This is a genomic window from Verrucomicrobiota bacterium (assembly GCA_039192515.1).
Lineage (GTDB): Bacteria > Verrucomicrobiota > Verrucomicrobiia > Methylacidiphilales > JBCCWR01 > JBCCWR01.
The window spans coordinates 57,672-105,706 of sequence record JBCCXA010000009.1 but is presented as its reverse complement, the minus strand read 5'-3'; the positions used below and the strand labels follow the sequence as shown (position 1 = coordinate 105,706).

General features: G+C 42.1%; 26 protein-coding genes (1 of these 26 only partly in view). 7 read left to right on the top strand and 19 right to left on the bottom strand.

What is annotated here, in order from left to right:
• Positions 1-553 precede the first annotated feature (553 nt).
• The 4 genes from AAGA18_05960 to AAGA18_05945 are packed head-to-tail and all read right to left on the bottom strand — an operon-like array spanning position 554 to position 7,092.
• Positions 554-2,002: an efflux transporter outer membrane subunit gene (locus tag AAGA18_05960; protein ID MEM9444882.1), complete on the bottom strand. Its 1,449-nt coding sequence runs from the start codon at positions 2,000-2,002 to the stop codon at positions 554-556.
• Positions 1,999-5,145 carry an efflux RND transporter permease subunit gene (locus tag AAGA18_05955; GenBank protein MEM9444881.1) on the bottom strand — a complete coding sequence of 1,049 codons (3,147 nt, stop codon included), beginning with the start codon at positions 5,143-5,145 and terminating at the stop codon, positions 1,999-2,001. Before AAGA18_05955 ends, AAGA18_05960 begins: the two co-directional genes overlap by 4 nt.
• Before the next feature lie 2 nt (positions 5,146-5,147).
• On the bottom strand, positions 5,148-6,356 hold the full coding sequence (locus AAGA18_05950) for an efflux RND transporter periplasmic adaptor subunit (protein MEM9444880.1): 1,209 nt from the start codon (positions 6,354-6,356) through the stop codon (positions 5,148-5,150).
• Positions 6,357-6,363: 7 nt separating this feature from the next.
• On the bottom strand, positions 6,364-7,092 hold the full coding sequence (locus tag AAGA18_05945; protein MEM9444879.1) for a TetR/AcrR family transcriptional regulator: 729 nt from the start codon (positions 7,090-7,092) through the stop codon (positions 6,364-6,366).
• A gap of 220 nt (positions 7,093-7,312) precedes the next feature.
• Between AAGA18_05945 and AAGA18_05940 the strand changes: the two genes are divergently transcribed.
• A complete protein-coding gene (locus tag AAGA18_05940) occupies positions 7,313-7,603 on the top strand; it encodes a hypothetical protein (protein MEM9444878.1) in 291 nt (96 codons plus the stop codon).
• 123 nt (positions 7,604-7,726) lie between these two features.
• Here AAGA18_05940 and AAGA18_05935 read toward each other — a convergent pair whose 3' ends face one another.
• Positions 7,727-8,569, bottom strand: a complete 843-nt coding sequence (locus AAGA18_05935) for an RNA polymerase sigma factor RpoD/SigA (GenBank protein ID MEM9444877.1) — start codon at positions 8,567-8,569, stop codon at positions 7,727-7,729.
• Between the two features lie 940 nt (positions 8,570-9,509).
• Here AAGA18_05935 and AAGA18_05930 point away from each other — a divergent pair.
• The 3 genes from AAGA18_05930 to AAGA18_05920 all read left to right on the top strand — a co-directional run bounded on the left by AAGA18_05930 (position 9,510) and on the right by AAGA18_05920 (position 12,058).
• Entirely contained in the window at positions 9,510-10,307 is a 798-nt protein-coding gene (locus AAGA18_05930) for a lycopene cyclase domain-containing protein (GenBank protein ID MEM9444876.1), read from the top strand.
• On the top strand, positions 10,289-11,191 hold the full coding sequence (locus tag AAGA18_05925; GenBank protein ID MEM9444875.1) for a Brp/Blh family beta-carotene 15,15'-dioxygenase: 903 nt from the start codon (positions 10,289-10,291) through the stop codon (positions 11,189-11,191). Before AAGA18_05930 ends, AAGA18_05925 begins: the two co-directional genes overlap by 19 nt.
• A gap of 90 nt (positions 11,192-11,281) precedes the next feature.
• Complete coding sequence (locus AAGA18_05920) at positions 11,282-12,058, top strand: bacteriorhodopsin (protein ID MEM9444874.1); 777 nt, start codon at positions 11,282-11,284, stop codon at positions 12,056-12,058.
• Positions 12,059-12,358: 300 nt separating this feature from the next.
• Here the strand turns inward: AAGA18_05920 and AAGA18_05915 are convergent, their stop codons facing one another.
• Both AAGA18_05915 and AAGA18_05910 read right to left on the bottom strand, forming a co-directional pair.
• Positions 12,359-12,799, bottom strand: coding sequence for a Dps family protein (locus tag AAGA18_05915; GenBank protein MEM9444873.1), 441 nt, complete (start codon positions 12,797-12,799; stop codon positions 12,359-12,361).
• A gap of 514 nt (positions 12,800-13,313) precedes the next feature.
• On the bottom strand, positions 13,314-14,036 hold the full coding sequence (locus tag AAGA18_05910; GenBank protein ID MEM9444872.1) for a DUF2071 domain-containing protein: 723 nt from the start codon (positions 14,034-14,036) through the stop codon (positions 13,314-13,316).
• A gap of 142 nt (positions 14,037-14,178) precedes the next feature.
• Here AAGA18_05910 and AAGA18_05905 point away from each other — a divergent pair, with 142 nt between their 5' ends.
• Together AAGA18_05905 and AAGA18_05900 are read left to right on the top strand one after the other, a co-directional pair.
• Entirely contained in the window at positions 14,179-15,696 is a 1,518-nt protein-coding gene (locus AAGA18_05905) for a cryptochrome/photolyase family protein (GenBank protein ID MEM9444871.1), read from the top strand.
• Positions 15,697-15,748: 52 nt separating this feature from the next.
• On the top strand, positions 15,749-17,065 hold the full coding sequence (locus AAGA18_05900) for an NAD(P)/FAD-dependent oxidoreductase (protein ID MEM9444870.1): 1,317 nt from the start codon (positions 15,749-15,751) through the stop codon (positions 17,063-17,065).
• A gap of 185 nt (positions 17,066-17,250) precedes the next feature.
• On the opposite strand, the gene AAGA18_05895 is transcribed toward AAGA18_05900, so the two are convergent.
• From AAGA18_05895 to AAGA18_05850, 10 genes are all read right to left on the bottom strand, one after another.
• Positions 17,251-18,384, bottom strand: a complete 1,134-nt coding sequence (locus AAGA18_05895; GenBank protein ID MEM9444869.1) for an FAD-binding domain-containing protein — start codon at positions 18,382-18,384, stop codon at positions 17,251-17,253.
• 95 nt (positions 18,385-18,479) lie between these two features.
• Positions 18,480-19,991 (bottom strand): FAD-binding domain-containing protein, encoded by a 1,512-nt coding sequence (locus AAGA18_05890; GenBank protein MEM9444868.1) that lies wholly within the window; start codon positions 19,989-19,991, stop codon positions 18,480-18,482.
• Positions 19,992-20,575: 584 nt separating this feature from the next.
• Entirely contained in the window at positions 20,576-23,137 is a 2,562-nt protein-coding gene (locus AAGA18_05885; GenBank protein MEM9444867.1) for an Ig-like domain-containing protein, read from the bottom strand.
• A gap of 803 nt (positions 23,138-23,940) precedes the next feature.
• Positions 23,941-24,171, bottom strand: a complete 231-nt coding sequence (locus AAGA18_05880) for a hypothetical protein (protein MEM9444866.1) — start codon at positions 24,169-24,171, stop codon at positions 23,941-23,943.
• 78 nt (positions 24,172-24,249) lie between these two features.
• Complete coding sequence (locus AAGA18_05875; protein ID MEM9444865.1) at positions 24,250-24,501, bottom strand: hypothetical protein; 252 nt, start codon at positions 24,499-24,501, stop codon at positions 24,250-24,252.
• 43 nt (positions 24,502-24,544) lie between these two features.
• Positions 24,545-24,703 carry a hypothetical protein gene (locus AAGA18_05870; protein MEM9444864.1) on the bottom strand — a complete coding sequence of 53 codons (159 nt, stop codon included), beginning with the start codon at positions 24,701-24,703 and terminating at the stop codon, positions 24,545-24,547.
• A 48-nt stretch (positions 24,704-24,751) separates the two neighbouring features.
• Positions 24,752-25,135: a sulfatase-like hydrolase/transferase gene (locus tag AAGA18_05865; GenBank protein ID MEM9444863.1), complete on the bottom strand. Its 384-nt coding sequence runs from the start codon at positions 25,133-25,135 to the stop codon at positions 24,752-24,754.
• Positions 25,136-25,338: 203 nt separating this feature from the next.
• Positions 25,339-26,724, bottom strand: coding sequence for a sulfatase-like hydrolase/transferase (locus tag AAGA18_05860; protein ID MEM9444862.1), 1,386 nt, complete (start codon positions 26,722-26,724; stop codon positions 25,339-25,341).
• 379 nt (positions 26,725-27,103) lie between these two features.
• A complete protein-coding gene (locus tag AAGA18_05855; GenBank protein ID MEM9444861.1) occupies positions 27,104-30,178 on the bottom strand; it encodes an efflux RND transporter permease subunit in 3,075 nt (1,024 codons plus the stop codon).
• An 8-nt stretch (positions 30,179-30,186) separates the two neighbouring features.
• A complete protein-coding gene (locus AAGA18_05850) occupies positions 30,187-31,539 on the bottom strand; it encodes a TolC family protein (protein ID MEM9444860.1) in 1,353 nt (450 codons plus the stop codon).
• Between the two features lie 612 nt (positions 31,540-32,151).
• Between AAGA18_05850 and AAGA18_05845 the strand changes: the two genes are divergently transcribed.
• Positions 32,152-33,690, top strand: a complete 1,539-nt coding sequence (locus AAGA18_05845) for an arylsulfatase (protein MEM9444859.1) — start codon at positions 32,152-32,154, stop codon at positions 33,688-33,690.
• Between the two features lie 477 nt (positions 33,691-34,167).
• Here AAGA18_05845 and AAGA18_05840 read toward each other — a convergent pair whose 3' ends face one another.
• Both AAGA18_05840 and AAGA18_05835 read right to left on the bottom strand, forming a co-directional pair.
• Positions 34,168-35,055 (bottom strand): NAD(P)-dependent oxidoreductase, encoded by an 888-nt coding sequence (locus AAGA18_05840; GenBank protein MEM9444858.1) that lies wholly within the window; start codon positions 35,053-35,055, stop codon positions 34,168-34,170.
• A gap of 149 nt (positions 35,056-35,204) precedes the next feature.
• Positions 35,205-48,035: the 3' portion of a hypothetical protein gene (locus tag AAGA18_05835; GenBank protein MEM9444857.1), read on the bottom strand. Its footprint extends 4,608 nt past the window's final position; only the last 12,831 of its 17,439 coding nucleotides appear in the window; its start codon lies off the right edge, out of view — the gene reads right to left on this strand; it ends in the stop codon at positions 35,205-35,207.

Sequence of the window (48,035 nt, the reverse complement as noted above, 5' to 3'; positions counted from 1 at the left end):
ATCTGCTTGTCGCAGTATTCTTATAATTTCTTCTACTTTGTGTCTTTTTTGCCTCATATTGTTCTCCTTTTTCTATCAGAGAACTAACACTCAGTCTGGCACATTTTTAGGGAGTCAGGTCAACAGGTAATACATAAACATAATTATAGATGTAACCATTGTGTCAGACATAATATATCTTATTTAGGTAAATTTAGTAAAAATTGTACAGTCATACACGAAGATTTTAGACATCGGATGATGTCATAGAAGCTCAACAAGATGCCTAAAAACTTGAGATAGAGAGCAAAGAGAGTCAACGGCGAGGTATTCAATCACCCATCTGAGTGTAGTTCTTCTAAACAAGCCAGGGCAAAGCGATCAAGCGCGCAGCGCCCATGCCAATAAAATAGAGACAAAAGTCTCAAACAGGTGATACCTCTAGAGCATCTTTGTGGTGCCCTGGTTCAATCGAGGTATCCTGGAGATTGAAGTATTTCGAGATTTTTCCACCGGATTGATCCCTGATATCAACAGATCCAAACACCAAAAGACTATACAGATCTTTACGTTTCTAGGACGTCAGTTGGGTTAAAACAGATGGAGGAGGCAAAGCGAGTCCACCTAAAGCTTTGTAAAGGGTTATGAGCAGTATGCTTTGTCTGGTTTGGCTTAAGGAAAGTTCTTCCTCTGACTGGAGCAATTGGCGTTCGACATCTAAGACCGGTAAAAGACTATCCAACCCTTGCTGATAACGAATTTTAGATAATTCAACTGCTCGTCGATTAGCTTTGACGGCCTCCGCCAATTTTGCAGCACGTTTTGATTCTGCTTCCAATCTAGCCATGGCGGAAAGTGTTTCTTCCAGAGCCGTGAGGACTGCTTTCTCATACATTGCCACAGCAGCATCCAATCGAGCATCCGCAGCTCGTTTATTCTGAATGACTCTACCAAGATCCAAGAAAGCCCACTGCATACCGGGACCAAAGGACCATGTTCCACTTCCAGCGGTAAAAATTTTTCCTGCATCACTGCTATCTAAACTTAACGAACCACTAAAGACAAACCGGGGGAAAAAGTCGGCTTCTGCAACTCCAACCTCAGCAGTCGCCGCAGCCAACTCTCTTTCTGCAACTTTGATATCTGGACGACGCCGTAAAATTTCTGAGCTCAACCCAACTGCAACCTCGGTAGGAACTGAGATTATTCCGGCCCGTGGTTTCATCCATTCCGTAATCTCCCCAGGCATCAGACCAATGAGGACTGCCAAGCGATTTAAAGCAGCTAGTTGCTCTCCTTTCAATTCAGGAATACTCGATTCCGTAAGTGCCAAATTGGCTTCCGCACGAGTCCGGTCAAATTCATTACCTAGACCAGACTCTTCGAGATTTTGAGTAACTTCTAAGGTTTTTTTCTGATTGCCCGCATTTCTTTTCGCTATCTCTAGACGGTCATCAAATCCTCGCAACTCAGCATACTCTCTAGCTATTTCACTCACTAATGAAATCAGGGTGTTCTCATAAGATGATGTCGATTTTTCAAAGCGTGCCCTAGCTGCTTCTGCCTGGCGCCGTACTCTTCCATAGAGATCGAGCTCCCAAGTGGCATCAAAACCCAGTGAGTAAAAATCATCCTGACTCGAATCAAAGGTAGGAAATCCGTTACGAAAAACGTTTTCGCTTGCTTTCGAATTTTGATAAGTTCCGTCAGCCGTCACACTTGGCAAAAGGTCAAGTTCCTGCAAGCCTCGCAATGCTCTCGATTCATTGAGATTTGCCCAAGCAATTTGAAGATCCTTGTTATAAAGCACTCCCTGCATAATTAGCTTCTCGAGAACCGGGTCATCCCATTGTCTCCACCAAAACGGATCTGGTGCCACTTCGGTAAAGCGAGTATCTTCACCTATTAATGATGGACCTTGCAAGCCGAATAGAGGCTCCTCATAATCAGGACCAACCGCACAACCTGAAAGCAATGCTACTATACTCAACACGAGTGTCACGTGAAGATCCTGTCTTTTCATGAGGTTTGAAACTCCATTTCATGCTTAATGATAGTGCTTTTCTCACTCCTGCGCTTCGGCTCCCGAATCATTCCCAAGTGAGCAAGCAAAACATAACTAGCCGGTGTGAATACAAGCGCAAGAAACATAGAGCCGCCGACTCCTCCACCCAAGACAATAGCTAGCGAAGGCCAAAACTCCCCGCCCACTAAAAGGAGCAGTGGTAAGAACCCTCCTATGGTAGTCAAAGTTGTGGAAACAATGTGCCGGGTCGCTCCTACCACCGCTTGATGAACGGCATCTATATCACCAGCTCGCGAATGAGGATTCATACGGATCGCGGCAATGACAACAATACTATTGTTAAATGCCAAACCAATAAGCCCTAGCGAGCCGAGAATTGTATTAAAACTAATGGGAAACTGCATGACCCAAGTGGCGATCAATCCAAAGCCAACAGATAACCCTGCACTTATCAGGAGCAGAACTGCTAATACTAATGAGCGGAAGGTTAAAATCAGGGTGGCTATGGTTAGGGTTAAGAGGATGGGAATATAGAGAACAAGATTACCTTTTGCCTCAGCATCTTGTTCCGCAGTACCACCGATGTCTACGCGATACCCCGGTGGCAATACACCGTCGGTCTCTCTTATTTCTTTTAGAACAGCCTGGGTTATATCAATAGGTAAAGCATCGTTGACCGTATAAGCTTTGATGATATTTGTCCTCTCTCCATTGAAACGAGTTATACCTCCTATTTCTGGCCGTAGTTCCACTTCTCCTAAGGCAGAAAGCGGAACCCAGCTTTCAGAACCCTGTGCAATGAAGTTGGTTGAAGCCACACGATCTGAACGTTGTCTTTGAGCGTGAGCTAAACGCACGCGTATAGGTATTTCTTCAAGATCTTCTATGACACTACCTCCTAAAGCGCCTTCTAAATTCCCCTGGAGTTGCTGCGCCAAATTTCCCAACGTTAAGCCTGCTAAATTGGCTTCTTCTTCACTAGCTTTGATAAAAATTTTAGGTTCAGCTCTCGGAAGTGTGGTTTGCGTCGCCAACACATCGGGATGCTTTTGCAGGTAGTAGCGCACCTTTTCACCTATGTCTTGTATTCCTTCTATGCTAGGTCCGTAGATGCGGTACTCAATGTCAGCCACAACAGGCGGTCCTTGACCGAACTCACGAATGACAATTTGTGCTCCTGGGAATTGATTATCCAGCGTTTGCTGCAGCTTTGGAATAAGAAGATCCGTTTCTTTCGCACTTCCTGTAGTAATGATTCCATGGGCATAAAAAGGTGAGTTATCTTTATTCATAATGAGGTTGTAGTAAACTGAGGGAAAGCTTCCCCCTACTAACCAGTAAACTCTTTTGCTTTCCTCAAAAGTGTTAATCGCCCGCTCAACTTCCAACGCTTGATCTTTGGTTTTACCAATGGAAGCACTTTCAGGAAGCCAGAGATGTAATTCAAACATGTTTCGATCTACCGCTGGAAAGAAGGAATTTCCCAATGTTGTCGAAAGCACGAAACCAAACACCGCTAAGCCACCTACACATAAAATAGCTAAAACCGGCTTGATAAGTGATAAGCGAAGTATTCCCGATAAAAATCCCTCTATCTTGTGTCCCCAACCATCTGCTAAAAAACGTCTCTTTTCTTGCTCATTGGGCGGTTTTACGAAAATACCACTTAATGCAGAAGTAATGGTCATCGCTACCACAAAAGAAGCTAACAAAGCGAGAATCACACCGGTCGATATAGTTCCTACAAAATCACCCGCACCGCCCGGCAGAAGAAAGATTGGAGCAAACGCTAATACGGTGGTAATAGTTGATGACAACAACGGAAGGAACAAATGGTGCACAGATTCCCTAACCGCAACAAGACCTGACAGGCCTTTAGCTTTTCTAGTGGCCACTTCATCTGCCATAACGATAGCATTATCAATCAACAATCCTAAGGCAATGATCATTCCAAAAACAGACATCTGATGAATAGGAATGCCACTGATTTGAAATACAAACAGAACAATAGCAACCACTAAAGGCAAAGCAGCCCCAATAATAAGAGCTAAGCGCCACCCCATCATGACAAATACCACTGTCATCACAATAAGTGCTCCCGCTACCAGATTACTGACTAAGGTATTAAGCCTATCCATGGTGTAATTCACTTGCGCAAAGACACTCTCTAACTCAACGGATGCTCCCGTGTTTTTGCTAAATTCATCAACAAGAAGGTTTGCTCGTTTCGACCACTTATCTATACGCTGACCTGCTTCCATGCGAACTGCTAACAAGACACTGCGTTGTCCGTCGACAAACCCCATGTCTCTGACAGGTATTTGCCACCCTTTCTTCACTTCGGCAATATCCCCTACTCTTAAGAGAGCAGAAGTTTGATTCGAACCTATCGGAATATCTGCAACACGATTAATAGAATCTAACTCTCCTTCTACCTCTACTTGCACATTGGCCTCGTCTGCTCTTAAGGTTCCTGAGGGTGCTTTGGTATCTGCAAGCGCTATAGACTGAGCAATCTCTCGTGTGCTTAGCCCTATTTCCGCCAATTCTTGCCACCTAGCCTCAACCGTTATTTCCTCGCGCGGAGCTCCATAAATACGAACAAGCTCTGTTCCATTTACATTGCGCATTTGATCCGCTAAATCTTCAGCCAAACGATTGAGTATACCTAACTTGGGAGCACCTGAACCCACCCACTTAAGGGCAAGGATTTTTGTAAATGCAATGGCATTTCTTTTGTCATCCATCAAGGGCTCGGATGCTTCAGGTGGAAGTGAAGCAGCAGCCTCCGCTAATTTATCTCGAATTCTTGAAAAAATCTCATCCTTCTGATCGTCTTCCACCCAATCCATTAGTTCGATCGAAATAAGAGAAGCCCCCGCTCGCGAAGTAGATTCAAGATCTTTAATCTCAGCAATTTCATCTAAGGATTCTTCCAAAATTTCCGTAATCAGGGTTTCTACGCGCTCTGTCGATGCACCGGGCATAAAAGTCAAAACAAGTGGACTTCGGTTGACAATGCGAGGGTCCTCCTGCCTAGGAAGATTTTGAAAAGCGCTTAGTCCTCCTACTAAAATAACCACTATAGAGAGCACCAACAAATGCCTGTTTCGGAAAAAAAGAGTGCTTAACGAATCCATAATTATTCTTCAGCATCTGAATTTGCTGCTAGCTTGGAATCTTTTCTATGATCTGAGTGATAGGATATTTCCCGGAAACGAACCAGTTGCTGAGGAACCAGTTTATGTAAACCATCTATTACATAGAAGGTCTGTTCCATCAGAGCGCCGCGTACAAAAGCACGCTCTCCTTCGTAATAAAGAAGCTCTACATTTTCACGCACGAGAGTCGCTTCTTCAGCTTCTATATTTTTCAAAATATAAAGTGCCCATAGACCTCGCGAATTCTCAGCTAAAGCGTGAATAGGCACCCAGGCCCCCCTCTCTTGAATTGATCGCTTTAGATTGAGTGTCACTAGGTCACCATCTCTAACCTCCTCTATAGATAATTCCAGATCGAAAAGAACATCTACGCTCCGGCTCCTCACATCGCGGATAGGAAGTATCGCTTTGATGTGTGCCTCTACCTCACGACCCTGAACAACAAGAGTATGGCTCTCTCCTATCTTTAATTGCTTTACCGAGTTTCCGGCAATACCAATCCGAGCCTCAGGCTTTCCCATTTCCATCACGGTAACAATAGGTGTTCCAGCCTCAACTACTCTGCCCTCATCAATGAATCGTCTTGAGACGAGTGCATTGTAAGGAGATTTGATAACGCTCTTCTCCAATTCAACATCAATAACCTTAAGGCTCGCAGCAGCTTGTATAGCTGCTGCGGTTAAACCCACTAGCGCCTGTTGAGCATCGTCTAATTGTTGGTCAGAGACAGCCTCCAAGTCGTGCGCTCTTTGTGTTCTTTGCAAGGTAAGTTCCGCTAATTTCTGATCTGCTGAAAGCTTGTCCAAGGACGCCTGAGCTTCCTTCCGACGCGCATCAAGAATATCCGTATCTAAAACAGCAACCACACCTCCCGCTTCAATTCGGTTGCCTTCCTCAACCTCCACACTTAAGACTTTCCCGGAGAGCTCGAAGCCGATCTCACTCGTTCGTTTTGCCTCCACTCGGCCCACGAAAGACTTTTGCACCTCATAATTATTCCGAGGCTCAAGTTTCGCAACATTTACAATCATCCGGCTGTTTTGCACGGGTTGCGTTACAGCCCCGCTACAACCCATCAACAAAATCACTGCGGCAGATCCCTTGATCAATAAAAAAGCGGACACTGAATTTAGATCCAATCGCCCAAAATTGAATTCTTTTTCTATAATTGACTTTAAGTCAAATTTCATTTTTATCCTAAAATTTAGTTATCTTAGCCATCTCGGAATGAAAGACTTCATCTCTCAAACGGCGACGGGTTCCGGTATAATCCCAAACCTTTGATGAGGGACCCCAACCAACTCCATCAAGAAAATAATCATAATTCTTGGGCAAGTCTTGGGGAGCGATTTTTTGAAGTTCTCCACAGGGAACCAACTCTGCCTGCGACATCAGATGCGTCCCCTTTGCCAGGCAAATGAGGCCTGCCATGACAGAATGAGGAACAACATTTTTAGGAAGATCTCCACTCGAAACTGCATCCCTCAAAATGGTTTGAGGAGGCTCTCCAACTTTGCACATCATCTCTTTTGCCAAATCACGCATCTTATCGGAGGTTCTTTCCCAGACGGAGGGTGTTTGCACAAATTGGTTCAGCGCAAAGGAATGCGGCACCAACTTAACCAGGATAGAGTCAGCCATGCCTACGCCTGTCATCCGTTCTCGTGCCCGGCCTTGGAACTCAGAGGCCTTTTTAAATAGTTCAGCCCGATATTTGATATGCTCAATAACTACTGCTAAAACGATGTCTTCTTTGCTTTCAAAGTGTTGATAAAGGGTCCCTTTGGAATATTCTACACGCTCCGCCAACCTATCCAGATTAAACCCATGGTAGCCATGTTCTTTTAATAGTTCATCAGATTTTTCAACGATGAGAGTTTGCCGCTTTTCTCTTTCTCTGGCTTTCCTGGCAGTGGTTACACTCATATTATCTTCGAAAATCGCATAACATGACTCGGGGTCAAATTTTTATTTTTAGTTTATATTGTGCGGCTTGTGATCTTGGGCACGTAAAAGGAGAACAGCCTACTTATCCTATTTTTCGCCAGAATATTTGTGATCTATTAGTGCAAAAATTTTTTTGATAATCACGGAACTAATTGTAAGCTATACTTATGCTTAAAAACAATATAAGCATATATTTCTAATGACTGCATCAGATGAATTAAAAGAATCACTACTCACCTCATTTACAAAAATAATTGAAACATACCCTTACAGTGTTCTTATCCATTTGCGACAAAACATTGACCTGGGTTTCTATCCTAATGGCCAATTAGGTGTCGAGTTTGATGGAAATTTAATAGTCTCAAAAGATTTACAGGATCTTGTTCGCAATAGCTTGTTCACTCACAATCATAATGAAGACGAATTAATGAAGCTACGAGAAGAACTTCAAGACTGCCTGAATTTGTTAGACCAACGGCTAAAATCCTAAAACAATTGTATGATCCAGGAGATGGATAGTTTTAAAATTACGCACTAAAATAATGCTTAGATGATTTTGTATATTTCTTAAGATCTTTGACCTTTACCTACCAAAACAAGTTCTACGATTATCTTAGAAAGCAGGCTCCATTGAAACATCCTTTCTTTCGATAGCCTGACGTAGTTTGAGCAATGCCTGATTCTGTAGTTGCCTAACACGCTCACGTGTAATGGACAACCTTTCACCAATTTTTTCCAGCGTCATCTCCCTCTCACCATCTTGGGGGAATCGAAGTGATATAATTGTTTTCTCTCTATCATTTAATTCATCCCAGACACTATCTGCAATTTGCCTCATGGTCTCTTGGGTAAGCGAAGTTGATGGGTCCATAGCGTTCTCATCAGGTATAATCTCCCCAAGTTCATTTGTATTTTCAGGCCCTATCACCGCGTTCAAAGAGACAGTGCTAAGACTAACTTTTTTAAGCTGGTTTACCTTTTTGATGCTTATTTCAAGCTTTTTGCCTATTTCTTCCTCCGTTGGCTCTCTTCCAAGTTCTTCAGTCAACGCAATCGATAGACGCCTCATCTTTGCAAGTTTGTCCACAATATGAACCGGTAGTCGTATTGTTTTGCTGTGGTTAGATAGAGCCCTTTTAATTCCCTGCTTGATCCACCATGCAGCATATGTGCTAAATTTTGCGCCAACAGATGGATCATAACGATCTGCAGCTTTCATAAGACCTATGTTACCCTCTGATATAAGGTCGAGAACTGGCAAGCCTAAGTTCGAATATTCATTAGCTATTGTAACAACCAACCTCAGATTTCCTTGAATCAACGTTTCTCGGGCTTTTTCATCTCCTTTTTGAATCTGTTGACTCAAACGCACCACTTGCTCGTGTGTAAGAAGCGGCAGTGAACTAATTTCATTCAAATAAGTGGCCAGGGCGCCTTGTTTTTCATCGGATAGCATAGTTTATTCTCTTTCTACGTGTAGATAGTAATTCTTATTGAAACTTTCGCAAATGATGAATCCACAAATTCTAAATAATAACAAATGCTAATAGAGTATCTACCAGCTCTTTTAACTAGTATGCCTATCGTTTTAGCAATAGCCAATTCAGATCTGCCTCTATCTGGATTAGCTTTCTGGCGATCTAATGATTTGAAAATGACATACTGACTACTAAGTGATAAAGACAAAAAACCTCTTTAACAAAACGAGAGTTTAGAGACGCAAATCAAGCCTCAACATTTAGATAATTTTGTTCATAAAAACTCTGCATCTTGTTTAGACTGAAAACCTCACATTAAATAAAATAACCCTTTGAAATTTTTATATGATACTACTTAACTTTTCTAAATAGCATTGGCCTATTTTTAGCCCTGGCTTCACCGGAAACACTCTTGTATTTTTCACTAGGCGCTTGCTTTCTGTATTTGATTTGATTTTCCCGTGATTCTGGCGGATTAGAAGGGGAATCATCACTTCAAGGATCCAGGAGACATTCCTCATATCTTGCTGAACGTACTTTTATAAATCTCAAAGTTTACTTATTAACCCCGATTGTATCATAAGCCTTGAACGAGATAAGTAAAAGGTTGAGCCACAAGGAAAAGAGAGTCAGTGAAGATGTATCACTAAGGTGATGCCTCTAGGAGACTGTATGTTTCTTGAGGCAAAGATCCTGAACTGATCTTTCACTCTCTCTGGTATCATTGGAGTTTAATTAAATTGTGTAGTTGAACTAGATAATAACATTAAGCAGTTCTGCTAATCATGTTAGCTAAATTTATCTCTATAACGACTCTCTAGTCTTAGAAACAAAGAATTCACATCTCAGTAATTAAAAGAAATAATAATATGAAGATCCGCTATTGCTCAATTGTTGTTTGGAGTAATACTAGGAGTAGTGACATATTTAACTTTCCTGCTTGTTTTTATTTTACCTTTAATCCTAGCAGCCTACTTTCTATGCCGTCTTGAAAAAAAGCCAAATATACCCCTAATTAAATCAGGAATGATTACTCTATCTTTTATAGCTTTACTTTACACAAGCCCCTGGGACAACTACCTGGTTGCATCGAATGTCTGGGGATACGGTGATGAGAGAGTCATCGATTCAATGATTATTGGCTTTGTACCTATAGAGGAGTATATGTTTATGTTCTTACAACCAATCGCAACAGGACTATTTCTGCAATACTTCGTGAGTCAAAATAGGGTCAGTTTAGAGCCTCTCACTAAGGAGCTGAATAGAGGAAACCGTATTTCAAAAAATGGTATGATACTCTTTCTTTTTTTAAGTATCATTGGAGTCATCCTTTATTTTTATATGCCTGATCAATTCAATTACTTAGGATTAATCCTAGTCTGGGCTTGTCCCGTTCTGGCCTTTCAATGCTGGTATGGTGGTGAGTTAATTTGGAAAATGAAAAGAATTCTTTTGCCAGCTCTGATTGTCCCTACTGTTTATCTTTGTTTAGTGGATATGATTGCAATCGACTGGCAAATCTGGCACATACGTCCCGAGACCAGCACAGGATGGAAAATACTGTCCCTGCCCTTTGAAGAAGGACTGTTCTTCCTTATAACTAATCTACTTGTGGTCCAAGGCCTAATACTATTCTATCAAGCAAGCACTCGTTGGAAATTACGTCATAGGAAGAATGATAACTCCCTCATTCAATCATGTTTGATTTTCAAATAGTATCAGCTGCCATCTTTCTCGCTACACTCTTGGTCCTAGGAATGCCGCACGGTGCAATCGATCACTACCTTTATTTTGCTATTATTAAAAAAACAATGTCTGTTAGGAGATTAACTCTATTCGTATTTGCCTATATATTCGTAGCTTTATTCTTTCTTTCAGTTTGGTTTATTAGCCCTTGGGTCGCAGCATGGGGATTAATTTTTTTGACCTGGTACCATTGGGGACAAGCTGATCTTTATTACGAAAAACATAGAGGCACTAAACTTTCGTTCATTTTTGGTCTTTGGAGAGGTGCTATTCCTATGTTAACTCCTCTGATATTTAATGCCAAGGAATATAGCAGAGCACTGAACGAAGCCATTAGCTTTATAGAGCCTAACTATTCAGGTATAGCAACAGATTGGATTAATTCCCATTATGTCAAAGTATCAGTAGGGCTTTTATTGCTATTAACCGGAATAATACATTGGACATTACTTCGAAAGAATCAAACTGCAATCAAGCAAAGAAAGCTAAAAATTATATCTGAGGACATAGCTCTTATTTGCCTATTAATATTCCTGCCGCCTCTTGTTTCCATTGGATTGTATTTTTCCTTTTGGCACTCACGTAGACACATCAATTTAACTTGTATGAAACTGGGCGGAAATTTTGTTATTGAGAAGAATTCAGTATTAAAAGTTAACTGGTTTAATTTTTACAAAGCATCTCTACCTTTTACTCTGGCAGGCATAATATTTGTAGTAGCTTTTGCTCTATTCAGAAATTTATCTTCAATTGATATATACTCTTTGATTGGATCTTATTTAATCATCTTATGGTCTTTAACATGGCCACACACAATTATTTATTCGTTAATAGACAAAATCAAAAAATCTTAATACTAAATTTTACACAATCAAAAAATTGTTGTAGCGTCAGTAATTGAATAATAACTATTCAACTAATAAAACAAATCTAAAGGAGATTATATGCAAGAATTATCAATTGGTGAGTACCAATTAGTTTATAACGCAATGTCATTAACCATAGCATGTATGTTTGCATGCTTTGTTTTCTTTGTTTTAGCAAAAAACAAAATTTCATCAAAATACCAGGGCTCCGTTGTTGCCTCAGCCCTAGTTGTATTTATTGCAGGCTATCATTATTTTAGAATTTTTGAGAGCTGGGAAAAAGCTTTCGATATGAATACTACAACTAACACATTTGTATCAAGCGGCCTGTTATTTAACGATGCCTATCGTTATGTGGATTGGCTACTAACAGTTCCACTTCTCATGGTAGAATTGGTATTAGTTTTAGGCTTATCCAGTGCCCTAACTAAATCTCTTATCGTCAAATTAGGAACAGCTTCTTTTCTTATGATAGCATTGGGATATCCAGGAGAAATAGATCGAGAAAGCACGGAACTAATTTCCAACCGCGGGTTGTGGGGATTATTAAGTACCATTCCGTTTGTCTATATTCTTATTACTGTGATTAAACATCTTAAGACTTCAATGGAAAACTCAACAAAAGAGATCTCTGTTTTACTCAGAAATGCTGGACTGTTGACTTTATTTAGCTGGGGATTTTACCCGATCGCATATATGGCCCCGTTCTATGGACTAGAAGGAGCAAGCGCTGAGGTATTTTTGCAAGTTGGCTATTGCATTGCAGATATTGCAGCTAAATGTGGTTATGGGCTTATTATTTTCAATATAGCTAGACTACGAAGTCTTGAAGAATCTCAAAGCACCTCGAATTAAGTAATAGGAACCACTTATTGAGATATATTATTTTAAGTGACTAGATTTTATCCTTGACTCAAATAAAAAGCCGGCAGATATAACATTTGTCGGCTTTTTCGATTTATCAAAAAACTATGGGAGGACTATCTTTATTCAAAACCATTAAATCCTCTACAAAAAGGGAATCCTATTATTTTTGCGACTTTACTTTCTCAAAGTATAAATCTTTCTAAAGGCTTAAAACATAATAACTTAAGCTAACCTTCATCACTCTCATACTATGTTAAAACTGAAGTATTTTATCAAGTCTATGAAAGTTTAGGTCTCGAGAAAGCTCTTGAGCATCCAGATGGTCTTTTCATGAATCTGAATACGCGCTATCATTAAGTCTTCAGTTTCCGAATCGTTAGCCATTCCTGCTTTATCTCTTGCATCCTTCAGATCATTAAGCAACTTATCATTGCATTTTACAAGATGACGCACCATATCCTGAGCTGATGCATTTTCTGAGATTTCGGTTATTTCAGCCATCTTAGCAAGATTTGCTAATCCACCCGGAGCGAGAGCACCTTTGGCACGAATTCTTTCAGCGATTTCATCGACGGCCACAAAAAGTTCATTGTACTGCTCTTCAAATGCTGTGTGCAGAGAGAAAAAAGACGTACCTCTCACGTTCCAATGACAAAGGTGAGTCTGCCCGATCAATGCATAGGTGTCCGCTACAACTAATCTTAATGCTTCTACTATAGGTTTGCTCATATAAACTATAATTTCTAAATACTAGTCTTGCTAGATGCTCAAGTCTAAAGCACCGAGATAATAGCAATTCTCTTTAAAATCATCACTTTTTAAGTTTTCCATTAAGGTCGATACAATAAGTCAGACTAAATAGGTATCAAACAAAAATTCTTTATTGTGCATAGATATAGTATAGACGAAACCACAAAGAGTTCATTAAGGGACAGATGATTCTTTAATGGATTTTCATGTAAACCCGGATAGCGCATAGTAAGAGTTCATTTCAATTACACATTCGAAAGCGTTGCATGCGCACAGTATGTGTAAGATTGAGCATTTTCTCCCTATCTGTTTAGGCGGTTCCTTTGTTGTCTATATAATAATCTTAATCACTTTCTCTCTTCCACTTAAAATGCAAATAGCTAGTTGCTAAGAGTGATGGAATCACCCAATAATTTTTTGCTTTAGAAAGACTTAACTACATTTGAGAGTTATTGGGATAACCATTCCAAAATCCGTCAATATCGAAGCTGATTTATTCAACTTTCTCAATCGGGAAAATAATCACATCTATCGATTTGGAAAATAAGATACTGGAATGCATTCCACCTACTGGAATCCGATCTAAAAGAGTATTCTGCAAGATCTCTAATTTTGCTTCCCTGAGTGGCCACTTTTGGTGATGTATTTGACCTATAATTAAATCTCCTTTCGCCGTTGTCGTATAAAGACAATACCTCTCTGTTGCCCAATGCTCAAAGGAATCAGCAGCAACATTTAAATGTCTATCTGACTTATAATAAGCGTTAAAAACCTTATCATTGCGCTGGTGGAAATAATGAATATTTTCTGAATTATCAGTAGCCTGCATCTTGGCAAGATAGTAAGGAAGGTAAAAGAATGTTCGAGCAGCCCAAACAGCAATAGGATTAGGCACATCCAAGCTAAAAAACCAAATTCCACTTTTATCTCGATGTCTGACATATGTTCGGATATTGATCTCTGGAAAATTGCACATGAATTTTGGAGCAGGAAAGCCTTTCAAGGTCACCCCATACATAGAAAATGGAACAATGCCTATCCATGCTTTATCATTGAAAAGATCGAGTTCGAGCTTTGGAGGAATTTTGCTTCTTAACCAATCCTTATCAACCTCCCAATGAACAAAAAGCAGATCCTTCCATTTTTGCTTCCACCTCCAAGATTTGTGAGGCAAGGGCCATGGACGATGGCTAACATGTTCTAATAAGTAGTCCACTATCTATAAACTAACCTAGGTTTGAGAAATTAGAAACAACTTCTGTATATAAAAAACAATCACCGACTTGCTCTGCCTTGCAGCGGTGATATTCTAGATGATCATGCCACGACTATTTGCTTTATTTTTCAAAAAATAAACTATGAGAGTTCTACGTCTTATTTTAGGAGATCAGCTATCTAGTCTCATACCGACTTTAAGCGGGATAGATAAACATAAAGATATTGTTCTCATGGCAGAAGTCCATGAAGAAGCTACTTATGTTACACACCATAAAAAGAAAATTATATTTACTTTTTCAGCCATGCGCCACTTTGCTGAAGAATTAAAAACCAAGGGATATCATCTTCATTACACTAAAATCGATGACCCTAAGAATTCACATTCTTTACTGGGTGAGACTAAAAGACTATTACAAAAAAGATCAGTCGATCAACTATTTGTAACGGAAGCGGGAGAATATCGCCTTACTCATGCCATGAAAACCCAATGGAGTGAAACATTAGGAATACCTGTTAAAGTTCTTCAAGACACGCGTTTTCTAGCGACTCATGAAGAGTTCCGGAACTGGGCCAGCCCTCGCAAAGAACTCATAATGGAATACTTCTACCGTGAGATGAGGAAAAAAACAGGTCTGCTCATGGAAACAAATGGAAAACCGGTGGGGGAAGCCTGGAACCTAGATAAACAAAACCGAAAACCACTAGGTAAGAAAATTAAACTCCCCGCGCGCATTAGTTTTAAACCAGACTCGACCACAAATGAGGTTATCAAAATTGTAGAAAAACTTTATGGCCATCATTTTGGAAACAGTACACCTTTTGGCTTTGCTGTAACTAGTAAACAAGCAAAAAAAGCCCTAGACGACTTCATCAGCAGGATTTTACCCAATTTTGGTGATTACCAAGATGCGATGAAAATCAACGAACCTTTTCTATTTCATAGTCTGATTTCATTCTATATTAACTCCGGTCTTTTAGATCCACTCTACGTTTGCTTTAGAGCTGAAAAAGCCTTCAAAGAAAAAAAAGCCCCCCTAAATGCGGTCGAGGGATTTATCCGTCAAATCATAGGTTGGCGCGAATATATCAGAGGAATTTACTGGTATTATATGCCAGGTTATACTGAAAAAAATGCCTTAAAGGCATCAGAGTCCCTACCGGATTTTTATTGGACCGCAGAAACGAAAATGCGATGTATGCATGAAGTCATCCGCATCACTAAAGAGGAGGCATATTCTCATCATATTCAGCGCCTGATGGTTACCGGTAATTTTGCTCTACTTGCAGGCATTAATCCTCAAGAAGTTCACCAATGGTATTTGGCGGTTTACGCTGACGCCTACGAATGGGTTGAGGCACCAAATACCATTGGCATGGCTCTCTATGCAGATGGAGGAATCGTAGGCACCAAGCCATACATAGCTAGTGGCGCTTATATCAATCGCATGTCCAATTTTTGCCCGGAGTGCCACTATAATGTCAAAGCTAGAACAGGTAAAGATGCGTGTCCCTTTAATACTCTCTATTGGCAATTCCTATTGCGTCATAAGGAAAAATTAAAAAATAACAGGCGCATGACCCTGGCCTACAAAAATTTATCAAGGCTATCCAAGGACGAAGAAAAAGAGATTCTTAGATACAAACTTCCTCGAGAGTAAAAAATTCACGAGCTCCATTTGCTTGTTTCACAAAGCGAACTATCTTCAAATTATGAAGAAAGTAAGGAAACAAGTTGTCATTCTGGGGGCAGGATTTGGAGGCTTAGCTTGTGCTAAAAGATTAGCTAATACAGATTGCGAAGTTACCATTATTGATAAAAACAATCATCACTTATTCCAACCGTTACTTTATCAAGTAGCCACTGCTGGCCTCTCGATGCCAGAAATCGCCAAACCCATACGTTCTTCCTTACCAAAAAATGAAAATATCCATGTCATTATGGACGAAGTATCTGGCATTAACCTTCATGAAAAAATCATTTTAACCCCAAATCGTACCGTCAAATATGATTATCTTGTCATAGGACTTGGGGTAGTGAATGATTATTTCGGCCACGATGAATGGGCCAAGCATACGGTCGGGCTTAAGTCGCTTGAAGAGGCTTCTAAAATTCGCAATTCTGTTTTACATGCTTATGAACGAGCGGAACTTAGCGATAACCCAAAAGAACAACAACGGTTAATGACTATGGTTGTGATAGGCGGTGGACCGACCGGCGTAGAAATGGCTGGTGCGCTTGCCGAGCTTGCTCACCATGTTTTGCCAAGGGACTTTAAAAACATCAATCCAAAAAACAGTCGTATTATTCTTGCAGAAGCTTCAGACAAAATACTTGGACAATTCAGTGAACCACTCCCATGCAAGGCAAAAGATACACTTGAAAAAATGGGAGTTGAAATGATGTTAAGCTCCCCGGTTAAAGATATCCGCCATAAAAGAGTAGAGTTTGATGATGTGGCAATCGATGCAGAAAATATTATTTGGGCTGCAGGTGTTGGAGCCCCAGCGATCACTCGCTCCTTGGATGTTCCAGTCGACCGCTCAGGAAAAATTTTAGTTAATCCCGACTGTACTCTACCAGATCATCCAGAAGTTTTTGCCATTGGTGATATTGTTAAACTCACTGATCCACTTAATCAAAAAGTTCCTGGGGTTTCTCCGGCTGCTATTCAAATGGGAAACTACGTTGCTAAGCATATCAAAAACGAAATAGATTCATCTACGCCAATGCTAGATCGTAAACCTTTTGTTTATTTTGATAAAGGATCTATGGCCACCATCGGAAGATCCGCAGCTGTCGCCAGCATAGGTAAGATCAATCTCTCTGGATTTATTGCATGGACATTATGGCTTTTTATTCACCTAGTCTTCTTAATAGGTTTTCGGAACAAAATTGCTGTTCTCGTTCAATGGGTATACTCCTATGTAAATTACAAAAGAGGCGCAAGAATTATTACCAATTTGAAAAATCCTCAGCAACTAGTCTCCGAAGATAAAATCAAATCTAAAATTACGGTTAGACACTGATATAAAGGGAATTTCTAACCTAGATTACTTAGTAGAAGTTGAAAAAATGCGCAAGCCTAAGCCACAGTGAAAAGACTCTGTGATAATTTAGGAAACAAACAACCAGACTAAGAAACTCTATGTTTCCTGGGGAACAAGATTATGCACAGGTTTTTAAGTGTCTACTGCATTATCCGGGTTAAACTTCAGCCCTTAAGGATAGTTTCTTTGGAAGCTTTCTTCCAAAAATGGAAGAATCCTTTTTTAGCGTAAGGAAAAATTCTTTGGTCCTCCTCTCTTTCAACTAAAACGAGCCTAATTTTATTTTCCAGAAATAACCTTTTAATTTGATCTAATTCATCTTTAAGTGGCCCGATATAGGCTTTCATGGTATAAACAGTCTTTAATTTATTTTGAAGCGCCCACTCTAATAACGAGCTGGGTAAAGCTGAGACCTCAAGCATATCACCAGAAACTTTGTAATGATTTTTAGCTCTATCTAAGGCATCCGTAAGAACTTGTCCCATGTAGGCTATTCGCTTTCGACTTATTCCGTACCTCTCCATTAAAGCTGAGGACTGCAAAGCTACAATCGTTGTGAATTGTTGCTTAGATAAAAGACTCTTCTCAGGTAATAAATCTTCACCATGAATCCATAGCCCGCATCGTTCATTCTCTTTCACAAAAGTATGAGAACCTTCACATGCTTGATTCTCAATGATTTGATCATCGGTTGCATTCTCCTCGATACCTTCCCGAACTTTCACATGATCAATGGCCGTATAATCCCTATTACCCAAAATTTCTGGATCACAGAATTTCTCTAAGTTAGCACGTGATATGAGATAGGCTTTACCTTTGGTCTGAAGACCTGCCACCCATCTCCATGACAGAGTATTTGAAGCAGGGTCTGCATCGAGTAAATGTCTGTAGAAGAGATCTGCTCCCAGCTGCCAAGGGAGTTTCATCGCGTGAATCCAATAGCTCGCAAACCACATTCTAGCATGGTTATGTAAATAACCAGTTGTAGTTAGCTGCTTCATAAAATAGTCCACAAAATCAGTTCCGCTTTGCGCTGATTCTATTTGCTTGGCTATTTTTAACATCTTAGAGCCTTGGCTCTTTATCTCTTGGAGCTCTTCAAGATATTTTTGCCAAATATAAGGCCTAAATTCAAGCCATCCCTTCCAATACAACCGCCAATAGACTTCTTGTATATATTTTTCGATTGCCGAGAAAGTATATGCTTCAAGAAGATGCTCAATGACCTCATACTCAAGGATTAATCTACTCCGAATTGCCGGTGATAACTTTGAGACATAGCGAAGTTCCCTATCCACATAATTCCTCTTACTAGCATACTGATTTGCAATCTGACTAAATTTCTTAAGCTGATTTAGAGATTCTTCACGATTAACAGGGAAGCACATAAAGCTTAGATCTCTAATACTCCTTGCACACGAGTAACTCGCTCACTTTTCTTTCGAGCTACACTCTTATTCACTCCAGATTTTCTACTACCATGTTTGTGAACGATTCGATCTGCCTCCCGCCTATGATTAAGATTTTTCCTTATTTGATATACTTTACTAGCTGCCTCTTTACGGGCCATTTTTTCATCGACTATGGGCAAAGGGTACCCATTCATCTTTTCTGGTAACAACCAGGGAGTGTGGATACTGACATTCGGCACACTCTCCAATTCTGGCACCCACTTGCGAATAAATGTTGCTTGCGGATCATGGTCAATCCCCTGCTTGATTGGGTTGTAAATACGAATACTGTTGATACCCGTTGTCCCTGCTTGCATCTGTGCCTGAGAATAGTGAATGCCGGGCTCATAATCCGTGAACAAACGGGCAAGATGAAGAGAGGGCTCTCTCCAATGAAGCCACAAATGATAACTCGCAAAACTCATAAGCATGGCTCGCATGCGAAAATTAATCCATCCCGTAGCCCATAATGCCCTCATACATGCATCTATCATAGGGTAACCTGTATAACCCGCCTTCCATGCTGCAAAACTAACGTCATTAAAATCAGGCTCTCTTAGCCCATCATATGCTGAGTGCATGTTCTTGAACTCAATTCGTGGTTCATCTTCAAGCTTCTGAATGAAATGGCAATGCCAACGCAGTCGCCCAGAAAATGATCTCATAGCACTAGGCCATTTTCCTTTTTCCCCTCTTGGTAATTCTTTCAATTGGGCGCTTCGACGTTCGCTGGCTTGAAACACTTCACGAATCGAGACTGTTCCAAATGCCAGATGAGCTGAAAGTCTTGAACAACTATCGAAGGCACTAAGCGGTGACGACATTTCTTTTGTATAGCCTTCCCCTCGGCTATAAAGAAATCCATTGAGCAAAGACAACGCTTCCTTGCGACCACCCTTTTGCCTCATAATGCATCCGTCTTCCTTTAAACCAAGGCAGGCAGGCGATGGAAGCGTATCCGATTTTTCATCAATTTTTTGTAGCCTCTCCATGGGCCTTACTAACTCTTTAGTCATCTGAACGCGCCAGTGAGTTGACCAACCATCACGATTCCTCAAGCGCCTAATAACACCTGTTTGTGAAGGTTCATGCCAGGGAATACCATGACTTATCGTCCAGTTTTTTACTTTTTTATCTCTATTATAAGTCCATCCATTCCAAGTTTCCTGGTGTGACCACAACTCCTGAATCGAAAGGCGTTTATTTATATCCTTGAGGACTTCGACTGCATCGCCAACCTTGATAATGAGATTCTGCCCCAATTGGCATAGCTCCTTATCTAATTCCTCGAGGCATTCCAGCAAAAATTCATAATGTCTGCAGCTAAGATCAGGTTGCCTCCATAGCTCAGGCTCTAGAATATAAAGTGGTAGTAAAACACCTCTACTTGAAGCAATCTTGAGAGCCTCATGATCATGAATTCTTAAATCTCGTTTGAACCACACAACTTGCATATCTTGGTGACGTTAGATTGAATATAATACAAATTTTCAAATATGCATGATATGTTGCCAAGCTTCTTCTAGAGCGTTTTAGAATTCATTTTAAACATCCAATTTTGCCATACCTCGGTTCAACCCAGGTATCTAGCAGATTCAAGTATTTATAGATTTTTACGCCGGATGGATCCTATGATATCCATACGGATCTCAGCATCAAGGAGCCTACAAAGATCTCTAGAAGCTTTCACGGGTGAAACCAGAGATTGACAGGTTGGATTAGGCACTGTTACCCATTCATTCACAAATGCTCCAAAAGTACAACAGTTTCAATGAAGAGGCATTCAATCACATCCTCTGAGCTTAGTTTTTAATAAACAAGCGTAGGCTAGCGATTAAACCGAGGCCACACCCATCTGGATAGAATTAGGGATATAGTTCTCAAAAAGGCAATATCTCTAGAGGACCCTATGCTTCTTGAAGTCAAGATCCCAAAAAGATCTTTACGTCTCTAAGGCATGAGCTGGGGTTAAAAAACCCGCCCTCGGACTTCCGCTGGCGGGTCAAGCTTATTCTAAAGTTGATGAATTAACAGCAAACTACTTGGCACTTATGCGAATATTATCGATGTATACATCATCCCAGTTACCGCTCGCATTACAACGGAAGCGAATAGAAGTTTGATCTGTGAGTGTGTAGTCAGCCATAACAATGGACTCGAGATAGACAGTTCCATCATCTACGAAATCGATATCATTCACGAATGCCTTGACTGTTTCATAAGTTGTTCCACCGTCGGTAGATATTTGCAACCAAAACTCTTCTGTATCTTCAAAACTTTTAACTTGGTAATCAAATTCCACTGTCAGCTCTGAGTAACTGCTTAAGTCAAGAGGCACAGTTGTGAGAACTGAGGAATTGGTGTTATCTTGTAAATTAACAACTGCCGAGCTGTTGACATACGAGCCTGATGTATTTAGTAGACAGTCTTCGCCTCCATCGATCCAGTTGCTTCCAAAACCAGCTTCGAAGTCATCAAAAATAACAAGCGTAGAACCAGGAGACTTAATGGTAAGTGTTGCTATATCCTGAGACATTGAGCCAAGGTTATCTGCGGCAACTAATGTCAGGTCATAGGTCCCTACTGCTAGTTGATTTAAACCGGGAGTTGTTTTCTGATTCCACTTGTATAACGGTACGCTGTCCTGCCCAAGAAAATTCCCATCTATATACAATTGAACATAATCAACACTTCCATCTGGATCTGATGCATCTGCCCTGATAAGGATCTTCTCGTAGTCTTCTTCAAGTTCAAGCGTTGATTTAGTCAGATCAAATCCAACCGTTGGCGGCAAGTTACCTCCAGATCCCAAGATTGTAAGAATGTCAACGGCGTCCGCAGTAGCACCTTGCTTGTCAGTTGCAACAAGCGTTAACTCATAAGTTCCCGCCGATAAACCGAGCAACTCGTCAGCATATCTACCCTCATTCCACCTGTATCTTGATTTGCTGTCTCTTCCGATAAAAAATCCATCTATAAATAATTCTACATGATCAATTTTTCCATCCGGGTCACTAGCTTTCGCTTCAATATCAATTGAGGTATACCCTTCTTCTAAGTCGAGCTCGGAAGGTTTAGGCTCAGCAAAATTTACTATCGGATCTTGGTTATCAGGCTCATTTCCTTGGTCAGCAAGCCTTTTATTTAATTGGTGCTCGTATAAGTTTTGTGGAGTGAGAATATCAGGGTCAATCACTTCGAACCACTCTCCGTTAGGATCCTTTTTCGATTTCTCATTTGAGGTTATGCCAATGATATTGATTAATTGTGACCATTTTGACCAAGGTTTATCTTTTGGATATTTGATTGAGGAGGCTGCTTTTATATTCCAGAAAGTATTCCAAGCGGCAGCTGATTTGCCAGTTCCAGGTGCACCACTGCCTCTCCATAAGAAATTTGGCTGTGTTATTTCTATTTCAGTATAAAGATTTGAGAAGGGACAATGTCCCGCCAGATCGAAATCGATTTGCACGCCTGTTCCCTTGGAAAAGACATTTCCAGAGGTTCCGCGCACAGCCAAGCTATGCATATATGAGGCATTCGCTTGAAAGTTTTTGATCAAGTTGTACCCCCCTGGCTTATCAACAAAAATTCCATTATGTCCAAAGTCTGGTCCCTTCTTACCACTGGGCGCATCATAACTAACGCCATCCAAGGTGCAAAAGCGGCCTTTGATGAGAAAAGCTTCATCCGCAAAATGAATGTGCACATTTTTGATCCACGAATCCGCTATATCCAAAAAATAAATCCCGTTCCATTCCTCTTCAAAGTGTCCATCATATTTGTCTCGTGCCATCTCTAAACGAAGATCCTTTATGCCGAATTCCGTTACAGAATAGTTGACCGTCCTGATTTTAGGAGACCAACCGATCTCGGCATTAAAAAACAAAGGTCTATCGAGCTCGATGGTATTAGCCGTTAGTGAAACTATCTCTAACATTTGCCAAGGCGCCCCCTCTAAATTTGAAATATCGTCCGGATCTCCGCCATAGAGGTGACTGACAAGATCATTGTTATTGCTGAGATCCATAGAAATTTCAATTCGCTGCCCAACCGATAAGTTCGCCGTTGAGTCAACATTAAGAAGACGGTCTCCCCGCAAGGCATCTGACGTTAGGTTTGTCAGATTAGCACTTTGCTGTCTTTCACCTTCTACCCATATAAAACCGCCTGTCCCGTGAAAGTCTCCACTAGATACCTCTCGACAACTTTTAGGGAAATAGAGAATGGATTTGTCCTTGCCCGCTCCATGCAGCACTAGGTTGGACTTGGTGATCTTTAAAATTTGAGTAATGACATAAGTCCCTTCGGGAATAAAGATGGCCCCGTTTTCAGTATCACTGATTGCATCAAGGAATGCTTGCGTGTCATCTACAACACCATCACCGATTGCTCCAAAGTCTTTTACATTAGCTACTATTGGTACCTTAGGAACGGGAACTTCTCCCTGCTTATAGCCAGCATGAGAAAAATCGGGTATGCGTGAGGTATCTGTTCTGAGCTCTCCATCGGCTCCATAAAGATCAGATGCTTGGGCTCTGACGGATTCTTGGAATAGAGATGAGATTACCAAGAGTGGAATATACTTATATATTTTCATATTATAATAACTTTTAGTATTTATGTTTGTTGTTGTTTTTATGAGTAATTTAATAAAGTCGATTTAATTACTCATTTGTTTTTCTTTGTTACAAACTTAATACTGATAAACCAGATTAAATCATAATTGCTATAAACTAGCTGCAAGTCAACATTTTAATTAATGAAATACTGGATACCCATGATGTGTAAGGACCTTAATGTCTGCACGAAGCCCTGGCTAACCCTGGCCTCACGAGAGGTAGAACGGTGAAGAGATATAACCTTTGGATACATCCTCGTCGACAATTTTCGCTTGGGGGTTCTAACTTTTGTTTATCACCTTGTTAACAACCCAGCGTTAGAAAAATTATTTAACCCGAATGATACAATAGAAGTTAGACGAGGTGTTTAAAGTTTTGGGTTTCAAGAAAAAGGGAGTCGACAAGAATATATCAATCGCATCGTCTGAGCTTAGCTCCTATAAGCAAGCAAAGGCGAAGCGATTAAGCACGGAGCGCCCATCCTAATAGAGTAGGAATATCGGTCTCAATAGATGATACCTCTAGGAAAACCTATGTTTCTTAAGGCCAAGATCTTGCACGAATCTTAAAGTGTCTATGGCATCATCATTCGGGATGAAGTTTTTCCAGCTACTGCTTGTGTCCACTGGTGCCACTTCTGCTGCATGGCTTTGAGTTTATCCGGTATCGCAATAGATAGATCATTCATTTCATTGCGATCCCTGGAGAAATGATAAAGCTCCCATTTTTTGTCACAAAAGAGAGCTTTTACATTTGCTTGACAAATGGCGCCACCCCCTTGCTATTTCCAGTATAGAGGTTCTTTACGAGTAATTGACTTACCTTGCAGCGTAGGAAGCAAACTAATACCTTGCATAGGTGTAGTAGACTTACCCTTACGAGTTTCTGCATAAGTGGCCCCAGTTAATTTGAACAACGTGAACATGATATCAATAAAGTGTGCAGGCTCACAGTATATACTACCAGGCTTATTGACTTTACCAGACCAACTCATAATAAAAGGGATATTCATACCGCCTTCGTGGCTATAATTCTTCCACTTTCTGAGTGAGGTATTTTGCACCGTTGACCATGATTGACTAACAGCCTCCTAACTAGCTATCGTCGCAAAATTATCGAGACGCGTAGAACTGAACTGTCCGCGGACATCCTTCGGGCAACCACCATATTTCGATGCAAAAAGGAAAAGTGTGTTCTCTAGTTTTTGTTGCTTCTGGAGCTTTGCTGGGATACACCCGAAATTTTGATCGATGCAATCAACCATAGCAGCATAAATCTCCATGCGTCTTTTTTCTTTCTCTAATTCAACACCCTTGAGTTCTGCCCAAGCACCATCACCCAAGCTGGTAGCGGGACCTTATCAGGATCTATGAGACCCATTTCGATCATACACTCATAGCGTGTTTTTTGTATGGGTTATAACCCTTATCATATTTGCCTTTGTATTTAGCTATATCTTTGGGCCAAGCATGTAAGGGGTAATGTAGTGTCGTATAGGCCAAGTAAAAAAAGGTTTTTGCGCTAATTCTTTTTCGTCTAGCCATTCTAATGTCTTATTTGTAAAAGCATCTGTATGGTAAAAGTTGCTACAACTATCCCCCCAAACCATAATAATGATCAAATCCACGATCGTGTAGATTCTCTTTGCCGTGATGCTTACCGGAAGCAAAAGTTCGATAAGCAGCTGTTTTTAATACTTCACCGAGAGTGACTGCATTTTTAATATCAAGAGACTTTTCATCTATTCCACATTGTTGAGCATAAACACCCGTCAATAAACAGGCACGCGAAGGCATGCACTTGGCCGTATTACACATCTGCGTGAAACGAATACCTTGTGCAGCTAATAAATCTATATGGGGCGTCTTTATTTCACCACCATGGCATCCAAGATCCGCATACCCCATGTCGTCTACTAAAACAAAAATGATATTTGACTGTACTTGTTCAATTTTACTCTGAACAGGTGGACTCACCACATCTAAATGATCAGCAGCTAAAAGAGAGCCAAATCAAATAGTAGAAAGTATAAAAGCGCCGCACTTCGTCTTAATTGTCATGGGCTACAAGAAATGTTATAACGAATTCTTTTGCAGCTACAATGCCGCCAGATAGCACTTAGCCGACCCGCTTTCTTGATTATCATTTGTGTTTAGGAGATTAAAAAGCAAGGAACCCATTACTTGTTTTTGTCTTTCGACTTATAGTTAGGTACCACCGATGAATCCCATTTCTTTAATGCTGATAAATACTCTTTTGATAACTCAGGGTGTTGATCAGCAACATTCTTTGACTCACTTTTATCCTTGTAGATATCGTAGAGCTGAAACTCTCCTTTGTTCAGATGTGCTTTCCATTGCTTGTGCCTGAGAGTTGACCATCCTGGCCTATCATTCCAATAATGATATTTTTGCCTTTGCACGGGCTCAGCAAGCCATGCTCCACTTAAGTCTTCTCCATCAAGATCCCCAGGCACCTGGGCTCCTGCAAATACTGCGAGTGTAGGCATCAAGTCCACACCTGTGAAGATAGTAGTGGGATCGACCTTCCCTGGTTTGATTTTCTTAGGCCAGCGGACAATAAAAGGAACATGCGTGCCGCCATCATAAAGGGAGACTTTTCTGTTTCTGTAAGGACCAGCGGAACCAACATTATTCAAAAGAGTCGGCGTTTCTTTATAGCGTTTTGGTAAACCAGCTTTCTTGAAAATTGGTGCTGGGCCGTTATCACTAGAAAAGATGACAATTGTATTATCCTTCAAATCTAATTCCTTGAGCTTTTCTAATAAACGTCCAATTTCACTATCCAAAAAAGTGACATCTGAGCAATAGGCCCTCATGGCATCTTGAACAGAACCGTGTTGGGCAATAAATTCCAGAAATTCTTTCTGCAGAGGATTTTCAAAATCATCTATAGATACCTCAAGATCTTTATAGACCTCTAGCATCTCAGGAGTCGGGTCAATGTAAGAATGAGTTGGAAATAGCCAAACGTTTACAAAGAAGGGAACATCTTTCTTCCTTGTAATAAAGTCGATGCTCAAATCGATGTATCTCGACGTTGTCATTTCTCGCCAGTGTGGTTGCTTACGCTCTTCAGGTGTCCATCCTCCGTTCTTGGGATTGCCATTAGAAATAAATGACTCTTCAAAACCATACATATCAGGAGTTGGGTCCGTCTTTCCCCTTCCACTCATATGCCACTTACCATAGTGAGCTGTGGTGTACCCTGCATCTTTTAACACGCTGGCCAACGTGGGTTTGTTATAATCTAGCTCATGATCTGATTGAAAATAACGCGCCGGGAAGTACCCCCCCATTATGGCTGCTCGGGATGGCGCACACCAAGCACTTGACATATAACCTTGTTCAAAAAACAAGCCTTCCGCTGCCAGACGGTCAATATTTGGTGATTTAATATAGGGATGTCCGGTCATACCCAAATCACCATAGCCAAGATCATCCGTTAATATCAAAATGATGTTAGGTTGCTCAGCAAAAGCTGCATGAAACATCGTCAATAAAGACATGATGATGGCCTGGATCTTCAGTATTTTTCTATTCATATTTAGTATTTTTGTTTAGTTTCTCAATTTAAATTCACCTATTCTGGAGGTGATTATTTATCATTTCTTCTTTAGTGCTCCCTATGTACTAATCATCTGTCGATAGAGAAACAACCTAGCGTGTCGATGCTTTTATGCTCAAAATATAATATAGTCATGAAGCGATAACGGCCCATTGGTATTCATTTGATCAATCCGCCTAAATTAGTTTACAAAAACACTTAATGTTGCGCAGTTAACATTTTAATCTAGTTTCAAGTCCTAGAAGGTGTCAAGACATCCCCTCACTCATTTTATTCCTCTCTGATAGAAATTTATTTCAAAGTCAAAAAATAAATACCTTGCCTTCAGGCCGCCTGATAGACTCAGTGTATCTACCCTAATCCTGAAATTGATAGTTCTCTTCTCCTGGACGAGCTCTTTCAACCGCAGAGAGAATTTTATAGACCGCGGGGGTTACAAACAAGGTGACACTTGTTGAAATAAGCATGCCAAATATAACAGCAGTTGCCATTGGGGAACGCGTTTCGGAGCCCGCACCTAAACCCAGAAAAATGGGTATGGCGGCACCTATGGTGGCAACAGTTGTCATAAGGATAGGGCGCAGGCGTATGGTCCCTGCCTGGTAGATAGCATCCCTAACAGAAAGATTTTCCTCAACCCTCAAACGATTGGTGAATTCCACCAGCATAATGGAATTCTTCGTCGAGATTCCTACGAGCAGAATAATTCCAATACTAGAGAACAGATTGATAGATTGCCCCATGATCCATAGACCAAAAAATGCTCCCAAGCCGGCGGGAACCAGTGCGACAAGAATCGCGATGGGGTGAAGAAAGCTATTAAACTGAGAAGCCAGCACCATGTAAGATAAAATGATTGCCAGAAGCAGTGAAAATTTAAGGTTGTCGAATGCCTCTGCAAAAGCCTCAGAACCCCCCTCTAGATGAACGCTGTAGCTCTCATCTAATGTTTCCCTACTGATTCTTAAAGCTTCATTAATAGCCTCCGCTTGGGATTTGCCTTCGGCAACATTTCCAAAAATAGATACAGCCCGTTGCTGGTTTATTCTGGATACCTGTTGCACGGTTGATTTCACTTCGGTGCGAACTACATCGGAAAGCGGAATAAGTTCTCCGTATAAAGTTCTGATTTGTAAGTCGTTGATAGATTCTGGAGATAGGCGTTGATCCTTTTCCAATCGAATCCGAACATCATAACGCTCTCCTCCACTGGTGAACTTACCCTCACGAACACCTCCAAGTGCCGCTCTGATGGTCTCGCCTATGTTTTGCATAGACACACCTCTTGCTGCAGCTGCCTGCCTGTCGGGAATAATACGAAGCTCAGGCATATCAATGCGAAAGTCCGTATCTAACCCGACTACCAAGCCGGTTTTATTCAGGCTTTCGATAATCTCCCGCGCTTTGTTTTGCAAGACACCGTAATCGGGCCCACGAATATTAAATGCAATGGGGTAATTCCTTCCCTGAGTAAGTCCTCTGATCTGTTGGTCGGGAACAATGGTAAAAAAATTCTCAATGCTTGCGAGCTCATCGCGAGCTTTCTTCATGATCACTTGTTGTGATGGACGTTCGTCTGGTGGGACAAGGTTGACAGTAGAGAAACTTTCATTGGTCAAATTATTGAAACCTCCGGCAGAAGCAAACCAGCTGTCTATGGTTTCCTCCTCTTTAAACCACTTCTGTAACTGAAATATTTTTTCTTCAGTAAAATCTAGAGATGAACCTACCGGGGTTCGGCCAAGGATCAGGAAAAAACCTTGATCCTGAGGAGGAACATATTCCTTAGGTAGTTTATTAAATAGCAGGTAAGCCAAAGGAATGCTCAACAACGCCATGCCAATGACAATCCATGGATAATGAACGGGAATGTGGAGCAGGGTTTTGTAGAGATCGCGCAGCCTATCTAACAAGGTCGTTACAGGCTTATAGAAAAAGACGGTACCCTCTCTTCTCGACATGAGAGCTGCACAGCGCATCGGGGTCAAAGTGAGTGCCTCGACTGTGGAAAGCAGAACGGCTGCCGACATGGTAATCCCGAATTGAAAAAAGAACTTCCCGATAACCCCTTCCATGAAGGCCACAGGCAGAAATATAGAAACCAAGACCACAGTGGTGGCGATGGCCGCAAAGAAGACCTGGTTGGCCCCATCACGTGCGGCCTGCACTTTGTTCTTGCCCATGTGAAAATGACGTACGATGTTTTCCAGTACCATAATGGCATCGTCCACCACAATACCAACCGCTAATGCCAAAGCCAGTAAGCTGAAGAGATTCAAGGTAAAACCGGCAAAATACATAATAATAAATGTTCCAAGAATGGAAGTAGGAATGGCCAGCCCCACATTCATAGCGGAGCGAAGTGAGCCAAGAAAAAAGTAACAGATTAAAGCAGTTAGCAAGCCGGCGACTAGCAATTCCCTTTTGCTATCGCGAAGCGTATCTTCGACGAATTTGGAAAAGTCGGCGTTGATCTGAAAATAAATATCGTCAGGCAATTCCTTGTCCAACTCCTCAACCAAAGCGCGAACCGCACGAGCTATTTCTACCTGATTAGCTCCCCGTTGTTTTTTTATACCAATGCTTAATCCCTGAACACCTGAAATATAAGATCTGCGTCTAATATCGGATAGTCCATCCTCGACACGCGCGACATCCTTGATGCGGATAGCTGTATCATAAATGGGCTGACTGCCCCTTTGGGTGATAAGGATATTTCCAATATCCTCCGGACTAAACTCCTCACCCATAGTGCGGACATTAAATTCCTGGCGTTTGTTATCAATATAACCAGCGGCGATTTCCGAATGTTCTGATCTTACGGCATTGACTATATCTTGCACGGTCAGTTCATATTTCTTAAGCAAGTTGTTATCCATCCATATGCGTAGGGAAGGTTCAACGAAGCCACCCAGAATAACTTCTCCAACCCCAGGAATGATCTCGAATCTGTTTGTCAAAGACTGATCGGCTAAACGAATGAGTTCCATGATGGGACGTTCGCTGGCAACTCCAACCCAAAGAATAGCTTGATCTTCAGGATTGCGTTTCCTAAGCCTGGGTGGGTCCATGTCAAGGGGGTAATCGTTGTCACTGACAGCTGCCTGCACTTCTTGTAGCGCAGCGTCAACGTTTCGGTTGATATCAAAATCGAGTTTGATGTTTGCGGCACCTTGACGCATAGTTGATGTGATTTTCTTTAGTCCCTCAATCTGCACCACCTCCTCTTCAATCTGATCGACTATCTCTGATTCAATAAGTTCGGGTGCAGCTCCTTCCCAGGTTACCACTACCTCAATAACTGGAAAATCAACATCGGGCATTTGACTGATACCCAGGCGTAGAAGACCAATAGCGCCAAAAACAATTAGAGCAGACATGAACATCCAGGCAAAGACAGGTCGGCGGATACTAAATTCAGAAAGGGTCATGCCAGAGATTAGTTCTGTTGGGGCTGAAAGGGGATTTCCCCGGCGGCAATGTGAAGCGCGTTGAGATTAGATTTCATGAGGTAGCCTGTTACAGCAAAGCGGCGATTGACCTCCTCGTAGCGAATAAGTGCATTTAGTACATCTAGATTGCTGGCTCTGCCTAGCTGATAATCATTTTTTTGCGCGGCAAGGCTTTCTTTTGCCACCTGGACAGCTTCCCGCAACTGGATCATCTGGCGAGCTGTCGCTGTGAAGTTGGAATAAGCTAGGCGAATATCGTATTCTGCCAGCCGCCTCAATTGGCTCAAGGATAGTTGAGAAGAGCGAGACTGTGACTTACTTTCGGACAGATCAGCAGCTCTTAGCCCACCGTCGAAGATAGGCAGCTCTGCTGTGAAAAACATATTCCATTCTTCAGAACGTTCGGGGTCCTCCAATGCCAGCCAGTTAAAACGGAAATCTATGGAGGGCCAGAAAGCGGCTCGGCTTGCAGATACCTCCTTTTGCGAAGCGAAGACTCTTTCTTCCTGAGCTTGAATATCTGGGCGAACACCAATTTTTACAAGATATTCGGCCAACTCCCCAGCTTGTTGGCCATTTTTATCATCAATCAAGATGAAGGAACTTGCTGGCCGGCCAAGTAAGAAAGCCATAAGCTCCTTGCTAGCACTAAGCAACCCCCTTACCTGCTGTATAACTGCTTTGTTATCGGCATACTCGGTGCGTGCAGCCAAGAGTTCGCTTTCTCTCGACCTACCCAGTTCCACGCGCTCAGAAAGTTCATTAGTCCGATCCAACAAAGCCCGGTCAAGCTCGTAAAGGATCTCTAGATCTCTCCGCTGAGTTAGTATTTGATAATACAAATCACTCGTATCCAAAAAAAGTGTTTGCTGATCCCGTTTATAATCGGATTGTGAAGCACGTTGGTTGGCTTCTAGAGCACCCAGAACATGGTAGTCCCTGAACCCTCGAAAAATAGACTGGCTAACCTGGAGCTGCGTATCGAATCGATAACGTCCTCCCCCGCTACTAGAGAAGCCTGATCCACCATCATCAAAACTTGAGCCGCCACTGGATAGATTTCTGATACGCTCCCGGAAGACCAGACTGATTTCAGGTAATACCGCGCTCAATGCCTGACTGTAGGCAATTTCTGTCTGCCTAATAGCTTCCTTGCTAAGAGCAAGGGCTTCGCTCCTGGCAAGGGCCCTTTGATAACATTCACCTATACCAAGCTTTAGAGTAGAGGAGGTACTAGTCGACTTTTTCTCTTTGGAATAAGTTGGAGGTAAAATACCAAGAAATATACCCAGCACAAAAAATGCAGTCTTTTGATATGCCCAACAGCTATTAAATTTCATGGAGCTTCGAATCTATCCGTGCTGCTACTTCTCGGCAATGGATTTTCTACCTTACTTTTGTCACTAGATATACAAAAGTAGGCAATCCTATTGCTCGCCAATTCAAATTCTACTTATTTGAAAATTATTTAGATACCCGCAGAAAGTCGACAAAGATTCATCTCAAGGTGATACTTCTAGGAGCCTCTATCTTTTTTGGAAACAACATCCTGTCTAGATCTTTAAGTTTCTTGGACCATTCGGGCTAAATAGACTTATCTCCTTCTCCTCCGTGACAATGATCATTTAGCCACTAGACGGCTTGACTTAGAGCACCCTATTCGCAAACAAACCCGTTACTAGCTATGGCACCTATTTCTAATCAAACATCTCCCTGAAACTTACTTTCATAATGATTGTGTTTCAGCCCGTATTCTTTTTCTCTTAAAACCCATGGAGCTCTTTCATTTTTCCTCTGATCGCGGTCAATCCGAGTTGAAATCCCTGCTAATTTTTAACAATTCACTGGATAATCCTTTTATGATCTCACAAGATAGACGAATAATAAGTGCAGATTCGATCTAGTGTCGTAATCTCAAAAATGTTTTATTACTACAAACTACAATAATCACTATGAAAAATTTAAGCATCTATTTAACTCTGATAAGCGCATGGATGATTGCTACAAGTGTAGCTAAAGGTCCTAATATGATCGTCATTATAGTTGATGATATGGGCTATTCTGATATCGGCTGCTTCGGTAGCGAGATCAGCACACCCCATATAGATCAAATGGCCAAGGAAGGGTTGGTCTTCACAAATTTTACCAATGCCGCTAAATGTACTCCCAGTCGAACAAGTTTGATGACCGGGTTGTACATGTCTGAACAGAATAAAAAACCATTCATTACTATCCCCCAGGCGCTCAGTCACTATGGCTATGATAGCTACGCCGTTGGCAAATGGCATATCGCTATTAAAGAACCTTTGGGCATGGGCTTTAAGAAGTTCTACGGATTTTTACCTGGAGCCACCAATTTTTTCACCGTGCAGGCCGCTAATAGGGGAGAATCCGTTCTCCAAGAAAATGAAACCATGCTCACGCCTGATGAAGACTTTTATTGCACGACAGCCTTTACTGACAAGGCCATTGAATACATCTATCAACGCAACAAGGAAAAGCCGTTTTTCTTATACCTGGCCTACAATGCACCTCATTACCCTTTGCAAGCGCCTAAAGAAGAAGTGATGAAGTATCGAGGAAAATACAAAGAAGGTTGGACAAAACTCCGGACCCAACGTTTTGCAGGCCTAAAAGCTAAAGGCATCATACCAAAGGATGCTAAACTTTCTGATTCGGAGATCCAAACAGAGCCTATCAGTAAAAGAGAAAATCTAGATTGGGACACACTCACTGATGAACAAAAGGATTTTCAGGATCTACGCATGGCCACCTATGCAGCCATGATAGATATGGTAGATCAAGATATTGGGCGCCTCATAGCTAAGCTCAAATCTGAGGCCATCTATGAGAACACCTGTATCATTTTTCTTAGCGATAATGGTGCCTGCCCCTTTGAACGAACACATACTGAAACGAGAAAAAACAAATACATGCCCTGGGACCCCAGATCCTTTTACTGCTATAACGAAGCCTGGGCCAATGCCTGTAACACTCCTTGGCGTAGGTATAAACAAAACCAACATGAAGGAGGTATTGCTACGCCCGTCATCGTGCACTGGCCCGTAGGTGTAAAGAACCCTGGGCGAGTAGATTCTGAACGGGCGCATATCACCGATATTCATCCGACGCTTTTTGAATTAGCCGGTGGGGAACAACCCCAAACCTTTGAAGCAAATGAAATTCCACCGACTCGGGGCATCAGTTTTGCTCCCACTATTTTCAATCGGGAGCGAGAAAAACATAAGGAAATCTACTACCGGTACAGCCAATACTCTGCCCTTTGGCAATCGGGCATGAAGCTAGTTAACAATGAAAAACTCTATGACATCAGGCTAGATCGCATTGAAGAAAACGACCTCAGTCAAAAATTCCCTGAACGCTTTGAAGCGATGAAAAAACGCTGGCTTGAATTAGATCAGAACATCCGCGGCAAAAAGAAAGGGAAATCCTCAGACAAAACAAAGAAAAAGAAGAACGATGCGCAGTAAGGATCTATGAGATCCTATCACTGCGTTATCAGCGTTAAACTTACAGCGTTAATTTGCTATCTCCCAGCATGGGGTAGACCATCCTCATCGACATCTACAAATGCATCATAAAGATGTGCGCTACCTGCTAAATTACCATTCTTACTCTCCTCATTGAGGCCCTCAATTAAAAGAATACCTCCACCGCTTGGACGAGTGCTGGTGGAGTTTACCCTTAAATTTTAGCCCTTAAACTCACGTCTTCTTCAGGTTCATGCTGCAACACTTGTGCGGTGTACTGCCGGCTCGTTTAAGCCGGATGATGTAATAGAAATTGAACGAGATGCGTAAAGCTTAACCTACAAGGAAAAGAGAGTTGCCGAAGATATATCAAAAGGTGATACCTCTAGGAGACTCTATGTTTCTTGAGGTAACAAGATGTTGCGTAGATCTTTAAGTCTCTACTGCATCATTCAGACTTAAGGCGCAGAATTATTTTTAATGTAAACTCCTACCTGGAAAGGTTAGCTCTGCCACTCCAGACTTATCTAATTGTCCTAAGCCCATTTCTACCATTTTTTGATATTGACTCAAAGTAGCTTTTGCCAATGGCAGCTGCAGTGATTTGCTTTTGGCCAGCTCGAGGGCTATTCCAGAATCTTTAGCCGCATGTTCAGCCGAGAAATAACAATCGTGATCTTTATTCAACATATCCTCGGCATCTGTTTCAAGCACCCTGGAATTTGCACCCGTCTGACTAAAAACCTCGCACAGCATTTTCAAATCAAGACCTAATGCATCAGCTAGACCAAGTCCTTCTGCTAAAGCAGCAGTATTCATATTCATCACCATATTCACTAGGGCTTTGACCTCAGCTGCCTTACCCGCTTCTCCTACATAGCGTAAATTTTTGCTTAAATCATCCAAAAGGCTTCTCACCCCATTAAAAGTACGTTCATCTCCACCAATCATTAGATAAAGCTCACCATTTCTTGCTTGAGGAATACTTGAGGCCATACAAACCTCTAAGGTCTCCGCACCAACCTCCTTAGCCACCGTTTCTAATTTTCTATGAATCTCAGGGGAAAGTGTCGCACAATTGAGAAACAAGGTGCCCTCTGCGTTCTGCAAGAGATTATCCTTTCCTAAGAAAATTTCCTCCATGGCCTTGTCATTTGTCACCACCGTAAAAACAATATCAGAGCATCCTGTTACTTCAGATAAACTTGAGCATGCTTTTACTCCAAGTTCCTCGCCTAACTTTTCAGCTAAATCCTCGGCTACATCATATACGCCCGATAAAATATATCCTCTGTCACACAAATGACGCGCGATGTTGGCTCCCATCCGCCCGAGTCCTACAAAGCTAATCCTTTTATTTTTCATAATGACTACTACTTACATAAAATATCCTTACTGTCACGCCACTGCAGATAGTCATCTATCTTGGCTGCATTCCTAAATATCAGATAACCACAGACTCCTATCTTTGCAGAAATAGCGACAAAGATGTAAGCACTGAAATTGGAAATGCTCTAGAACAAAGACATCATAGTTTTAACAGCCTTTTTCGCTTTAGCCAACATATCGACACTTTTGACAACCGGCACTAATAGTAGAGCACCTGCAGTCCAAACCCCTAGAGAAGTCTCTGGAACTGAGGCTTGGTCGTCATTATTTTCTGATTCACTATTTTCAGAATTTTCTTGCTGTTGACCATCCTGAGTTTGCTGGCTCTGAGGCTGATTTTGGCTGTTCTCTCCATCACCGTTTTCAGGAGGGACATTGCCTTCCTCTGGAAGCTCCTCAGGATTGCCCTGACCCTCCGCAACAATTAAAGTTTCCGTATCAAATTCAAGACTTGGCCCATCAAACCCTAAAGCTAAATTAGTGGGGGTTGGGGTAATCCCAGATAAGCCCACGCTTTCTTCGTCATCACCTCCAAACACCAAGCTTCCTTGGCTACCTATCAAAAGATCGACGAGACGGAAAGTTTGGTTCGTTGAAACGGGATCCGTGCTAAAATTATTCAAGAATCCAGGATTAGTGCCAGATTCACCTAAGGTAGGTGCAGTAATACCGGAGCCGGAGAATCTTTGGGCTGCATCATCTCCCTCGGCAGCTTCAATAATCAAGTCTTGAAGGAATCCCTCCGCTGCTCGCAGCTCACGTTCGGTAATCTCTAATAAGCTTGGATCACCAAACTGATTGGAACTCGGAATAGACGTGATCCATGGACTAACCCCTGGGCTAAATGGACGCATAGTCAAAGACCCTGATCCTATGAGACTGCCTGGACCAGCCAAGAACTGCATATTATCTGAAGTAAACTCCGCATCACCACCAATATTTATATTAAGTGCTGTCAGTTGTGATTGTGGGCCGGCAGTTGCAGTAAAATCACCATTCGTAGTGGTAATCAAATCAAAAGTCATATCACCACCACCCAATGCTGCTAAATTAATGCCTCCATTATTTGCTGAAATATTGGTAGCAAAGAGATCACCTGATCCCGTTTGGGTAAAGCTGATGGTACCATTACCTGTAGAAGAATCGATAAATTGAATGGTGTTAGAAGTGGCAACGGTAAAGTTCATAGAACCACTGGTAGTATTTGCGCTAAAAATTCGAGCCGTGACAATTGGGGAGAATATATTGCCTACACCAGTCTCAGCCGTGAGATCTACTCGTTCACCCATGACGTGAGCTAAGAACTGAATAGTAGAGGGATCAAGCCCTTCAATGGCACCATCTGAGTCAAGAATTACATCAGCTGAAAACGGAGCAAAATCACCTGGTATCCCTCCATTATGACCCGCTCCAATGTAATCAATCACAATATCCCCACCGGTGCCTGCAAGCGTTGTTAAGAGAATATCATTTGCCTCGTCATCAACGCCAGTCCGCACGTCACGAGCTAAGATATTTCCTTCATTCGTGATCAGTATTTCACCGTCTTCCGCTAGGACATAACGCAACTCAACATCTTTTAAATTATAGATATAGATACCGCCTGAAGCTGTTGCCGTTGCATCAATAATATCCGCACTCACGTTCAAGAATCCTGCTGCAGTAGCAATACCATTGACTGAATTGAAGATGGAGGTATTAGCCACGACATGAGGTGTAGGCAAAGTGACGGCAGGATCTACCTCAATTCGATCTCCAACTTCTAGATCAAATGTTCCGTTGGGAGTATTGGCCGTGCGTATAGTTAGAGTATCAAGTTCATCAACTTCTATATTTCCCGCCGCACCTGTAATAGTAGCAGTCAAGAAGTTGGTATCTGAAAACATAGCGATCCCAGTAGCCGCTTCGGCAACCAATTCGTTGGTAACAATACGCCCTAACACGGGCCCAAGTGTTCCATACCTTCCAATAGATCCACTCACCGCTGTCAAATCTACTTGAGCCGTTGTGTCATCCGTCGTGATTGTATCTACTAAAATACCACCCCCTGCATCAATATCTACAGAGCCATCATTTGCGATGATACTACGCACATCAATATCATCTGTTTCCAAGATCGTGACATCTCCAAGCACTAAGGACAGGGCATCGACAGTTCCGACATTGGTGATGACATTGATGAGGTCAGGAGTCTCCAGAATAAGATCCTGCGCAAAGATCAGGCTCGCCCCATTCAACGCTGTGATCGCACCAGTAGTTGTTTCAAGATCGACAATAGCGACGGAAGAACTGCCACCAGAAGTATCAACCGCAGTAACAAGGTCATGAACAATTGCTCCACCAGCATCTATAAAAATAGAACCAACCTGAACATCTAGATTCGAAAGCAGGATACCATCGATTTCATTAATGTTAATACGGCCCGCATTGGTTACCGTTGCAATTAAGGTATTGATATCTGTGTTTAAGACATCCGTCCCATCTCCCACACCGGTTCTAGTAGTAGCCGTAAGAACGTTGGCTTGCAGTAATTTAATTACTCCAGTATTCAGCGTCCGAAGTGCTCCTCCATTGGTCGTAATCGTAGCATCATCAGCGCCACCACCTGCAGATAAGAAGTCTACAAAGAGTGACCCGCTTGTATCTCCTGGCAAACCAATATCAAAAGTGATATTCCCGCTAGTAGTGGTCGCGCGGTTTAGATTCAAGGCATCAACTTCTTGAACATAGAGCTCACCAACTCCACCCACTTGAACATCGAGAGTGCTAACTCCAGTATCTAAGGATGTTGGCCCGCCGGAAACTACCACTAAATTATTTCCGGTGATCTTTGTAAGAATTCCACCAGTTCCATCCAAAATGGTCCCGTCATCCAGATCGATAAGCGAGCCATCAACTAATAAAGTGATATCACCTGAAGCAGCATCTATGCGTTCCACAGATAATGAGGGATCCGTTACCGCGTTAGCCACCGTAATGAAAACATTACCTGAGCCAAGATTTACAATGTTACGAGCAACGAGGTCCGTTTCGCTTGCGAATCGGAAATCCCCAATTCCACCAGACATAAGAGCAATAAGTTCTTCTACCTGAAGATCAATATTGACCGCATCTGTGCCTGTAGTGGCTGAACTGATGATATCAATTTCAAGATTTCTTGCTGTAACCAAAGACATGCCAGACCCCGCTTTCTGGATAATACCATTATTGATTTTAATAAAGCTATCTGCGTAGCCTTCTGTGCTAATATCCCCGACTGTAAGATCGCCCGTGACATCGAGCGTAATGCTATTGGTAGTGGATGTTACACCGGATCCTTGATTTGTCTGTATATTAGTGGCAATCAGAGAAGTATCCGACTCAACAGATATTTGACCATTATCCGCTAGAATTTGCTCTGCCACTAAAGAAGCTCCAAGGAGAGCGAAGTTTTTAAAGAATATATTACCCGTGCCGGATGTTGGCTTAGATTCAATATCGACTGTGTGAACTTGTGTATCAAAGTTTATGTCCCCTAGAGCATTGACCGTTAGCTTATCTGCAAACAAGTTCATTGCGTCACTATCAGTGACTTCATAGACCGTCCCTCCAGCACTTATCATGATATCATGTAAATCTCCGGGAATGATCGATGATGTATTAACGACTCCAGCATAGACTTGTCCAAGAAGAAGATTGCCTCCAGTTGTAATATCTATGTCACCATCTTTGGTGCGAGCCGCAGTAAGTGTTAAGTCATCTAATTCATCAAGAGTTAAATTACCAGTTCCATCTATAAAGGCATTTACCAGTTCTTGAATATCTGTGCGTATAGTAATCGCTCCTGCGGCCAAAACTTCCAATTTATTTACAACGATCCTACCGGAGGCACTTTCTTGAGTGATAGTTCCAAGATTGGCATTCAACGTCACTTTTTCATCAATATTGAAGGAGGCGGAGTCCTTTATGAGAATATCTCCACTCGTGGAGCCCGTAATAGCCTCTAAGGTGGAGCCAGTTCCTGTCGCATTAAAAGAACCTGTTAACGTGACATTCCCTGTCCCATCATTTATACCAGCGTTGAAAATGATGGTGCCATTTAGGGCAGCATCCGAAGTAAAGCTTCCTAATGCGTCGATATCTCCATCGGCATTTACCACAATACTTAGCGCTTCGTATAGAGCACCTGAAACAAAACTAATGGATCCTGTTCCCCCACTTACGTCAAAGGCATCATAAGCCACAAATTCCAATGCGCCTTCCGAACTCAGTGTTTGAGAAGTAACACCCGCTTGGATTTGGGAGCCTCTAAAACGCACCGAGTCTTGAAATGCGTAATTCTTTATAGAAACCAGGTCTGTCTCCTTATCACTACTGCTTGTTCCTTGTGCGTTTCCAATGAGAATCAACTGGAAGCCGGTCTGCAAACTATCAAGCACATCTTTGGTAAGGAATAGCGTATTGGGATTTCCAGAATCAGTGGTATCACCAACCTCTATATTAAAGAGATCCGATTGGTTTAAGATAGTTATCTGTCCGGTTCCCGTAATACTACCAACTCCCGCAGCAAAATTAAAGGTATCCACAAGAGTAGTTGTAACCAGCTCTTCTACCGTATAGGTAATTTCCTTGTTAACTTGCTCCTGCCTCCAGAAAGAATAAGTAAAACTGAAGAATAATACATTGACTGTCTTAGTATATTCTACCCACTCCCATACTGTCTCATAACGAACTTTTTCAACCGTCTGCAAGGATGTCGAGGTGCTTATTCTGTCGACTGAATAAGCTCCGGCTAGTTCAATATCATCAGCTATAAGCGTAATATTTTTTGCACCGCCTGCCTCAATATCTCCATAGGTCAGTTTACTTCCGGCAGCAACCTCAAGAAGAATGGCACCATCCACCGTGGAAACCCCTTCTAAGTTTTGTGACGCACGAATATTTAAATCCTCAGGTGAATAAACATATATTCCGTCCAAGCCGGAAAAATTGTCACTCGAAGATGTGGATCCCGAGAAGCGCTCAGAATTCACTTGAAGTGAACTGGCCACTGAGCCTATGCCATTGCGTGCCCGAATTTCAATATAACCATTGGTCGCCTTAATGATTCCTCCAGAGACATCGTTTTGATTTTGAACATAACCCGTAGGCACATAGATATAAAAATGACCATATCCATCTCCCGCAGATCCAGAATCTGAAAGCAAGAGACTTCCAGTAGAACCAATGAGCAAATTAGACTCCAGGTTTGGGTTAGGATTTTCGATGTTAATGTAAACATCCCGCCAATCAGACGATGTCCCGTTCTGGATATTGAGTTGGTGATCAATAGTGAACGTCCTATTTAGATTTAAGACCACATCTACAGTCCCTGTTAAGTTGACATCCCCTAACATAATGATACGGCCTGTTGTAATGGTTCCTCCAATGATATCCGTGGTCGTTCCACTACTACCCCAGAATAAAGTGGAATCGCCTGCATCCAGATTGACTGTTTCAATATCAGTCATTTCCATTAACTCTCTTCCGTTTGTTACAGTGGTCGAGCTATAGGTGATAGAATCGGCAAAAGTCTGCGTCAGTAAAAGCGTTCCTGTTCCTAAAGAGTCATCGATTGAGATCTTACCTGCATTATCATCAGCATTTTTGTTATATACCTTTAATGGATCTCCTAAAAACACACTATAGAAATCACTACCACCATTACTAACCAATTTCAGGGGATCATTCTTAGTACCTGGAGCAAAGTAAAAAACATTCCAAATATCATCACCCGCAGTTCCTACCCAAGTATCAATGCGATCAACACCACTCGGATCAACCGCAAAAAATGCGGTGTGTGTGTCCAATTTAACACTCTGGACTAATGGCCCAAACTGAAATTTAGCTCCAACTGTATGAGTCGGTAAGACATAGTCACCGCCTACTGCAAAACCGCTTAAAGAACCATCATCAAAGGAAACCGTATTATTGTCTCCACTCACATAAATTCTGTCGCGACCGAATTCTGTTAAGAAATGAAAAGTATCTCCGCCTCCATTACCTCTCAGAATATCCGAACCTATATTAGAAACAATGTCATCATCATACTGGCTACCTTGAATAACGGTATTGCCTTGACCAGCTATTAGGACAGTGCCTCGTGTAGCTTGGGTAGCATCCAGAGTTCCTGAGCTTTCTTTTGCGTCTAAACGAGAACGTCCCCATTGAGAAGTTCCTGCTGTGCGTAAAAAGGTAGAACCGTCACCGCCAAAGAAATTCACACTGGCATATTTCAGAGCCGAAAGGTCACCAGAAAAACTTCCACCCTCTTCAAAGTCAATATCCACACCGGACAGAGAACCTCCAGCATCTATAATCGTTTGTCCGTCTCCGGCATAGCCATAGATGTGTTTAATACCTGTATACTTACTGTAATAGGTTCGATCCGCTCCATAGTAGGCCACAATAATATCTTCACCATTGGCAGAGCCATCTGTATCAATACTGTAGATTCTGTAAACTTCACTGATATCATCTACATCAATAAAGATACGATCACTCGCATAAGTCCCCATATTGAGGCGCAACGTATCACCTGATTGCTGAGCAAGCTGAATCACGCCACTATCAAAGTCAATGAACTCATCGAAAAGAAAAACTTCGAAGGTTTGTGAGAAAATACGCTTTGTAATCGGGCCGACAAATGGAATGGGAATCGTTAGGTCGACATAGATTTCCACCCCTACTTTACCATAGACTCGGATATCAAAGAGAGACCTCCCGTTGTCAAACAACCAGTTAATCTCCTCTTGCCTCAACTTACTGCTGTTCTCTGGTGTATTCCAATAAAACTCTACTCCAACTTCAAAGAAGGCTTCTATGCCCGCTTCAATCAATCCTAAATTCAGGGCAACACCCACTGAAAATGTTCCTGCAAAACCAAAAGTTGGAATGCGCTCGCTCTCCTCAAGCGTTAATCCTGAAGTATCACGATCTGTCCAGTAGAATCCTCTATCATCAAATCCAAAACTCAATTGAACAAAAATTTCTATGGTAAAGCCAAGAGTGACTCCCAGAGGTGGAAACGCAGGCAGCGGAAAATATCTGGATATGGTAAAGGATACGGAGACCTGAGGAACTTCTATGCGCAATAAATCAGCTGTTCCCCCATTAAATAAAGTCAGTGCGGTATTAACGGAAAGCGCTTCGAGCTGGAAGCCTCCACCGGAAATACCCGCCTCAATCTGTTTCGAGGTGCCTTGGTCATCAGACTCCAGGGAATCACGAGTTTGTGATTTAACATCATTTAAAAGTTTGTCTTTTACGCCCGTCGGATTGTCATTATTTTTTAACCAACCAACATCTCCATCTCTGACTTGCTCAAATTTCTCGCTAAACTTATTGGGTGTTGTCAGCTTCTCATTTAATGTATCTCCAAACTTACTGAGAGCACTGCGATTGTCAGATGAGCTTTCACTTTCACCTGCAGGAAGTTCATCTAACAACCCTCGTGTTTGCTCGTCGTAAGCACGTTGATCTGATGCTTCATCATATCGATCAAAGCGTTCTTTGTTCCCGGATGAAGAAGCATTATTTTCAAATGCCTTTTCAACACCCAAGGAAATTCCATCAGAGGTTCCTCCTATGCCTACTCGAGATCGACTCGAGCCACTTTCATTAACCTGAGCATATTGGACGACTGGTCCTAGCAAGCTGTCTAGCGTACTAATAACTGATAGAAATATTTGGAATTCAGGACCCAAGAAATCTCCAACTGTGAAAGGCTCGGCCATCCACTCTGTTCCGGGAACAGGACTTGTTAGAAACTCAATATAAGGGCGAATTTCTTCGGTCCCCTCATCATAGTACTGAAGCAACGTATAGATAGGTCCACTGAGATAATCTCTGATATCAATAGTAATGTTCTGGAAAGCAAGGAATGTTTGCCCCTCCTGAGCATTATCCGTAAGAGTATCTCTATTGACTCTCCAATCTGGTGAAGAGGATTGGAAATCTGCATCTGTAGGGTAGTCAGCATCTCCTTCCACGGTGACTCCATTAGCAGCATCGATAATCTTATCTCCCAAAGCTTGAGCCTCAGCGCTGGTTCCCAAGCCTGCTAACTTATTATCAAACACCAAAGGCGCGTAACCCGTTCCATAGCGCTTGGCCATGATGATATCCATTTGATAGGAAGGAATCAAAGAGTCACGTGCTGTCTCTGCTAATAAATGAATGTCGGCATCCGCATTAATTTCAAAATTCAACAAGGTATCTGCTTCAGATTCAGGCCCGAGCACTTCGTTATTGCGGAGTTGATCGGTCGTCACTCCGACACTATTGCGCCCAACTCTGCTATGGGATCCAGTGGCAAGTTGAGTATCATCTACATTTAAATTAAACTCGTAGGTTCCAAAAAATCCTGAAGCACGACCATCCGTGCTGTAATCAATTCGTCCATCTGCCACAGACATAGATAACTGATTCAACTGACTAATGCTATCGCTTTGAACAAAAGCTTGAATCCCAGGGGTGTTGATATCTCCATCTAGTTGAGCTTCTATTCCAATTTCTATTAGATCGCTAGTTGGAGGACTTAAAGAGTCAGTCTGAGTTGGATTAAAAATATAGAATCCGTCTAAGATATCCATACCGAAACCAAAATTAAGCTCAAACGAACGTTTGAGCTGAACACCGCCCGTAGTCGATGTCACCACCCCGTCACTGTTTTGAGAAACCGTGCTATTGGATATAGACAGCCCGATACTTTGATCTCCACTTTCTATGGAGTCAATCGCCACTGCTGTTGCATCAGTATCCAAAGACTTACTAATGCTAAAGGAAAACTCTAGTGAACTCTGACTCACCTTCTCAAACAAGAGCCCTTCAGCCGTTGTCCCATAAAAAGTCGTATCCGAAGTATTATCAATATCCCAAACCGTATCGCCTGCCATTACCACAATATCGGTGATATCTGTGAGATACCCCAGACCATTAGGTCCAAGTGCGGCGTAGAGAGCATCGCGGATAGCATTGGCAGGCTTTAAAGTGTCTAGGCGCAAATTCTCACGTACTCGGGTTGTTAAATCGTCTCGAAACTCCTCGATAAAGCCGGTATAACTAGGCAGACTGGTTCCGAGCAAAGGCACCTCAATACCTAGCGCCTGATCCATGGCAAATTGAAGATTAAACAAGGCGAGATCTAATGCATCCCCCATAAAAACCCAATCTCGAACTAATGAAAGTACGTCCGAGGGAGGTACCGTGCGAAATAAATCCGGTAGTGGATCAAAAGTCACCGCTATATCTGAAGTATCGAAAAATTTCTCCAGGCCAGAACCAGCAAATCCATCGTCAGACGCATCGGTATCATCTGCAACAAAGATTTTCAACGCATCTAGATCTGGTGCCGCAAGATAAAGATCATCTTCCAGAATAGCTTCACCAAGTTGACCTAGTGCCTCTTTTTCATCATCAGTTAGGCTAGCCAGGTTTTTGGTAATCACCGTCTCTCCGCCACCAGATGGAACCATGACAACACTCAAGGGAAGTGCGGCGGCCGCATTTCCGTCAGCAGAAAAATCAACCCAACTACCAACTAAGTTGCCGTTACTATCGTAGTTCCCATAAACAAAAGCAATATCATCCGTGAATCCAATATTCGTTCCTGCACCTAAGCTGAGAGGATTAAAAAGTGTTTGAATATAACGCGTATCTAAATTGTAGCTACCACGCTGAACCCCAATCTTCAACTGGTCAAATTCAGAGGCCTCGTCGGCAAAATCAACGCGCTTTAACTCCCATTGGGAGGTGCTGCCTCCCAAAGATACCACCTCGTAAATACCATTTCGATAATCACCGGTGTAGGAACCATAACTAGCTCCTGAGGGATTGAGCTCGGTTCGACCAATATCCTTCAACAAAACTCGATCTCCCACTCGTAAATTAGTCACCCCATCAATACCGATAATATTAATCACTTGCCCCGTCTGTTCGTCCCAAACTTGAGTGACGTAGCGATTGAGTGAGCCATTTTGGTCTGCTGTTATGGTTCCCGTTGATAAATCAAAAGAAGCAGTCGAACTGCCATCGGCACTCACCAAAAGATCTGATGTAGAAGCGGCTACCGCATGATAAGGGAGCTGTTTATCTTTCGTCCCATTAAAATCAGATAAGTTGATGATAAAGGAAGCAGGCTTTATCAACTTAGAAAAACGAACAATTGAGGCATTAAATTCAGAGATTGTCTCCGCCATTTTAAATTCGAAACCGCCATATGTCGTCCCACTAGCAACCGTGACCTTTACATTAAGGGTATCTGATAAATCATCATAAGTACTCACACGAGTTAAAGTCCAAATTCCGCTGGATTCAGTTAATTGGTAAATACCGTTCTGAGAGCCATCCCCTTGATGATTCACCATGACCAAATCACCTGCAGCTAAAGTCACACCATCTATTACTGGGGCGGACAATACATTCAAAGTGATGGTGCCGCCGCTAAATGTACCAGCGACTTCCTCAGTTGTAGAAACTTCAACTGTAAAGTCTGCTGCAGGAATATCATTTTCATCCAGAGTCGTTTCGTCAGTATCATAAATTTGCGGTGTGCCATTCACATCTGGTAAAGCCACCTCTCCACCTTCGCTCACGGCTACAGCAGCTGAGCGAAGCTCTACAACGTTGTAAGGTGTCAATTCTGCAACACCGCGCTGCTGAATGTTGTTTGTAATATTATTGAAATCGACAAAATAAGAATTCCCGGCAAGAGAGCCACCCGTGACATCCGCTTGCCCAATAGTCCCTTGGCCAATGTCCATAAGATACAGCTCATAAGTACCTGAATTGATCTGAACCTGATAAACTCCATTAGGAGCACCCGTTGATCCCAATTGCTGTCCTGTAAGTAAAACAAAGTCCCCATGCTCAGGGGTCACTCCATCAATGGTTAAGCTAGAACCTGCATCAATATAATTGAGGAAAGGATATGACTGAAGATTGTAAGAATTTCCTACAGAGGTCGTGGCAGCAGCAACAACATCAACATTAGAAATATCTTTCACCATGAAGATGCGGTCCCCAAAGATAGACCCTGAATTCACACTGACCTTGAGCCAGGACAAATCACTATCAGTGCGTTCTAGTATCCAAGCGGTTGCGCCATCACCAGATTCGATCACTTCATAAAGACCATTTTGCGTAGGATCACTTTGGTCCTTTACAAGGACATAATCACCAGGTGCTCCGTCGCTTCCTTGTTCTGTAAGCGTGATTCCATCTACGACAAGGGCTCCGACACTCGTAGAAGTAAGTCTATCTGTTGCATCATCATAAGTAGCTGCGAGCTCGCCTGTCGTCGCAACAGTTGCACCAACAGGGGCTGTTCCTGTGTCAGGGGCTAGAACTTCACGTCCTGTCTCATCAAACCAGCTGTAACCAAGTCTAAGTCGGTTAGCTCCGGCAGGAAGGTCTCCTGTGTACGAATCTCCAGTTACAAAAAATTTCGTTTCAAAAAACTCACCTGAATTTGGTTGATTCAGGATAGCCTTTGGTTCTATAACTTCTCCGTTCTCTACTAGCACAAGATCCATATCTAGTTGGAGCTTAGAGAGTCCCTCCAACTCCACTTCCATGGGATCAGACAAACTACTCGATAATGAAGAGAGACCTAGTAAACTCTGCTTGACTAAGCCAGAGTTAGAGCTGCGATCCGATAACATTGCCAGATCAATGTAAAGGGGAAGCGTTGAGGCAAAGGTCGTGATGAAGTCGAATGCCACACGTAAACTCGCATTGAAAGTGGAACCGCTTCCAGATGTCACCAGTTCAACCGTCACATCCCCCGCATCTAAGTTTAGTCCAGACTCTAGAGCGCGCTGTACCTCCTGTAAATTTTCAGGAGGATTAGCCCATAGTTGCGCCATGATGGCGCTGAATTCTTCCCCAAAATCTTGAACATCAACGATTCCCGTCTTGGCAAAAAAGAGATTAGCTGCAAATGGCCCATTAGGATCATTATTCATCCAGTCACTGATGAAATCCCCTACATGCCAGAGAGAAAGCGCAATGTCATCAAAAGTCAGCCGACTGATTAACTCGATGTCATTTGTGTTATTAAAAGAAAGGTCAGCTTCAGGAAGTTTGAATAAATCCGAGCCACCTACTCCTATGCTCGAAGAGGCCCCATTCCCATTAGGTTGATAGGCAAGCACTATCGTGCTTGTTGGATCAAAGGTTAGGCCAGTTAGAGTATTTTCCGTAACACTATCTTCCAAGAAAGCCAGATCCTGAAACTCTACTCTTGCAAAAGTATCGTCTTCAATGGTTAGGCTATGATCTATCTCTACTGCGCTATACTCAGCTTCATAAGACCCTAGGTATCTCATTAAATCCAGCATACTTGTCATATTGCCAGTGAGTCCTAGAGTTGTTTCGGTAATGGCATCAAAATCGGTATGATCAAAGCTGAAATCTGCAAAACCTAGGGAACCTTTTCCACTTACGTCTGCATCTCTAACTTCCGCTCGGCCAGTTAAGAAAATATTATCGAGAGTGGCATCAGAACCGCGGATACCTATCTGTGACTCTTCTGAAGAAAAGCCTAAATCTATATAGCCATTGTTAGAATCAGTAGTTGGATCAAAACGAACATTAAGCAAAGGCACAGGTGCATCATCCCTAACTGCAAGCTGGACTACATCTCCTCCACTCAAAGCAATAGCATCAATGAATTGGCTAACCGTGTAGCTATTGCCCGCCACGGTAATTGAAGTATTAGCCAGGGAAGTATTGATGTCTGCAATGAGATCTCCAATGCTGGTATTTGCCGAGGTGTCAGAGGCCAAAACCGTAACTGTTTCATAATCTGAGCCATTAATTGAAATATCCAATAGAAAATCATTAACCAAAATACTGTCTGCATCAGCTAAGCTTCCAATAATAGGTCCGATCAATGCATACCTTGTGTCACGATAAGTCTCTTCCGCCATTGCCAG

What these genes read in the sequence shown, in the direction of transcription:
- AAGA18_05955 (MEM9444881.1), bottom strand. Translation starts at nt 5,145, where the DNA reads ATGGATTCGTTAAGCACTCTTTTTTTCCGAAACAGGCATTTGTTGGTG.
- AAGA18_05870 (MEM9444864.1), bottom strand. Translation starts at nt 24,703, where the DNA reads ATGGCTAGACGAAAAAGAATTAGCGCAAAAACCTTTTTTTACTTGGCC.
- AAGA18_05920 (MEM9444874.1), top strand. Translation starts at nt 11,282, where the DNA reads ATGCAAGAATTATCAATTGGTGAGTACCAATTAGTTTATAACGCAATG.
- AAGA18_05850 (MEM9444860.1), bottom strand. Translation starts at nt 31,539, where the DNA reads ATGAAATTTAATAGCTGTTGGGCATATCAAAAGACTGCATTTTTTGTG.
- AAGA18_05880 (MEM9444866.1), bottom strand. Translation starts at nt 24,171, where the DNA reads ATGAATATCCCTTTTATTATGAGTTGGTCTGGTAAAGTCAATAAGCCT.
- AAGA18_05905 (MEM9444871.1), top strand. Translation starts at nt 14,179, where the DNA reads ATGAGAGTTCTACGTCTTATTTTAGGAGATCAGCTATCTAGTCTCATA.
- AAGA18_05950 (MEM9444880.1), bottom strand. Translation starts at nt 6,356, where the DNA reads ATGAAATTTGACTTAAAGTCAATTATAGAAAAAGAATTCAATTTTGGG.
- AAGA18_05945 (MEM9444879.1), bottom strand. Translation starts at nt 7,092, where the DNA reads ATGAGTGTAACCACTGCCAGGAAAGCCAGAGAAAGAGAAAAGCGGCAA.
- AAGA18_05915 (MEM9444873.1), bottom strand. Translation starts at nt 12,799, where the DNA reads ATGAGCAAACCTATAGTAGAAGCATTAAGATTAGTTGTAGCGGACACC.
- AAGA18_05890 (MEM9444868.1), bottom strand. Translation starts at nt 19,991, where the DNA reads ATGCAAGTTGTGTGGTTCAAACGAGATTTAAGAATTCATGATCATGAG.
- AAGA18_05845 (MEM9444859.1), top strand. Translation starts at nt 32,152, where the DNA reads ATGAAAAATTTAAGCATCTATTTAACTCTGATAAGCGCATGGATGATT.
- AAGA18_05960 (MEM9444882.1), bottom strand. Translation starts at nt 2,002, where the DNA reads ATGAAAAGACAGGATCTTCACGTGACACTCGTGTTGAGTATAGTAGCA.
- AAGA18_05840 (MEM9444858.1), bottom strand. Translation starts at nt 35,055, where the DNA reads ATGAAAAATAAAAGGATTAGCTTTGTAGGACTCGGGCGGATGGGAGCC.
- AAGA18_05935 (MEM9444877.1), bottom strand. Translation starts at nt 8,569, where the DNA reads ATGCTATCCGATGAAAAACAAGGCGCCCTGGCCACTTATTTGAATGAA.
- AAGA18_05885 (MEM9444867.1), bottom strand. Translation starts at nt 23,137, where the DNA reads ATGAAAATATATAAGTATATTCCACTCTTGGTAATCTCATCTCTATTC.
- AAGA18_05925 (MEM9444875.1), top strand. Translation starts at nt 10,289, where the DNA reads ATGTTTGATTTTCAAATAGTATCAGCTGCCATCTTTCTCGCTACACTC.
- AAGA18_05900 (MEM9444870.1), top strand. Translation starts at nt 15,749, where the DNA reads ATGAAGAAAGTAAGGAAACAAGTTGTCATTCTGGGGGCAGGATTTGGA.
- AAGA18_05940 (MEM9444878.1), top strand. Translation starts at nt 7,313, where the DNA reads ATGACTGCATCAGATGAATTAAAAGAATCACTACTCACCTCATTTACA.
- AAGA18_05860 (MEM9444862.1), bottom strand. Translation starts at nt 26,724, where the DNA reads ATGAATAGAAAAATACTGAAGATCCAGGCCATCATCATGTCTTTATTG.
- AAGA18_05855 (MEM9444861.1), bottom strand. Translation starts at nt 30,178, where the DNA reads ATGACCCTTTCTGAATTTAGTATCCGCCGACCTGTCTTTGCCTGGATG.